The sequence below is a fragment of the Microbacterium enclense genome, assembly GCF_001456955.1.
Lineage (GTDB): Bacteria > Actinomycetota > Actinomycetes > Actinomycetales > Microbacteriaceae > Microbacterium > Microbacterium enclense.
Window position 1 is genome coordinate 1 of sequence record NZ_KQ758472.1, and the last position, 57,671, is coordinate 57,671.

Consider the following 57,671-nt stretch of genomic DNA (forward strand, 5'->3'; position numbering starts at 1 on the left):
ACCCCCAAAAGGGCTGGTCTTTGATCCAAAGGAATTTCTCGCAGTCCGAAGACCGACGAGGAATAAATTGGCATTTGACAAGTGCACGCTGTTGAGTTCTCAAGGAACGGACGCACCCACAAGCAACAGTCTTCCGACCAACCCGTGGGGCAGTTCACATCAAAATCGGACCGTTCGAACCTTCAAGCTCTCACCGTGGGACCCAACAAGATCAACGTCGTGAAAACCGGCCGAACGACCGAGGCAAAACCATACACCATCCGGCGAGGTCCTGCACGGTCCGCCACTTGAGACGAAGCGGGGCCTTCCGGCCTCTCCGCTCTCCCCTGTGGGGCGAACAAGTAATAACTTACGTGCCAACCACCCACCCGTCGAATCCACACCACACCCCGGGCGTGTCGCACCCGTAAACCCGCGGAAACGGGCGAGTGAACGACGAGACCCGACCGACTGTTCGTCGATCGGGTCTCACCAAGCGTCGTCCGGCGGGGGCTGATCTGCTCAGGCCTTCGCCGCCTCCGCTGTCTTCTCGACAAGGAGGGGCCACAGCGCGTCGAGCAGCTGCCGGACCCACGCGATGAGATTCGTGTCATCGACGTCTTGCGGCAGCGGGACCACCATGGCATCCCCTCCCGCCACCAGCTTCGCCTTCGGGTACAGGCGCTGCAGGCGTACCCGCATCGACTCCGCAAGGTGGGCCGGGGCGATGCGCAGGTTCGAACCCATCGCGACCACGTCGGCCAGACCCGCCTGTGCCGCGCGCCGACGCAGGCGCGCAACGGCGATGAGGCCCTCGACCTCGGCGGGCGGCTCGCCGTAACGGTCGCGGAGCTCCTCGACGACCAGGTCGATCGCGTCGTCCTTGGCGGTGGCGGATGCCGCGGCCGACAGCTTCTGATACGCCTCGAGACGCAGCCGCTCGCTGTCGATGTAGGACTCCGGCAGGCGCGCGTCGACGGGGAGTTCCAGACGCAGCTCGGTGGGGCCGTCGACGTCTTCGCCGCGGAAGGTCGACACCGCTTCGCCGATCATGCGCAGGTACAGGTCGAACCCGACACCGGCGATGTGCCCGGCCTGCTCTGCGCCGAGCAGGTTTCCGGCCCCGCGCAGCTCGAGGTCTTTCAGCGCCACCTGCATGCCGGAGCCGAGATCGTTGTTGACGGCGATGGTCTCGAGACGGTCTGCCGCCGTCTCGGACAGTGGCTTCATCTCGTCGTACAGGAAGTAGGCGTACGCGCGGTCTCGACCGCGGCCCACGCGGCCGCGGAGCTGATGCAGTTGCGACAGGCCGTACTTGTCAGCGCGATCGATGATGATCGTGTTGGCGTTGGAGATGTCGAGGCCCGTTTCGATGATCGTCGTCGACACCAGTACGTCGGCGCGCCGCTCCCAGAAGTCGTCGACGACCTGCTCGAGCGCGTGTTCACCCATCTGACCGTGCGCGACGACGATGCGCGCCTCGGGTACGAGTTCGGCGAGGTGCGCGGCGACCCGCTGGATCGACGACACGCGGTTGTGCACGTAGAACACTTGTCCCTCGCGCAGCAGTTCGCGTCGGATGGCCGCGGCGATCTGCTTGTCGTTGCGGGCGCCCACGTAGGACAGGATCGGGTGCCGATCCTCCGGCGGGGTCGCCAGCGTCGACATCTCGCGGATGCCGGTGACCGCCATCTCGAGTGTGCGAGGGATGGGCGTGGCGCTCATGGCGAGGATGTCGACATTGGTCTTGAGCTTCTTCAGCGCGTCTTTGTGCTCGACACCGAAGCGCTGTTCCTCGTCGATGATCATGAGCCCGAGGTCTTTGAAGATCACCTTCTCGGTCAGGATGCGGTGCGTGCCGATCACCATGTCGACCGTTCCGTCGGTGATGCCGGCGAGGGTCGCCTTCGCCTCTTTGTCGGTCTGGAAGCGCGAAAGCGGACGCACCGTCACCGGGAAGCCGGCGAAGCGCTCGGCGAAGGTCTCGAGGTGCTGCTTGACGAGCAGGGTGGTCGGCACGAGCATCGCGACCTGCTTGCCGTCTTGAATGGCCTTGAACGCCGCGCGGACGGCGACCTCGGTCTTGCCGAAACCGACGTCGCCCGACAGGAGGCGGTCCATGGGGATCGGCTTCTCCATGTCGGCCTTGATCTCGTCGATCGTCTGCAGCTGGTCCTGCGTCTCGGCGAACGGGAAGGCTTCTTCGAGCTCGCGCTGCCAGGGGGTGTCGGGACCGAACGCATGACCCTTGGATGCCATGCGCGCCGAGTACAGCTTCACCAGCTCGACCGCGATGTCGCGGACGGCCTTGCGGGCTCGGCCCTTCGCCGCGGCCCAGTCGCTGCCGCCCATCTTCGACAGGGTCGGGGCCTCGCCGCCGACGTATTTCGACAGCAGATCCAGCTGGTCGGTCGGCACGAAGAGCTTGTCGCCCGGGTACCCGCGCTTGGACGGGGCGTACTCGAGGACGAGGTACTCCTTCGTCGTCTTCACCGCATTGCGCCCGCCACTGGAGACCTCGCGCTGCGTGAGCTCGAGGAACTTGCCGATGCCGTGCGTGGCGTGCACGACGACGTCGCCCGGCTTGAGCTGCAACGGATCGACGACGTTGCGACGCCGGGAGGCGAGCTTCTTCGCCCCTCGGTTGTCGCCGCCCACCGACCGGCCGTAGAACTCGGTCTCGGTGATGACGGCGAACTTCGCCTCGACGAGGTGAAAGCCCCGTTCGAGCGGAGCGCACACGACGTGCGCCACACCCGGCTCGGGGACCGCTCGCACGTCGTCGACGCGGCGCGCCGCGATGCCGCGCTCGGCGAGAACGTCGCGCGCGCGGTCGACCATGCCGGGACCCGAGGCCGTCACCACCACCGACCAGCCCTCGGACAACAGCTGGCCCACGTGCGCGGTGGCGCCGTCGACGTTGCCCTGGAAGGACGGAACGGCATCGGCCTTGATCCGATGGGCGGAGTCATCGCCGACGACGAGACCCTCGTCTTCGGCATCCGCAGCCCCCGAGTCGAACGCGCTCAGCTGCCACCAGACGCCACCCCGGCCGCCGGCGATCTCGTGCAGGTCGTCGAGGGTGACGAAATCGCCGGAATCGAGGTCGACGGGAGTATCGGCGCCCGCGGTCGCGGCCGACCACGCTGCCTCGAGGAACTCGCGGTTGGTGTCGCCGAGCGTCGTCGCACGGGCCAGGGATCGCTCGGGGTCGACGAGCGCAACCGCGCTCCCCGCCGGCAGGTAGTCGACGAGCGTGACGAGGTCATCGACGAGCACGGGGATGAGCGACTCCATGCCCTCGGCAGGGATGCCCTCGGCCATCTTCTCAAGCAGCTGCCGCAAGCCCGGGTACCCGTCGCGTAGCTCGGCGGCGCGCGCACGCACCTCGGCGGTGAGCAGCAGCTCGCGGCTGGGAACCAGCGTGACCGCGGAGACCTCGCCCGGGAGCGACCGCTGATCGGCGACCGAGAACGCGCGGATCTGATCGACCTCGTCGCCGAAGAACTCCACCCGGTAGGGGTGATCGGCCACCGGCGGGAAGACGTCGAGGATGCCACCGCGCACGGCGAACTCACCACGTCGCGACACCATGTCGACACGGTGGTACGCCAACTCGACGAGGCGGGTCGTCACTATCTCGAGCTCGTGGCCGCGGCCTCCGACGACGAGCAGCACAGGCTCCACGTCGCCGAGTCCAGGAGCGAGCGGCTGAAGGGCACTACGCACGGAGGCGGTCACCACCAGGGGCGCCTCGCCGTCCCACCCGGCGATGCGACGCAACACGTCGAGTCGACGGCCCACCGTCTCGGGACTCGGGCTGAGGCGCTCGTGCGGGAGCGTCTCCCAGGCGGGGAAGTGCAGCACGTGGGCGCCCGGGAGCACGGCATCCAGCGCCGGACCCAGCGATTCGGCGCGACGGCCGGTCGGGGCGATGACCAGCACCGCGCCGGGCTCACCCGCGGCGCGACGGCGCTCGACGAGGCCCGCGATGACGGGGGCGTCGAGGCCATCGACGAGGGAGAGGGACAGGTCGCCGGATGCCGCGGAAGCGGCCTCACGATACGACTCAGCCTGCTCGAGCGCGCGAACGATCCCGGGAACTGTCACTCTGACGAGTCTACGCGGGGCCTCCGACATCGGGCCGGCCGCGGCGGCGCCGTCGTCGTCTCGTAGAGTGACCGCATGACCTCCCCCCGCACGCCGGACGGACCGGTCTTCGCCGCGCCGCACGTCGCGCCCCCCGTCGGGACACTGCTGACGACTCCGCCTGTCGGCCGCCGTCGGCGTCCGCTCGGGACCGCGGCGCTTCTGCTGTCGATCGTGGCGACCGTCCTGGCATCCGCCGTCGGGGGCTTCGCCGCCTTCCGCACCGCGCGCGGCGCGGCTCCCGGCCTCGAAACGCTGTCCGCGGGCCCCTTCGACTGGCGGGTGCTCTCGCCCGTGCGAGACGTCGTCCTTCTGGGCGAGATCGCCTTCTGGGCCGGCAGCGTCATCGGCGTCGCCGCGCTCGTGCTCGGGATCGTCGCCGCGGCCGTCGGCTCGGGACGCGGCGCCGGCATCGCCGCGATCGTCGTGTCGGTTCTCGGACCCTTCGTCTTCGGGGGCCTCACCGCCGTCGGCCTGTTCGCCGGTCTGGCGACGACGACCAGCGGCGTCATCCCGGCCTGAGCGCGATACCGCGCCGGCAGGGGGCACGTCCAGCCCCGCGAAGCCGCGGCCGGCGCTTCTCTACACTCGCGGCAAGGGGCGCACCGCACCCACAGCCGATACGGGCAGGTCCTGCCCCCGACGACCACAGGAGCATCACGTGAGCACCACACCGCCGCCGCCTGAGCCGTACGAACCGCCGTCCACGCGCAGCGACGCGCACGCGGCACCCGGCGCCTACGCCGCACCCGCGTACGTACCGGAGCACCGCGCGCCGGTGTCGAAGAAGCTCGGCGTCATCGCCTTCGTCGCGGCCCTCCTCGGCGTCGTGATCGGCGCGATCCTCGCCTTCGTCGCGGGTCTGCAGACCGCGGGCATCGCCCAGTACGCCGACACCTCGACCGGCCAGCTCGACCCGAACACCCTGCCTCCGGGTGCCGAGCAGACCGCCATCGCGGTCGGGGTGCTCTCGGTCGCCGCGTTCGCCGTCTACGGCATCCTGGGGCTCTGGGGCTTCATCCAGGGCATCGTCGCCGCGATCAAGAACCGCGGGCGCGGCTGGGGCATCGCCGCGATCGTCATCGCCGTGCTCGGCGGCATCGTCGTCATCACCGCCCTGGGCGTCGGCGCGGCGGCCGGAGTCGGTTCCACGATGTGACACTGCTCGCGACACGAGACCCCGACCTCTTTCGAGGTCGGGGTCTCGTCGTTCGTGCGGCGGCGTCGACGCGGATGCCCCACGTCGGAGGGGACGGAGCCCGGGTTCGCGACCGGTCCCTTCGACGGGCTCGGTGACCTACGGAGCACGCACCTCTTGACCCGGCCCTTCGACAGGGTCAGGGACCTGCGGAGCGGGGACTCCACGAGCGCGCGGAACGATCAGGCGCGGGGCGCGTGGAACCGCTGCTGCGCGGCGACGATGCCCTCGTCGACGAGGAACTCAACGGCATCCGCGGCATCCGAGATCAGGATGGGGAGGGTCTGTCGCTCGACCGAACCGAACGGGTCGAGCACCCAGTCGGCGGGGTCCTGGCGACCGACGGGACGACCGATGCCCACGCGCACGCGCGGGAAGTCGGGCGTGCCCAGCGCCTTGGCGATGTCGCGCACGCCGTTGTGTCCGCCGTGGCCGCCGCCGATCTTGAGCTTGATCGTGTCGTAGGGGATGTCGAGCTCATCGTGCACGACGACGACGCGACCGGCATCGACGCCGTAGAAACGCGCCAGAGACGCGACGGGTCCGCCCGAGACGTTCATGAAGCAGTTGAGCTTGGCGAGCACGAGCTTGGCCGCTCCCGGCCGGAGCCACGTCTCGACGACCCGGGCGTTCGCCTTGTGCGCCCGGAAGGCTTCGCGCCGACGGGCGGCGAGTTCGTCCATGACCATCTGACCGACGTTGTGGCGGGTCGCCTCGTACCGCGGGCCCGGGTTGCCGAGACCCACGATGAGCCAGGTGTCTGCCATGGCATCCATCCTTCCGCAGGGCGCGGGTTCGCTCCGCGCGCTCGAGCCGGGCGTGCACGCCCGAATGAGAAAACGAGGGGGCGCGAGAACGCGCCCCCTCGTGATCGGCGGGCCGCAGCCCGCGCGGGATTACTTGTCGTCGCCCTCTTCGGCCGACTCGGCCTCTTCGGACTGCTCCTCGGCGACCTCGGCGTCGGCCTCGGCGATCTCTTCGTCGGCGGCGATCGTGTCGAGCGGGATCGAGACACCGACGATGAGGGTCTCGGGCTCGGTCACGAGGGTGGCGCCCTGCGGCAGCTTCAGGTCGGCCGCGGTGATCTGCGTGCCGTCCTCGGCGCCCTCGACGTCGACCTCGACGTTCTGCGGGATGTGGGTGGCCTCGACCTCGAGCGACACCGAGGCGGTGTCGAGCATGGCGACGGTGCCGGAGAAGGGCTCGCCGGTGAGGATGACGGGAACGTCGACCTGGACCTTCTCGCCCTTCTTCACGACGATGAGATCGATGTGCTCGATGATCTGACGCACGGGGTCCTTCTGCACGTCCTTCACGAGGACGAGCTGGCTCTTGCCCGCGATGTCGAGGTCGAGCAGCGCGTTGGCGCGACGGATGAGCAGCGCGACCTGGTGGCCGGGGAGGGCCACGTGCTGAGGCTCGGTGCCGTGACCGTAGATGACGGCCGGGATCTTGCCCGCGGCGCGGAGGCGACGGGCGAAGCCCTTGCCGAAGTTCTCGCGGAGCTCCGCGACGACCTTGTTGTCTTCCGACATGATGTTCTCCTCGCGAGCACGCGGCCCGCAGCTTGTGAGCGGGACGTGGCCCGCACCTGTGTGGTCTGGATTCGACTCGAACGCGAGCGCGTGAGGAAAGCCGGGGAGCCTGCATCACCGCGTCGATCACGGATGCCACGTGCACCGGCCGGTGCGCAGCAATCCCTCGCCGAAGTTCCCCGGAAGTCTACCAGCGACACGCCCGCGTGACGAACGGCTCCCACCGGCCCGGCGGAGGCGGCCCTCGCACGACGGTAGGATCGAAGGGCCACACCGACCCGGAGGATCATCATGGACAGCGGCTTCTTCTCTCACGTCGTGCTCTGGGTCATCAGTGGCATCGCCACGATCGGCCTCGTCGGCACGGTCGGCGCCCTGTTCTCGATGGGTCGCAACGCCGGCTACAAGAAGCACTGACGCCGACCGCCTCCCCGGAGAGGTCGCGTCGCGCCGGGCTCACCTCCCGTCGAACGCGAGCACCACTTTCGACGACGCCGACGAGTCCGCCGCGGTCGCGAAGGCCGTCACGGCATCTCCGGCCGGAACGACATGCGTGACGATGCCGTCCACGTCGAGCGACCCGTCGGCCAGCGCCTGAACGACGTCGACGAACTCCCCGCCGAAGCGGAACGACCCCGTCAGCGTGAGTTCGCGCGTGATCGCGGTCGCCAGCGGCGCCGTCACTCCCCCGGCGGCCTGCAGGCCGAGCAGCACGACCGTTCCGCCCCGGCGGGCGGCGGCGATGGCGGATGCCAGTCCCGGCACCGTCCCGCTCGACTCGATCACCACGTCGGCGTGCAGCTCGGCGATCGCGGCTTCGTCACGCGCGTCGAGCGCACGGGCGCCGCGCGCCTCGGCGAGCGAACGGGGCAGCTCGTGCAGATCGGTGGCGATCACCTCGGCGGCGCCGTGGTGGAGCGCGACGGCGACGGCGAGCAGGCCGATCGGCCCTGAGCCGATGACCGCGACGCGGCGGCCTGCGACGTCGCCCGCCTGCCCGACGGCATGCCACGCGACGGCGGCGGGCTCGGCCAGCACGGCGGTGCGCAGGTCGAGTCCGGCCGGCAGCGGGAACAGCATGCGCGTCGGAAGGGCGACCCGCTCGGCGAAGCCGCCCTGCGTGTGCGGCAGGTGCATCGCGGACCCGAGGTAGGTCGATGCCGGAGCGAGGTTCGGTCGCTCCTCGGGCCACGGCGTCACGCCGTCGCCGCGCGGGGTCAGCGGGTGCACGGCCACGGGCGTGCCGACGGCGGGGCCGCTGCCGTCGGCCGCCGCGCGGACGACCGTGCCCGACAGCTCGTGACCCAGCACGAGCGGCTCGCGCAGGATCGATGCGCCGGCCGCGCCGTGCCGCCAGTAGTGCAGATCGGAGCCGCACACACCGCCGTAGGCGACCGCGACGACGGCCTCGTCGGCATCCGGGATCGGCTCGCCGATGTCGTCGATACGGAGGTCGTCGGCCGCGTGGGCCACCACGGCGAGATTGGTCATCGTCGTTCCTTACGAGGTGGGAGTGGTCAGGCGCAGCTCGCCGACGATCACGTCGATGGTCTCGCCGGGCTGCACGGCAGCCTGCGAGTACGGGGCGCCCATCATGACGACATCTCCCGGGCCGAGCGTCGTCCACGCCGCGACGTAGGCGAGACATGCGCGCGGCGTCATCGGCAGCCGTCCGGTGGAGGTCACGGCACGGGCCTCGCCGTCGGCGCGCAGCACCATCGGCAGGTCGTCGTCGAGCGAGAGCGCCGAGTCGATCCAGGGCCCGAGCGGGGTGTACCCCTCTCCCGACTTCGACTCGAAATTGCGCGGATCGACCACGGCACGGTCGGGGCTCGACAGATCGTTGACGGCCGTGACGCCGAGGACGTACTCGTGCGCGTTCTCGGCCGTGAGGCCCGACGTGTCGCGCCCGATGACGACGGCCACCTCCGCCTCGGCCACGGTCCGGCCGGCGTCACGGCGCAACGGCACCACTGCCCCGGGGCCGACGACCGTCCGCGGGCTCTTCAGCCACGCCTGCACCGGCGACGCGTGATCGGGGCCGTTCTGGGCGATGCCGACGACCACCGTCGGCGAGCACGGGGCGGTGAGCTCCCCCTGGATCTCGACGGCGGCATCCTGCGGCTCGGTCCCCGCCGCGAAGGCGACGTACGGATCGGCGATCGGGACGTAGCGGCCGTCGTCGGCGACACGGACGGTCCGCGCGCCGTCCGGCGTGATCACCCGCGCGATGCGCATCAGACCACCGCCGTCATTCCGCCGTCGACGAAGATCGTCTGACCGTTGACGAAGTCGCTCGCGGAACTGGAGAGGAACACCAGCGTCCCCACCAGATCACTGGTGTCCCCCCATCGTCCCGCCGGGGTGCGCGTGCGCACCCACGCCGAGAACGTCTCGTCGTCGACGAGAGCCTGCGTCAACTCGGTCGCGAAATAGCCGGGCGCGATCGCGTTCGCCTGGATGCCATGCGGTGCCAGGTCGGCGCACAAGCCCTTCGTGAGCATCGCGATGGCACCCTTCGTCGCGCCGTAGGCGGCGATCGAGGGACGTGCGAGCTGCGACTGCACGCTGCCGATCTGCACGAGCTTGCCCGAGCCACGCTCGATCATCCCCCGCGCCACCCGGCGCGAGACGTAGAACGCACTCGAGAGGTTCGTGCGGATCAGGTCGTCCCAGTCGGTGTCGGCGAAGTCGGCGATGGGGGCGCGCCGCTGCACGCCGGCGTTGTTCACGACGATGTCGGGGGTGCCGTGGGCGTCTTCGATGGCCGCGATCCCCGCATCGACGGCGGCCGAGTCGCCCACGTCGAAGGTCGCGACGTGGACGGTGGCACCGGTCGCCGCGGCGATCTCGTCGGCGGCGCGGCCCGCGGTGGCGGCATCCCGTCCGTGGACGATCACCGTGGCGCCGGCCTCGGCGAGCCCCTGGGCGAGGGTGCGGCCGATCCCGCGACTGGAACCGGTGACGAGGGCGAGCCTGCCGGTGAGGTCGAACGCGCGGGTCATCGGATGGTCCGGACGGTGACCGTGGTGGCATCCACGCCCTCACCGGCCTCTTCGCGCGACACCTTGATCGCGTCGTCGGTGCGCGTGAGGTCGCGGCGGAGCGTCTCGGGCACGAGGAAGGTGGAGGCGGTGGTGATCAGCGCGAGCGTCGCCATGTAGATGGCCAGCAGCAGCCAGTTCGCACCGCTGACGGCGATGATGTACGCGCCCAGCACACCCGCGAGGCCACCGGCGAGAACGGCCGAGATCTCGCGAGCCATGGCAACGCCGAGGTAGCGGTGACGGTTGCCGAAGAGCTCGGGGAGCATGGCGCACTGGGGTCCGAGCATGGAGTTCACCGCGACGCCGATGCCGATCGCGATGACGGCGATGGTGATCGGGTAGCTGCCGAGCGACATCAGCCACCAAGCCGGGAACGTGAACACGAGCATGAACAGCGCGCCCATGCGATAGACGGTGCGCCGACCCATGCGGTCGGACAGCGCCCCCGTCAGCGGCACCGAGAAGATGCCGATGAGCGAGCCCAGCGTGACACCCCAGGTCAGCAGGCTGCGGTCGGCCTGACCGCCGACACTGGCGACGAAGAACGTCAGCGCGAGGGTGTTGAACATGTAGGAGCCGCCGTTCTCGGCCATGCGCAGGCCGATGCCGACGATGACGCCCGGCAGGCCGCGGGTGAAGATGTCGCGGATGGGGCGCTCGGCGATCTGCTCGGTCTTCTCGAGCTCGATGAAGGTGGGCGTCTCACGCAGCCGCATGCGGATGAACAGCGCGAGCAGGATCAGCACGAACGACGCCAGGAACGGCACGCGCCAGCCCCAGCTGAGCAGCTGGTCTTCGGGAAGCAGCGAGATGAGGCTGAAGACGACGGCCGCGAGCAGCGTGCCCGCCTGGATGCCGATGAACGGCAGCGCCGAGAAGAATCCGCGGCGCTTCACCGGCGCGTACTCGGCCATGAGCACGGTGGCACCCGCCTGTTCGGCGCCGGCACCGAACCCCTGCAGCAAGCGCATGATCACGAGCAGGATCGGAGCCAGGATGCCGACCGCCTCGTACGTGGGCAGCAGACCGATCGCCGTGGAGGCACCGCCCATCAGCAGGATCGTGATGACCAGCACCCACTTGCGACCGAGCTTGTCACCGAGGACGCCGAAGAAAAGGCCCCCGAACGGGCGGGCGAGGAAGCCGACGCCGTAGGTCGCGAAGGCGGCGACGGTGGCGAGGGCCGGGTTGTCCTGCGAGAAGAACAGGACGTTGAAGATCAGTGCCGTCGAGAGTCCGTAGAGCGCGAAGTCGAAGTACTCGAGCGCACTGCCGATGCTCGAGGCGAGGGTAGCGCGGCGAAGATTCGCGGCGTATTCGGGATCATCCGTCGTCTGCGGCGTCGGTGTGGATGAAGTGGTCACGGCCATCTCCTTCGATCGGCTGGGGTCTTGCGACGAGCCGACTGTACCAACCCTGTGTACACAGTTCAATATGTTGAACCGAAGTTCTGCGGCGAGACGTGAATCGCGGCGCTTTGGGGCGGTATCGGCCGTCTGGGGCGGGCGCTTTCCGCCCCAAGGCGCGGAATCCGCCCCGAATCGTGCGGGTGCGGGATCGAGCGCGCCGAGCGGACGCGGGCGGGCGCCGGAGCGCGTGAGACCGGGCGGGCGGGCGCGGCGCGGCTGCGCCGGCCGGGGACGGCGGCGTCAGGCGGAGCGCGACGCGCTGAACGGGTTCGTCAGGGCCCGGGCAGCCTCGCGCAGCGCGATACCGACGCGCTCGATGCGCTCGGGGGTGGCATCCGCCACCGGGAGACCGACACCCAGCGCCAGCTGAGGGTCGCCCGGCGCCCAGCCCTCGAGAGGGACGGCGACACCGACGATGCCGCGGAACGACTCCTCGTCATCGACCGACCAGCCCCGCTCGCGCGCGGCGGCGATCTTGACCAGCACGGCCTCCACGTCGATCGTGCTGTGCGAGGTGAGCTGCGGCAGGGGACGACCGGCCGACAACATCGCGCGGACGTCGTCGTCGCCACGCGTCATCAACAGCGCGCGACCCGTGGCCGACAGCGCCGCGGGCAGGCGCGAGCCGAGCGGCGTTCCCAACCGCACCGAACGCGACCCCTCGTACCGGGCGAGGTACAGCGCGTCGGTGTCGTCGAGGACGGCCACCTGCACGAGCTCGCTCGCCAGCACCGGCGACGTCTCGCAGACCGCGTAGAACTCGCGCACCTGGTTGAACTGCGCGGCGAAGGCGCCGCCCAACTCGGCCGTGCGGATGCCGAGCCGGTATCCGAGGGGCGAGCGCTCGATCATGCGCTCGGCCTCGAGCGAGAGACAGAGGTTCGCCGTCGACGACTTCGCCAGACCGAGACCCGCCGCGAGCTCCGTGAGCGTCAGCGCGCGCCCGGCCTCGGCGAGGAGACCCAGCAGGCGGATGCTGCGCCCCACCGCCGGCGCAGGATCGCGCGTGACAGCGCCCGCTTCGTCATCGCTCACCGTGACCTCCTCGTCGTGCCGGCGTCGCTCGTCGGCCCTTCGTCAATAGAACTCGACCGTATCGACTACCGCCCGCATCGGCTGGCCGTCGAGCAGGCGCGTGGCGTTCTCGGCGAAGCGGCGCGCGATGCGCTCCTCCTCTTTGCTGCTGAGCGCGGCGGTGTGCGGACTCACCAGTACCCGCGGATGCCGCCACAGCGGGGAGTCCGCGGGCAGGGGCTCCACCTCGAACACGTCGAGGGCCGCGAACGACACCCGTCCGTCGTCGAGCGCGCCGAGCAGCGCCGCCTCGTCGATGACGGTTCCGCGGCCGACACTGGCGAGGATGACGCCGGGCTTGACGGCCGCAAGGACGCCCTCGTCGATGAGATGGTGCGTCTGGTCGGTGCCGGGAAGAGTGACCACGATGGCATCCACCTCACCGACGGCGCGCTCCAGGCCGTCGAGCGGGACCAGGCGGTCGACGCCCTCGACCGGGGCACCGGAGCGGGTCGTGCCCCACACCTCGGCACCGAGCGCCCGGAAACGACGCGCGCATTCGGCGCCGATTCCCCCGAGTCCCACCACGAGGACGGTCATCTCGTCGACCTGGCGCATCTCCCACCGGTCGGTCCAGCGTCGTTCGGCCTGCTGGCGCGCCAGGCGCGGCAGGTCTTTCGCCCCGGCCATCACGCCGAACACGGCGAATTCGGCGAGCGGCCCTCCGTGCACGCCGGCGCTCGTGGTGAACACGACGCGCTCGAGCGCTGCGGGGTCGAGACCGGCGGCCTTGACCTGCCCGCCACCTCCGGCCGCCGTCGTCATGACCCATCGCAGACGCGGGTTCGCCGCCACCGTCCGGGCGAGGGCCGCGGGGTCGACGTCGGGGATGCCGAAGAGCGCGTCTGCCGAGTCGACCATGGCGTCGAACTCCGCCTGCTCCTGCGCCGTGCGCGAGTGATCGGGGTCGCCCGACCAGTCGGCGGGTCCGCGCATGGGGTGGGTCAGGCGGGCGTCGCGCACGAGTCGCACACGCGGCTCGAGGCGCTCGATGAGGCGGCAGTGCTCCTCTTTCAGGGGCACGGCGACCACCGCGCGTAGGCTCTCGTTCGTCGACATCGTCGTCTCTCCCTCCGCCGCACCGGTCAGCGACCGATGCGGCTCGCGTGAATGCTCGTTCACCATACTGAACCCTGTTCAACCCCTTGTCCAGCCGGTACGATGGCGTGATGAGCCACCTCGAAGATGAGACATCCGCCGCCGTCCGCCTCGGCGTCTGGGGCCTCGGCGCCATGGGCGAGCCCATGGCGCAGCACCTCCTCGGCGCACGCGGGGCACTGACCGTGCACGCGCGGCGCGAACGCCCGCGCCTGACCGAGGCGGGCGCCACCTGGGCCCCGACCGCCCGAGAGCTCGGCGCCGCCACCGACGCCGTGCTCGTGATGCTGCCGGATCTGCCTCAGCTCGAGGAGCACCTCGACGGGCCCGACGGCCTGCTGGCCGGCATCGGCGAGCGGGACTTCCTACTGCTGATCGGCTCGACGTCGTCGCCGGTCGGCGTGCGCGAGCTCGCGCACCGCCTGCCCTCCGGCATCCGGGTCGTCGACTGCCCCGTCTCGGGAGGAGAAGACGGTGCGAAGGCCGGGCGCCTGTCGATCATGCTCGGCGGCTCCCCCGACGACACCGAGCTCGCCGCCGCTCTGCTGGCCCCGTGCGGCACACCGGTGCGCCTCGGCCCACTGGGGGCGGGCGAAGTCGCCAAGGCCTGCAATCAGATGGTCGTGGCGGCGACGATCCTGGCCCTCGGCGAAGCGACCGAGCTCGCCGCCCGTTCCGACGTCGACCCGGCAGCGCTGTGGTCGCTGCTCGGCGGTGGGTACGCGGGATCGAACCTGCTCGAGAGCCGTCGCGAGAAGCTCGTCACCGGCGACGACTCCCCCAGCGGCGTCGCGGCGTACATGGTGAAAGACCTTCGTTTCGCCGCCGACATCGCCGATGCCACCGACACCCGGCCCGCGCTGCTGCCCGCCCTGCGCGCATCCTTCGACGAGATCGTCGAACGCGGGCTGGGCGAACGCGACATCGCCGTCACCCGTCGCTTCACCGCCGAGCGCAGCGCCTCGGAGTGAGGACCGAGCGGCCGAGGGTCACTGCGCCGCGGTGACGGATGCCATCGCCTCGCCCGCCTCGCGCACGATGAGACCCATCGCGTGGGCGGCCTCGTCGGCGCGGCCCGCCGTGACGGCGAAGGCCACGTCCTGGTGCCACCGCACGGCATGCGGATTGGCGTCGTGCGGCATGAGGTCGTGCAGGGTCCGCCCGACGAGCACCGACTCCACGACCGAACCCAGGGCCGCGAACATCGCGTTGCCGGATGCCGCGAGCAGCGTGCGGTGGAAGCGCACGTCGGCGGCGAGGTACTCGGCGCCGTCGGCATCGCGTTCGGTACGAGCCATCTCCATGACGGCGGCGACGAGCTCCCGTCGCTGGGCGTCGGTGGCGGATGCCGCCGCGGCCCGCGCGGCGAGGGGCTCGATGGCCCCGCGCAGCGCGCTGAGCTCGCGCAGCTGGGCGTCGCGGCCGGGCCCGGCGAGGCGCCAGGCGATGATCTCGGGCGCGTACACGTTCCACTCCGTCGCGGGCAGCACCTCGACGCCGGTCTTCCGCTTGACTCGCACGAGACCGAGGGACTGCAGCACGCGGACCGCTTCGCGCCCGGCGCCGCGAGAGGAACCGGTCGACAACTCCGCCGTGATCAACCGCGATCCCGCGGCCAGATCGCCGCGAACGATGGCCGAGCCGAGGCGCTCGACGAGGGCGTCGTGCAGAGAGGCCGCATCGGCGCGCTCCGTCGTCATCCTTCGATGATGCCAGACGTGTCGAGAGCATTCGCGGCATTCGTCGTGCAGAATTTGTCAATCTGTGTTTTTATGTACGACAAATAGCAATGGCATCGCCGCCACCCGCCGGAACAAGGACGCTCATGGCCCTCACCCCCCTTCCCGCTCACCTCGTGCTCGCCGCCGCCGAACCGGCGACCGCCGCTCCTGCGGGGCAGCTCATCACCGCCGCGCTGATCGGCATCGCCCTCATCGTCGTGCTCATCACCTGGGGCAAGCTGCACCCCTTCCTCGCCCTGACCATCGGCGGATTCACCACGGGCGTCATCGCCGGAATGCCCATCGCCACCGCCGTGACGAGTTTCACCGGCGGCTTCGGCTCGACGATGGGCGGCGTCGGCATCCTCATCGCGCTGGGGGCGATCTACGGGAAGCTCCTCGCCGACTCGGGCGGAGCCGACCGCATCGTCGACACCCTGGTCGCCCGCGCCACCCCGCGCTCGCTTCCGTGGGTCATGGGCCTCATCGGAGCGATCATCGGTCTGCCGATGTTCTTCGAGGTCGGCCTCGTGCTGCTGGTTCCCGTGATCATCCTCGTCGCCCGCCGGTCCGGCGTCGCGCTGATGAAGATCGCCATCCCCACCCTCGCCGGGCTCTCCGCCATGCACGGCCTCGTGCCGCCGCACCCCGGCCCCCTCGCCGCCATCGACGCGCTCGGCGCGAACCTGGGTCTCACGCTCTTCTTCGGCGTGATCGTCGCCATCCCGGCCGTCATCATCGCGGGACCCCTGTTCGCGCCCATCACCGCCCGCTGGGCGCCCGTGCCCGTCCCCGACCTCTTCGTCTCGGCGGAGGAGAAGGGCGAGGAGCCCGCGCGCCGGCCGTCGTTCGCCGCCACGCTCGGCAGCATCCTCCTGCCGGTCTTCCTCATGCTGCTGAAGGCCGTCGCCGACATCGCCGCGCCCGGCTCGGACGCCGCGTGGAAGGTCGTCATCGACTTCCTGGGCCTGCCGATCATCGCGCTTCTGCTGGCCGTTCTCGTCGGCTTCGTCGTGCTCGGTCGCGGCGCCGGCTTCGACCGCGCCAAGCTCACGAACGTCGTCGGCTCCTCGCTCGGACCGATCGCCGGCATCCTGCTCATCGTGGGCGCGGGCGGCGGCTTCAAGCAGGTGCTCGTCGACACGGGCATCGGCAAGGTGATCGCCGACCTGGTCGCCGGCTCCAGCGTCTCGGTGCTGCTGCTGGCCTGGCTGGTGGCCGTCGTCATCCGCGTCGCCACGGGCTCGGCGACCGTCGCCACGATCACCGCCGCCGGCATCCTGCAGCCGCTGACCGAGACGCTCGACGCCCCGATGACGGCGCTCCTGGTCCTTGCGATCGGCGCGGGCTCGGTGTTCCTCAGCCACGTCAACGACGCCGGGTTCTGGCTCATCAAGGAGTACTTCGGCCTCAACATCCCGCAGACGCTGAAAACATGGACCGTGCTGGAGTGCGTGATCTCGGTCACGGGTCTGGCCGGCGTCCTCGTCATCAGCGCCTTCGTCTGACCGGAACGGAAAGAAAGCACCATGGCATCCACCACCCCCGTCCTGGTCTTCATGGGACCCGCCGGAACCGGTAAGTCCACCGTCGCCGGCATGCTCGCCGGGCGCCTCGGCTGGGACTTCCAGGAGGGCGACGATCTGCACCCCGAGGCGAACGTCGCCAAGATGGCCTCGGGCCACGCGCTCAACGACCACGACCGCTGGCCCTGGCTCGACCGCGTCGCGGCCTGGATCGACGGCCAGATCGCCGCCGGCCGCCCCGGCGTCATCACGTGCTCCGCGCTCAAGCGCAGCTATCGCGACGTGCTCCGCCGCGACGACGTGACGTTCGTGCTGCTCATGGGCGACCCGGCCCTCGTGCTCGAGCGTCTCCTTCGCCGCCAGGGCCACTACATGCCGCCGTCGCTGCTCACCTCGCAGTTCGACACCCTGGAGATCCCGGATGCCGACGAGCAGGCCATTCGCGTCGACCTCGATCTCACCCCGCAGCAGCAGGTGGACGACGTCGTGGACCGTCTGCGCCTGACCCCCGCCTGAAACACGCCGGAGCCGAGCCGATAAAGTGGCATCGGCAACCCCACGTGCGCCCGAAACCCCTTCTCGCAGCCGATTTACGGAGCAAACGAATGACGTCGACCCCCTCCCCGACCGGACCCTCGACCGACCAGGATCAGGCCCCTCACGAGGCCGCGCAGGTGCACGAGGGTGCGCCCGGCATCGAAGAGGTGGCGCGTCCCACCGCCGAGGCCGACTCCCGCCCCGAGGGCGAGGGCGACGCCCGCGCGAACATCGGCGTCGTGGGCCTGGCCGTCATGGGCTCGAACCTGGCGCGCAACCTCGCCAGCCGCGAGGGCAACACCGTCGCGGTGTTCAACCGGTCGCGGTCGAAGACCGACGAGCTGCTCGAGGCGCACCCCGAGGCCGAGTTCGTCGCGTCGTTCTCGTACGAGGACTTCGCCGCCTCCCTGTCGAAGCCCCGTACCGCGATCATCATGGTCAAGGCCGGCCGCCCCACCGACTTCGTCATCGACGAGCTGGTGAAGGTGTTCGAGCCCGGCGACATCATCGTCGACGGCGGCAACGCGCTGTTCACCGACACCATCCGCCGCGAGAAGGCCGTGCGCGACACCGGCATCAACTACGTCGGCATGGGCGTCTCGGGCGGTGAAGAGGGCGCCCTGCTCGGCCCCTCGATCATGCCCGGCGGCTCCGACGAGGCCTGGGCCACGCTGGGCCCGATCCTGAAGTCGATCGCCGCGATCGCCGAGGGCGAGCCGTGCGTCACCCACGTCGGACACGACGGCGCCGGCCACTTCGTCAAGATGGTGCACAACGGCATCGAGTACGCCGACATGCAGCTCATCGCCGAGGCCTACGACCTCATCCGCCACGCCACCGGCAAGACCCCCGCCGAGATCGCCGACGTGTTCGCCGAGTGGAACCGCGGCGAATTGGAGTCCTACCTCATCGAAATCACCGCCGAGGTGCTCCGCCAGGTCGACGCCGAGACCGGCAAGCCGCTGGTCGACGTCATCCTCGACCAGGCGGGTGCGAAGGGCACCGGCGCGTGGACGGTGCAGACCGCCCTCGACCTCGGTGTGCCCGTCTCCGGCATCGCCGAGGCCACCTTCGCCCGCTCGCTCTCGAGCCACCCCGAGCAGCGCGAGGTCTCTCGCGAGCTCCCCGGCCCCTCGGGCACCGACGTGCTCTCGGGCGACGACGCCGACGCGTTCATCGAGCAGGTGCGCCTGGCGCTCTACGCCTCGAAGATCGTGGCCTACAGCCAGGGCTTCGACGAGATCCGCGCCGGAGCCGCGCAGTACGACTGGAAGATCGACCTCGGCGCCGTGTCGAAGATCTTCCGCGGCGGCTGCATCATCCGCGCGCAGTTCCTCAACCGCATCGCCGAGGCGTACGACGCGCAGCCCGAGCTGCCCGTGCTGCTGACTGCGCCGTACTTCGTCGAGGCCCTCGGCCGCGCGCAGGACTCGTGGCGCACCATCGTCTCGCTCGCCGCGGCCGGCGGTATCCCCGCCCCGGCCTTCAGCTCCTCGCTGGCGTACTACGACGGCCTCCGCGCCGAGCGTCTGCCCGCGGCCCTCATCCAGGGTCAGCGCGACTTCTTCGGCGCTCACACCTACCGTCGCATCGACAAGGAGGGCACCTTCCACACCCTCTGGTCGGGCGACCGCACCGAGATCGAAGCCGAGGACACCCACTGACGCAGGCGGTCACGAAGCGGCGACGGGCACTGCTCGTCGCCGCTTCGGCGTTGTACGCGTGGGGAGTGTGGTGGATGACGCTGCGCCCCTCGATCTACGACGCGGACACCGCGAGCGTGCTCGACGCCGTGGTGCGGGCGCTGCGTTCCTGGCCGCCGACCGGTTGGGTCACCCTCGACCTGGTGGAGTTCGTCGCCAACGTCGCCCTGTTCGTGCCGCTGGGAATGCTCGTCATCGCATGGCGTGGGCGGTGGTGGCACGGCATCCTGATCGCCGTGGTGGTGAGCACCGCGATCGAGACCATCCAGCTGCTCTTCCTGCCCACGCGGGTGGCCGACGTGCGCGATCTCGTCGCCAACACCACCGGCGCGACGCTGGGCATCGCGCTCGCCCTGCGCGTGCGGGCGTTCACAGCGAGCACATAAGCGGTGCCATAGAAAGCTCATAGATACGAGAGCACAATGAGTCGCATGACCGCGACCGCCGCCGCCCCCGCCTTCACCCGCCCCGACGGGAGCGCCCTGCGCGTTCTCGTCGTCGACGACGAGCAGATGCTCACCGACCTGCTGTCGATGGCCCTGCGCATGGAGGGCTGGGACGTCAAGACCGCCGGCTCCGGCTTCGACGCGCTGCAGTCGGCTCGCGACTTCGAACCGGATGCCATGGTGCTCGACATCATGATGCCCGACCTCGACGGCATGGCGGTGCTGCAGCGGCTGCGCCACTCGGGCAACGACGTGCCCGTGCTCTTCCTCACGGCGAAGGACGCGGTGGCCGACCGGGTCGCCGGTCTCACCGCGGGCGGCGACGACTACGTCACCAAGCCGTTCAGCCTCGAAGAGGTCGTCGCGCGTCTGCGCGGCCTCATGCGCCGCGCCGGCACCGCGCTCACGCGCGACTCCGAGCCGATCCTGCGCGTCGGCGACCTGTCTCTGAACGAGGACAGCCACGAGGTCGTGCGCGCCGGCAGAGAGATCGAGCTGACCGCGACAGAATTCGAGCTGCTGCGCTTCCTCATGCGCAACCAGCGTCGCGTGGTGTCGAAGGCGCAGATCCTCGACCGTGTGTGGAACTACGACTTCGGCGGGCGCTCCAGCGTCGTCGAGCTGTACATCTCGTACCTGCGCAAGAAGATCGACGCGGGCCAGGAGCCGCTCATCCACACCGTCCGCGGCGTCGGCTACATGATCAAAGCTCCTCAGTGAGCATCCTGCCCCGACCCGCTCCCCCGCTGCCGGACGCGGGCCCGCGCGAGAGCGTGCGCGCACGGCTGCGGCGTCCGTGGACGCTGCAGGCGCGTCTGATGACCGCGGTGATCGGCATGGTCGCGTTCATCCTTGTGATGATCGGCATCTCGACCAGCGCGATCCTCAGTCAGGTGCTGATCTACAACCTCGACGCCTCCGTCACCGACACGGCGTCGTCGATCCAGCCGCGTGCCGCCTTCCAGTCGAGTGCCGAGAACGTGCTCGAATCGACGCGCTTCCCCGACGGCACGCTCCTCGTGCTGAACTCCGTCACCTCGGAGCGGATCACCGGCGCCGTCGTCGACTCCGACGGGCCCCGCGCCCTTACCGACGACGACCTCGGTCAGATCGCCAAGAGCCTGCAGTCGGCGGACGACTCGGCACTGACGGTGAACCTGCCGAACCTGGGCGAGTACCTGGTGCGGTCGTACGCCGCGCCCGGCGGCGGCGCGTTCCTCGTGGGCCTGCCCCTGTCGAACGTCACCGGCACCATCGGCGCGATCCTCACCACCGTCGCCCTCGTGACCGCCGGGGGCCTGCTGCTGCTCGCCGTCATCATCGCCATCGTCATCCGCCTCGGTCTGCGCCCCCTGCGCGCCGTCGCCGAGACCGCGACGCGCGTCGCCTCGCTGCGCATGGAAGAGGGCGACGTCTCGATCACCGAACGCGTGCCCGCCGATCAGGTCGACACGACCACCGAGATCGGGCAGGTCGGTGCGGCGCTGAACACCCTGCTCGACCGCGTCGACGCCTCGCTCACCGCTCGCCAACGCAACGAAGAGCTGATGCGCCGATTCGTGGCGGATGCCAGTCACGAGCTGCGCACGCCCCTGGCATCCATCCGCGGGTTCAGCGAACTGTCGCTACGCGCCATGCGGCAGGCGCAGGACGATGAGAGCCGCCAGCGCGTCGCCCTGGCCGTGGAGACCACCGAGCAGTCTCTCGAGCGCATCCAGGCGCAGTCGATCCGCATGACCACGCTGGTCGAAGACCTGCTGCTGCTGGCCCGCCTCGACGAGGGGCAGGAGCTCGTCTACGGCTCCGTCGACCTGACACGCCTCGCCGTCGAAGCGGTCGGCGACGCCCGCCCCGCCGGACCTGACCATTCGTGGACGATCGACGTGCCCGACCAGCCGGTCGAGCTCGCCGGCGACGCCTCGCGCCTGCACCAGGTCGTGGCCAACCTCCTGGCCAATGCCCGCACCCACACTCCCCCGGGGAGCGAGGTCGCCGTGTCGGTCGCGCACGAAGGCGCCGAAGCGGTGCTGCGCGTGCACGACGACGGCCCCGGCATCGACCCCTCGGTCGCGGCCCAGCTGTTCGAGCGCTTCGCGCGCGCCGATCGCTCGCGCGACCGCAAGACCGGCGGCACGGGGCTCGGACTCTCGATCGCCCGCGCGATCGTCGAGGCCCACCGCGGCACCATCTCAGTGCGCAGCGTCCCCGGAGACACGACCTTCGAGGTGCGGCTGCCGGCGAAGCCGGCCGACCCGGTCTGAGGGGGAACCGGCGCGATCGACAATGGGAATGACCGGCAGTCTGCATTCGCCGTCGATTGCTCGTCAGGAATGTCCCTCTCGATATGCTGAGCAACGCCTGGGCGGCCCAGGCCCCTCTCGTGAAAAACGAGATGGAGCATTCGGAGGTACGTGTGTTGATTCGGGCACGCAATTGCGGGGTCTTCACCGTCGCATTCTTCGCATTGGTCATCTCGACCGCCGTTCCGGCACACGCTGACGTGGTCCCCTCGCCGGAAGCGACCGAAGAGGTCGTCGACCAGCCAGCGCCCTCGGACCCGCCCCCTTCCCCCGAGCCGTCGGCGCCAGAAGAGAGCTCCGAACCCGCTCCGACGGAGCCGGTGGAGACGACCGCGCCGTTGGTGCCTCCCGGGGCGCCCGTGGGCACCGCGACCTTCGACCCGTCCCGTCCCCCCGGCACCGTCGTCGAAACATTCCGCTCAGGGAACGGGACGACGACGTCGGGCGGGACGGGCGCTGAGGTGCCCCGGAGCAACGCCCCCGCCCCTCGGGTCGTCGAGCCGGCGGAGAAGCCCACCGAGAGCGCCACCGCATCGCCCACTTCCGCCACCCCCACCGCGTCGCCCACCCCCGTCACCGCACGGGAAGGATCGGCGGGGTCGGGCGTGACCGTGCGGGCGACGTCTGAGCAGACCGCATCCGCACCGACTCTCCCCAGCCTGATCATCGGGTTGGTGGTTCTCGTCGGCGGACTGGTGATCGTGAGGTATCGCGGTTCCGTGTGGAAGGCCGCGGGGCGGGCGGTTCCGGGAGGTTCCAGCGAACGCGTCGACGGCCTCCCGGGCCCGTTCCGGGTCGGAGTCGTGGGTGCGATCGTCGCGCTCATCGGGGTCATCATGAACGGTTACGCGGGGTGGCAGCTCTGGGGCTCCCTCGTGTCATGAGGGGCGCATCCGTCCACGGAGAGGACCCCGCATGGACATGAAGCTCGAACTCATCCCCGTCCCGGTCTCGGACGTCGACCGCAGCAAGACCTTCTACGTCGATGCCGTCGGGTTCCACCTCGACCATGACGTCGAGCCGGGAAACGGCATGCGCATCGTGCAGCTGACACCGCCCGGCTCCGCGTGCTCCATCGCGTTCGGCATCGGGATGACCCGCCCGGATGCGGCTCCCGTCCACGGCATCCACCTCGTCGTGGACGACATCGCTGCCGTACGCGAACTCCTCCGGGCGCGCGGAGTAGACGTCGGTCCCGTCCGCGACCTGGGCGGGGTCGCGTACGCGTCATTCAGCGACCCGGACGGCAACACCTGGGAGCTGCAGTCGCTCGCCGGGTTGCGCGGACTCTGACGGGTCTCGAACGAGCGAGCCCCGGCGGTTCGCCGGCGGACGGGGACAACGAGCCGGGTCCACCGGATCGCGCCGGCGCCGACGGTGGCCCGGGCTCAGTACCCCGCGAACGCGTCGGTCGTCAGCGACTTCGCCTTGGCCAACGCGGGTGCGAGCGCCGAGATCAACCGCGGCGGCCCCGAGACGTAGGCCGCGCGCCGCGCGATGTCGGGGACCGCGCGCAGCAGCCCCTCGGCATCCACTCGGTCGGGCCCGGCCCACGTCCACGCGGCGGGCAGGTCACGCGGTTCGTCGCGCGAGTAGACCACGACCGGGATGCCGCTGGCGGCGATGTCGTCGCGGAAGGCGAGTTCCGCGGCCTGCGACACGACGTAGACGAGCACGACGTCGCGATCCTGCCCGGTCGCCGCGAGGTGACGCAGCTGCGACACGAACGGCGTCACCCCGATGCCGGCGGCGACCAGCAGGACGGGCGCCGTCGGACGCGACGGCAGGACGAAGTCGCCCCACACGCCCGTGACGGCGAGGGTCGACCCGGTCTCGACCGCCGCGAGGGCGCGCTTGTACGACGACTGCGACCCGTCCTTGAAGGCGATCCGCACCTCGGGCAGATCCTCGGGTGCCGAGGCGATCGAGAACTCCCGGCGCGTGCCGCGGGCGTCGGGCCGACGGTGCGGCACGTCGAGTTCGAGGTACTGGCCGGGCGAGAACGAGAAGGGCCGCGCGGCGTGGAACGTCAGTTCGCGCACGGTGGGCGTGAGGTCGCGACGCCGCTCGACGCGCAGGCGCACGGCCGCCCGCAGGCACAGCAGGAACGCCAGCAGGTTGCCGATCAGCAGGGCCCGCTCCTGACCGAGGGTGATCTCGCCGACGGGCAATGGCCAGCCGGCCAGAATGCCGACGACGATCGCGACGAGGTACTGCTGCGTGCGGCGCGGAGGAAGTGTGAGGGGCTCGGACAGCATGAAGGCGCCGAGGAACAGGAACGGCGACGAGAACGCCACCTGCAGTAGCACGGCGGGGACGTCGACGGGGAAGCCCGCCGCCTGGAACTGCACCGTGGTGCGGGTGAACGCCACAGCCATCGCCACGACCCAGAAGACCGCGACGAGCGGCAGTTTGTCGGTGCGCAGCAGCAGGAGGACGCCGAGCACGATCACGGGGGCGGCGAGCCAGGGCGAACCCACCCACCAGGCGGACGAACCCAGGTCGGGCGCCCAGATGCTCACGATCGTCAGCACGCTGGCGCCGGTCGCGGCGGGATTGAAGATGTGTCGCCCGCGCCAGACGAGCAGGTACTTCGACGCGGATGCCACCACTCCCGCGAGAGCGAGACCCGCAAGACCCAGCGGCTCGATGCCGGGACGCAGCACGAACAGCAGGATCAGCGCGGTGATGAGCGAGGACTCCAGACGCCGCGGCATCCGGAGCACGCTCTGCGCGACGAGATCCGTCGCGCCGCACGCGAGCGCCAGCACGATCGCGCTCGCGACCAGCTCGAGCGGTTCGGGCACGACGAGCCCGGCGAACGACAGCACGAGCGCGATGAGCGCGAGCAGGCCGAGTGACGACAGGACCAGCCGGTACATCGACACGCGGCCGATCACACCGAGAACGCGGGTCGAGCCCGCGGTGAGGGTGGCGCTCATGAGAAGACCTTTCCGGGGAATCCGTGCGACCACTCCGCGCGGCCGTCGGTGCGCATGCGCACCCAGTGCGCGTTCCAGGATGCCGCGAGCTCGGGCCCGCCGTCGAAGAACAACGCCGTGGCGAGGGCGTCGGCCCGCATGGCCGTGTCGGCCAGCGCCCACGTGGCGGCGAAGGCGCGAACCGGTACCCCCGTGCGGGCATCGAGCACGTGGTGCAGACCGTCGCCCCAGGCGCGCCGGTTGATGGCCGATGCGCACAGCGCGGCGTCGGCAACGGTGACCACTCCGATCGCGAGCGTCGGATCGTACGGATGCTCGAGGCCCACGCGCACGGGTGTCCCCCGGGCCGCGAGATCGCCCGACGCGTCGACGACGACATCGCCGTCGACGTGCGCGCGCACGGTGTCGAGCACGAGGTCGACCAGGCGTCCCTTGCCGAGGGCTCCGACGTCGATCGTCGACGGCGTCGACACGCTCAGCCGCCCCTCGCGCAGAGACACCGTCTCGCGCCACGCCGGCGACGGCTCGGGCGCGCCTGACGGCGCGAGCGACAGTCGCGCGTCGTATCCGAGGCGGGCCAGCGCATCGCCGACCAGCGGGTTGACGGCGCCGACCGTCGCCCGATCGAGCTCGTCGTACAGCGAGAGCATGGCATCCGCATCGGCCGGGGCGGGAACGGATGCCGCGCGGCCCTGCGCCAGGGTGGTGATCATCGAATCGTCGCGGAAGCGCGACCATTCGCGGTCGAAGCGCTCGACGAGGGCCGACACGGCGTTGCGGACGACCGACGACAGCGGCTCGGCCGTGTCGATCGCCCACGACGTGCCGATCGCGTCGAAGGCCCAGGTCGAGCCCGTCGCGGTCGGGGTGGCCATGCTCGTCAGGCCTTGGCCTCGGTCTTGATGGTCTCGATGGCGTTGTTGAAGCCGCCGCTCGTCAGCGACGAGCCGGCGACCTTGCTCACGGAGATCTCGTCGAGCTTCTTGCCGACGACCTCGCCCTGGATGCCGCCGATGAACTCGCTCTGGTAGCGCTTGGACTCGGCGGCCTGCGGGTCGCCGGTCACCTCGACCGCCGTGATGGTGTCGTCGGCGATCGTGAGGGTCACGTCGACGGTCTCGACGCTCTCGGGCGTGGCGTACTGACCGGTCGCCTCGTAGGTGCCGTCGGCGTAGGTGCCCGAAGACGTCGCGCTGCCGGTGGCGGCGCTCGCACTGGCCGAAGCGCTCGCGCTCGGCGCCGACGTGGCGGCGGGGGCGGATGCCGATTCGGCGGGGGCGGCGGCGTCGGTGTTCGTGCCGCCGGCGCAGCCCGCGAGGGTGACGATGCCGGCGACGCCCAGCAGGGCGGTGCCGATGCGGACGGGACGGGGTACGGCTGTGGTGCGGATCATGAGGGTCCTCCTTCGGTCGTGCCTCGCGGCGCGGTGCTGCTCACGGTAGGGACACGACCTTGACGGCAGCCCGGTTCATTCTTTTGTGCCGGCTGTGAGCGGGCGACCCGTGGGGAGGCCTCGGGAACCGCACACAACCTCCGCGATGTGCACAACCTCCGCCGGGACCCGCCGAATCGCGCTGACTTTGCGCGCATCGCCGACGACGCGCACCGCGCCGCGACCCGAGGCGGCCGCACACAACCTCCGCGATGTGCACAACCTCAGCCGGGACCCGCCGAATCGCGCTGACTTTGCGCACATCGCCGACCATGCGCACCGCGCCGCGACACGAGGCGGCCGCACACAACCTCCGCGATGTGCATATCCTCAGCCGAGACCCACCGAATCGCACTGACTTTGCGCACATCGCCGACCATGCGCACCGCGCCGCGACACGCCGCCCTCACGTCACTCGGCCACCTCCCGCGCGAGGAGATGGCCGAGGAAAGCGGGCAGCGCTTACGCGTCGCCGCCGAACATACTCGTGACCGAGCCGTCTTCGAAGACCTCGTGGATCGCGCGGGCCAGCAGCGGCGCGATCGGCAGCACCGTGAGGCGGTCGAAATGACGCTCGGGAGCCAGCGGAACGGTGTCGGTGATGACGACCTCGTCGATCGCGGCATCCTGAAGGCGCTCGGTGGCCGGGTCGCTGAAGATCGCGTGGGTCGCGGCGACGATCACCTTGCGGGCGCCGTTGGCCTTGAGCGCCTGCGCCGCCTTCTGGATGGTTCCGCCGGTGTCGATCATGTCGTCGACGAGCAGACAGGTGCGGCCGTTGACGTCACCGACGATCTCGTGCACCGAGACCTGGTTGGCGACCTTCGGGTCGCGACGCTTGTGGATGATCGCGAGCGGCGCACCCAGGCTGTCGGACCACGTGTCGGCCACACGCACGCGGCCCATGTCGGGCGAGACGACCGTGAGCGTCTCGCGGTCCTCGCCGGTGAGCTTCTGCTCGAAGTGCTCGAGCAGCACGGGCTTGGCGAAGAGGTGGTCGACGGGGCCGTCGAAGAAGCCCTGGATCTGCGCGGCGTGCAGGTCGACGCTCATGATGCGGTCGGCTCCGGCCGTCTTGAGCAGGTCGGCGACGAGTCGCGCGCTGATGGGCTCGCGTCCACGGCCCTTCTTGTCTTGCCGCGAGTACGGGAAATAGGGCGCCACGACGGTCACGCGCTTGGCGGACGCACGCTTGAGCGCGTCGAGCATGATGAGCAGCTCCATCAGCCACTCGTTGACCGGCGGGCCGAACGACTGCACGACGAAGACGTCGCAGCCGCGGATCGACACCTCGAAACGGGTGTAGATCTCGCCCGAGGCGAAGGTGCGGTGCTCGGTGGGGGCGAGCTCGGTGCCGAGGTGCTGCGCCACCTGCGCGGCCAGCTCGGGGTGCGAGCGACCGGTCGCGACGACGAGCCGCTTCTTGGTCTTGGCGACGAGCCCGGGGGCGATGCCGTTGTCGCGGTCGAGGTCTACACGGTTCTTCTTACGAGCCATCGGCCGCTTCCTGTTCAGCCCGAGCCCGCGCGGCCACGTCGGCCGCTGCGGTGCCCGGTCGGTTCTTCTCGACCCACCCCTCGATGTTCCGCTGGGGTGCCACACTGAGTGCCAGTGCGCCGGCCGGAACGTCCTTGCGGATCACCGCGCCGGCGCCCGTCTTGGCGCCGTCTCCAATCGTAACCGGCGCCACGAAGACGTTGTGCGATCCGCTGTGCACCTCGTCGCCGATGACCGTGCGGTGCTTGGTCAGATCGTCGTAGTTCGCGGTGATCGCGCCGGCGCCGAGGTTGACCCCGCGGCCGATGTCGGTGTCGCCGATGTAGGAGAGGTGGGGCACCTTGCTGCCCTCGCCGATGGAAGAGTTCTTCACCTCGACGAAGGTGCCGACCTTGCCCTTCACGCCCACGCGGGCGTTGGCGCGCAAGTAGGCGAAGGGTCCGACGGTCGCGCCCGCGTCGACGACGGCGAGCGTCGCGTCGGAGCGGGTGATCGTGGCATCCTCTCCCACCTCGCAGTCGACGAGGCTGGTGTCGGGGCCGATCGTCGCACCCGAGGCGATGACGGTGGCGCCGCGCACGTGGGTGTTCGGGAGGATGGTCACGTCGGGGGCGAGGGTCGCCGTGACGTCGATCCAGGTCGTGGCGGGGTCGACGACCGTGACGCCCTCGAGCTGCCACCGCCGCACGGTGCGGGCGTTGAGAGTGCGCCCGGCCTCCGACAGCTGCACCCGATCGTTCACGCCGAGGGCGGCCGAGGCGTCGGGGGTGAGGGATGCCGCGACCCCCAGCTGCGCGTCACGCAGAAGCCCGATGACATCGGTGAGGTATTTCTCGCCCTGCGCGTTGTCGGTGCCGACGAGCGCGAGCTGCGTGCGCAGGGGAGCGGCCTGGAAGACGTACACGCCCACGTTGATCTCGGTGACGGCCGCCTCGTCGTCGGTGGCATCCTTCTGCTCGACGATGCGGCGCACGCCGTCGACCTCGTCGCGCAGGATGCGGCCGTAGCCGAACGGCTGGTCGACGCGGGCACTCAACAAGGTCACGGCGGTGCCGCCCGAGCGGTGCGTCGCGAGCAGCTCGGTGAGGGTGCCGGTCTCGAGAAGCGGCACGTCGGCGCTCAGCACGAGCACGTCGCCCTCGAAGCCCTCGAGCGCGCCGAGCGCGGCCTCGACCGCGCGACCGGTGCCCGGCACCTCGTCTTGATCGACGACGATCACGCCGGGGGCGAGCTCGGCGACGGTCTCGGCGACGAGCTCGCGCTCGTGCCGCACGACCACGACGATGCGCGCCGGATCGAGGGATGCCGCGGTGTCGAGCACGTGACCGACGAGCGGGCGACCGCCGACGGGGTGCAGCACCTTGGGAGTGCGGGAGCGCATGCGCGTTCCCTGACCCGCGGCGAGGACGACGACGGCCAACTCGGTCGGTGATGTCATGCTCCGCCGCCAGGATTCGAACCTAGACCTAACAGCTCCAAAGGCTGTCGTGCTGCCGTTACACCACGGCGGACCGTGCCCGCGGGCACCGGTCAAGTCTGCCAGACGGCGCGGCCCCGCACCCGCGCCTTCCCACAGGGACCGCCATAATGAGACCGTGAGCCGGGACAGCGACGAGGTGGATCGCATCGTCGACGCCTGGGTCCGGCAACGTCCCGACCTGGACTTCTCGCCCCTCGAGGTGCTGTCGCGCGTGGCGCGGCTCTCACGCCACCTCGACATCGCCCGCAAAGAGGCGTTCCGCCGCAGCGACATCGAGTCGTGGGAATGGGACGTGCTCTCCGCGCTCCGTCGCGCCGGCGAGCCGTACCAGTTGAGCCCGAAGCAACTGCTGCAGCAGACCCTCGTCTCCAGCGGCACCATGACCAACCGGATCGACCGCCTCGTCGCCCGCCGGTTCGTGCGGCGCGAAGCCGATCCCGGAGACGGACGGAGCATCCTCGTGACCCTGACCGACGACGGCCGCGTGCGCGTGGATGCCGCCATCACCCGCCTCGTCGATGCCGAGGCCCTCCTGCTCGAGGGCCTCTCGCGCGGCGATCGCGAGCGCCTCGCGACGCTGCTGCGCAAGCTGAGCCTCGGATTCGACGCATGAGCGCCCCCGTCGCCTCCCCGTCGCGGTGGCGCGGCGTGCGCGCATGGTTCGACGTGCGCTTCCGCTCCCCCGCCGCGATCTACGGCCTGATCGTCTTCGCCGCGTTCGTGACGATCGCCGACGACCATGCCGAGACGGTGGGCGAGGTACTGCTCAGCGCATCCAGCTCGCTCGTCGTGTTCTTCATCGCCCACGTCTTCGCCCACACCCTCACCCAGCACGCGGAGCACGGTCTCTGGCACGCGACGCTCGACGGCGTCCGTCATGGCGCTGGCATGCTCTACGCCTCGGTGCCGTCGGTGCTCGCGCTCGTGTTCGCCGACGCGGCGGGCATGTCGGTCGACGACGCGTCGGAGCTGTGCGGCTGGTCGACGTTCGTGGTGCTGGGGATCCTCGGCTACTTCGCCTACGCGCGGCGCAGGGCGCACCTCGTGATGCGCCTGCTCGGCGCGTTCGCGACCGCGTGCCTGGGCCTGTTCATCGTCGTGCTCGAGTACGCGGTGCACTGAGCCCGCGAGCCGCCGCCCCTTCGTGCCGGGAGGGCTTCCCGGGAGCGGAGGACGGATGCCGCGGAAACGATCCTCCGTAGCCGCGATCTCCTCCGCTCACCGGCTGACCGAGCCGCGCGTCGCGCGAGAACCCGACGCCCGCGCCGGGAGGAATTCCCGGGAACGGAGGACGGATGCCGCACAGATGCTCCTCCGCAGCCGCGATCTCCTCCGGTCGCGGGGCTCACCCTCGCGGCGGACCGGCGCTCAGCCGATGGCCTCGGTCAGCTCGAACCACTTCATCTCGAGCTCGTCGCGCTCGGCCTCGAGTGCCGAGATGCGCTGCATCTCCTTGCCGAGACCCTCGTAGTCCGACTGATCGTGATCGGCGAGGGCCGTCTTGGCCGTGTCGATCTGCTGCTGCAGCTTCTCGATGCGCCGCTCGGTGGCCGACGCCTCCTTCTGCGCCGCGCGCAACTCGGCGCCCTGCAGACCCGGTGCCGCTGCGGCGGCGCCCGACGATGCCGGCCGCGAGGGCTCGGCATCCTGGATCGCCCGCAGGCGCAGGTATTCGTCGACGCCTCCGGGAAGGTGACGGAGCCTGGTGTCGAGGATCGCGTACTGCTGGTCGGTGACGCGCTCGAGGAAGTACCGATCGTGCGACACGACGATGAGGGTGCCCGACCACGAGTCGAGCAGGTCTTCCATCGCGGCGAGCATGTCGGTGTCGAGGTCGTTGGTCGGCTCGTCGAGGATGAGCACGTTCGGTTGGTCGAGGATGACGAGCAGCAGCTGCAGGCGCCGCTTCTGCCCGCCGGACAGGTCTTTCACGGGGGTGGACAGCTGGGCGCTCGAGAATCCGAGACGCTCGAGGAGCTGACCGGGGGTGAGCTCCTGCGCCTTCGAACCGGCGCCGAACGAGTAGGTCGTGCGTAGCCCCGAGATGACCACGCGCACCGGGTCGTTCAGATGCTGATCGAGCTCGTCGAGGCGCTGGGTGAGGGTGGCGACCTTGACGGTCTTGCCGCGCTTGACCCGCCCTGACGTGGGCTCCAGCGACCCGGTGACGAGGTTCAGCAGCGTCGATTTTCCGGCACCGTTCACACCGAGGATGCCGGTGCGCTCGCCCGGCGCGATGCGCCACTCGACGTCTCTGAGCACGGTGTGATCGCCGTAGGTGACGCCCACGTCGAGCAGATCGACCACGTCTTTGCCGAGGCGCGCCACCGCGAGCGACTGCAGAGCCACCTTGTCGCGGATCTCGGGTACGTCGGCGATGAGCTCGTTCGCGGCGTCGATGCGGAACTTCGGCTTCGACGTGCGGGCGGGAGCCCCGCGGCGCAGCCACGCGAGTTCTTTGCGGGCGAGATTCTGGCGGCGTTGTTCGATGGATGCCGCCTGGCGATCGCGCTCCACCCGCTGCAGGATGTACGCCGCATAACCGCCCTCGAAGGGCTCGACGATGCGGTCGTGCACCTCCCACGTCGTGTTGCAGATCTCGTCGAGGAACCACCGGTCGTGCGTGACCACGAGAAGGCCGCCGGCGCTCGGGGCCCAGCGCTTCTTGAGGTGTGCCGCGAGCCACGTGATCGCCTCGACGTCGAGGTGGTTGGTGGGCTCGTCGAGGAAGAGCACGTCCCAGTCACCGGACAGCAGCTTCGCCAGCGCGACACGGCGGCGCTGACCGCCCGAGAGGTCGCCGAGGCGCGCGTCCCACGCCAGGTCGCCGAGGAGGCCCGCGATCACGTCGCGCGTGCGCGCGTCGCCCGCCCACTCGTGCTCGGCGCGATCGCCGACGACCGCGTGCCCGATCGTGTCGTCGTCGTCGAGGGTGTCCTGCTGGTCGAGCACGCCGACGGTCACCCCGCCGCGCACCGTGACGCGCCCGCCGTCGGGTTCGCGGATGCCCGCGAGCATGCCGAGCAGACTCGACTTGCCGTCGCCGTTGCGGCCGACGATGCCGATCCGATCACCCTCGTTCACGCCCAGCGAGACGGAGTCGAAGACGACCTTGGTCGGGTATTCCAGGTGCAGGGCTTCGCCCCCGAGCAGATGTGCCATATCCGTCCCAGGCTACGCGGTGCCCGGCGCGGTGCAGTGCGCTGCGGTCGCGATGCCGACGCGTGGCATCCGGGAACCACAGCGGGGCCGCCCGGCGAACCGGACGACCCCGCGATGAGAAGACGACTCAGAAGCCGTTGGCGGCGAGCCACTCCTCGGCGATGTCGGCCGACGACTCCTGGTCGACGGTCGACTTCACGTTCAGCTCGACGAGACCCTCGGGCGTGAGCGCTGCGCTGACCTTGTTGAGCACGTCGGCCACGTCGGCGGCGACGTTCGAGTTGACCACCGGCACGACGTTCGAGGCCAGGAACAGGCCCTTCGGGTCGGTGAGGGTGACCAGATCGTCGGTCTGGATGCGCGGGTCGGCCGTGTAGACGTTCGCGACCTGGATCGTGCCGGCGACGAGGTCGTCGACGGTGGTCTCACCGGTGGGCGAGAACTGCACCGTGACGCCGTAGGTCGACTGCAGGCCGGTGGGGCCGTACGGACGCTCGGCGAGTTCGGCGTTGCCGCCGAGGGTCACACCCGAGGTCACCTTGGCGAGATCGGCGATCGAGGTGAGGCCGTTCGCGTCGGCGAACGCCTTGGTCACCGTGTACGAGTCCTGGTCGGTGGCCTCGGACTGGTCGAGCACCTCGAGGCCCTCGGGCAGGGCGGCGGGGAGCGCCGCGTACACCTCGTCGGCGGTGCGCGCCGTGGTCTCGGCGTCGAAGAACTGCAGCAGGTTGCCGGTGTACTCCGGGAACACCGACACGGTGCCGTCTTCGAGCAGCGGGATGTAGGCGTCGCGCTGACCGATCTGGAACTGGCGGGTCACGGTCTTGCCCGCGCTCTCCAGAGCCTGGGCGTAGATCTCGGCGATGATCTCGTTCGAGTAGTACGCCTGCGAGCCGACGACGATGGTGTCGGACGAGGCCGAGGCGTCTCCGCCGCCGTTGCTGAGGGGGTCGCTCGATCCGCCGGCGCAACCGGCGAGGGCGATCGAAGCGACAGCGAGGCCGGCGAAGACGCCGAGGCCCTTCCGGGTTCGTGCTGTGAACATGGGTGCTCTCTTTCTGGTGAACAGGATTCGGGTGGGTCAGGGAGTCGCCGGTGGCGCCGTCGGCGCCCCCACGGCGATGGCCTCGGCGCGACGCTGCCGGGCGGAACGGCGCTGCGGCTGCGACGCGCCGGCGACACGGATGCCGCGGGGCACGACGAGGTGCTGGAGCAGGGCGAACAGCCCGTCGGTGATCAGGGCGAGCAGGGCGACCAGGATCGCGCCGCCGATGAGGATGTCGAATCGACGGAGCGGGATGGCCGCGATGATGTACTGCCCGAGTCCGCCGAGGCCGATGTAGGCGGCGATCGTCACGGTCGCGAGCACCTGCAGGGTCGCTGCGCGGATGCCGCCGACGAGAAGAGGGAGCCCGAGGGGCACCTCGATGCGCCAGAAGACCTGCATCTCGGTCATGCCCATCGAGCGGCCCGCGTCGATGACCCGCCGGTCGATGGCCTCGAACCCGGTGTACGCACCGGCCAGAAGCGACGGGATCGCGAGGATGACGAACGAGATGACCGCCGCCTCGGGCTTGTGCAGCACGCCCAGCAGCAACGTCAGCAGAATGAGCAGGCCGAAGGAGGGGATGGCACGCGCGGCACCCGAGATCGCGACGGCGGTCTCGCGGCCCTTGCCGGTGTGGCCGATGTACCAGCCGAGCGGGATGGCGATGGCCCCCGCGATGAGGATCGCCACGAGCGTGTAGAGAAGCTGCACGCCGACCGCGACGGGAATCGCGTCGAATTGCCCCGGGTCTCCCGAGAAGATCCAGGCGATGGCCTCGCCGATGAGGTTCATGCCTTCACCAACGTTCGGTTGCCCTGACGCGACACCGTCTTCACGCCGCGCGTCCACGGCATGAGCAGGCGCCCCGCGATCACGAGCAGCAGGTCGATGACGAGCGCCAGCACCACGACCGCCACGACGCCCGCGAAGACCTCCGGGATGATGCGGCGTTGCAGACCGTTCGTGAACAGGTAGCCCAGGTTCTGAATGCCGACCAGGATGCCGACCGTGGCCAAGGCGATCGTGCTCGCCGAGGTGACACGCAGACCCGCCAGCACGACCGGACCGGCGAGCGGGAACTCCACCGCCCAGAAGCGGCGGAACGAGCCGTAGCCGATCGCCGTGGATGCCTGGCGCACCCCGGCATCCACCGAATCGAGTCCGTCGGCGACCGCGCGCACGAGGATCGCGACGGCGTAGATGGCGAGGGCCACGATGAGGTTCGTCTCGCTGACGATGCTGTACCACCCGGTGACCACCGGTACGAGGATGAGCAGCGCCAGCGACGGGATCGTGTACAGCAGACCGGTGATGGTGATGACGCTGCTGCGCACGAGCCGGTAGCGCCACGCCACCCACCCCAGCGGGATGCTCACGATGAACCCCGCGATCAGGGCGATGAGGCTCTGGCGCAGATGCACCAGCGTCAGGTCCCCGATGAGCTCGAGGTTGTTTCCGACCCAGTTCACGGGCGGGTGTCCTCCACCAGGGAGCCCTGCGTGCGTCCCTCGGCATCCACCACGACCGTGCCGTTGGCGGTCTGCTTCAGGTGCAGGGCGCGCTTGCCCTTGACGGCCCCGATGAAGCTCGCCACGAAGTCGGATGCCGGGTTCTCGACGATCTCGCTCGGGGTGCCGACCTGTGCGATCTTCGCGCCCTTCTCGAGGATGACGACCTGATCGCCGAGCAGAAACGCCTCATCGATGTCGTGCGTGACGAAGACGATGGTCTTGCCGATGTCGCTCTGGAGACGGATGAGCTCCTGCTGCAGCTCGTCGCGCACGATGGGGTCGACGGCGCCGAACGGCTCGTCCATCAGCAGGATGTTCGGGTCGGCGGCGAGGCCGCGGGCGACGCCGACACGCTGCTGCTGACCGCCCGAGAGCTGACTCGGGTAGCGGTCGGCCATGGCGACGTCGAGACCCACGGTCTTCATCAGTTCGAGGGCGCGGGCGCGGGCGGTCTTGCGGTTCTGGCCCTGCAGCACCGGTACGGTCGCGATGTTGTCGGCGACCGTGAAGTGCGGAAGCAGCCCGGAATTCTGCATGACGTAGCCGATGCTGCGCCGCAGCTGCACGGCGGGTTTGGCGCCGATGTCGTCGCCGTCGATCGTGATCGAGCCCGACGAGGGTTCGACCATGCGATTGATCATGCGCAACAGGGTGGTCTTGCCGCAGCCGGATGAACCGACGAACACCGTGGTCTTGCGCGACGGGATGACAAGGTGGAAATCGTCCACGGCACGGGTGCCGTCGGGGAAGACCTTGGAGACGGCCGAGAACTCGATCATGCGCGAACCGACCTCAGTCGGAGACCACGACCTTGCGGTCGAAGGCGACGTAGCCGGCGAAGTCCTTACCGACGCGCTCGACCGCGCCCGGGCGCAGGTCGGGGTACGACCACGCTCCGTCGGCCAGTTCGGCACCGTCGAGCGAGATGTTCCAGTACTGCGCGGCACCCTTCCACGGGCACGTGTAGGGCGTGGGGCTCTGCTGCAGCGCACCCTCGCGAACGGCCCGCGGCGGGAAGTACCAGTTGCCCTCGATCGAGGCCAGGTCGTCGCGGTCTGCTTCGGCGATCACGACGCCGTCGAGCACTGCCTTCATGGGATACCCCCTCCGTGGACCCCGCGGGCACGGCACCCAGCGGCGGCGGACCACCTCGGACGAGGCTAGCGAGGTACCCATCGCGCAATCCGAACATTGCCCCGTATGTCGACCTGAGCTATGGTGCCACGGCCTTGCGCGCCGGTGGCTTCGACGGGCTCAGCCATCTCCGCCGGGATCCGCAGCCGCAGCCGAAGTCCCTGAGCCCGTCGAAGGGACCGGCATCCACCGGGGTCAGACGACGCGGGCGCCAGGGACCGGGCCGTGCACGTGCAACGCCACCAGGCCCGCCGCACTCAGTGTCACCTGGAGGTCGATGGCCGACGCCTCATCGGCCGCGAGGAAGGCCAGGGTCGGACCGGAGCCCGAGACCAGACCGGCGAGCGCGCCGGAGCTCTCGCCGCGTTCGAGCACGCGCGCCAGGTCGGGGCGCAGGTGCAGAGCCGGCGCCTGCAGGTCGTTGCGCAGCGTCGCGGCCAGCATCTTGGCGTCGCCCTGGCGCAAGGCGTGCAGCACGTCGGGGTCGACCGCCGGCACGCGCGGCGCCGGGCCGATGTCGACGGCGTGGCGCTCCCGGTGCGCGTCGAGCTCGCCGTAGACGACGGGCGTCGACATGCCGACCTCGTTCGGCACGAGCACCCAGTCGAACCGCCCGCGGGCGAGGGCGGGGCTCAACTCGTCGCCACGCCCCGTTCCCACCGCGGTCCCGCCCATGAGCGCGAAGGGTACGTCGGCCCCGAGGCGGGCAGCCAGACGGGCGAGCTCGCTCGTCGGCATCCCGAGCCCCCACAGCGCGTCGCACGCGACGAGGGCCGCGGCCGCGTCGGCCGATCCGCCCCCCATACCGCCGGCCACGGGCACCGCCTTGCGGATCGACAGGTGAGCGCCACGGTCGACGCCGGCCGTCTGCGCGAGCAGTCGGGCGGCGCGGAGCGCGAGGTTGCGGTCGTCGGTGGGGACGCCCTCGACGTCGACGGGACCGCGCGCCGACACCTCGAGCGAGAAGCCGTCGGCGGGCGTCGCCGTCATCTCTTCGTACAGCGAGACCGCCTGGAACGCCGTGGCGAGTTCGTGGTACCCGTCGTCTTGCACGTCGCCGACCTCGAGGAAGACGTTGATCTTCCCCGGTGCGCGGACACGGACGGATGCCGGCGTGTGCGGCGTCATCGTCTCGCCCCTCCCCCCGCGCGCCCGGCGGGACCGGCGTGTGCGAGACTGATGCTTCGGTCCGCTTCCTCCCGATGCTCGCCTGGCGGTACGGGCAGGTCCGGGCCGGAGCGAGCGATCTGAGTCACTCTTCGACAGTAGCGCTCCGCTCCCCGACGTTCGCCGCCGTCGCCGAAACGTCTTCGAAACCCCGCAACCGTACGGTGACGGGATCCCGTCCCCTACCCCCGAGGAGGCAGCATGCGCCCGATGGTCCCCCTGTCGATCGACGCCGACCCCTGGCGCGCCCTGCTTTCACGATCCGACATCCGGATGCACGACGGCATCCTGCACATCGTCGACGACACCGCCACCCCGGCCCTCGCCGAGCGCGACGATCTGCTGACCGCCGCCGCCGCGATCGAGGCCGCGGGGGTGCGCGTGCTGCTGGTGCGCGACGCCAACCGCCGCCCCAAGCTCGTCGTCGACACCGTCGACGCCGAGGCCGCGATCACCGCGCTGCACGATCCCGACCTGGGGCCGGTCTACCTCAAGGCCCGCGGCGAAGACCCTGTGCCGGCGCACAGCGTCCACCCCTCCGCCGGTTCTGTGCAGGCCTACGCCGTCTTCCGCCCGCGTACCTCCACCGAGGGGTCCTACCGGTACGGCGCGTCGCTCGCTCCGCGCCTCGAACTCTGGCGCTTCGGCGACAAGACGGTCGAAGCCCCGCGCCCCAGCGCCCTCAGCCGCCGCCGGTTCGCCGCGGCCGACCTCGACCTCGTCGAGGTGGAACGCTACGGGCGCCGCTGGACGACCATCTCGGGCATGTTCGATCCGCACCCGAACGAGTTCACCGCCGATGTCGACATGGTGTTCTCGTGGGTCGACGGCTCGTCGAGCGAGTTCCAGCGTCAGCGTGCTGCGCGCATGAAGGGGTACGTCGTCGGCGACGGCGACGACAACGCCGCCCGGTACCGCCAGGTCGACGAGCTGCGCTACGCGCTGCGGAGCGTCCACATGTACGCCCCGTGGGTGCGCCGCATCTTCATCGCGACCGACTCCCCCACCCCCGAGTGGCTCGCCGATCACCCCAAGGTCACGATCGTGCGCAGCGAGGAGTTCTTCGCCGATCCCTCGGTGCTGCCCACGCACAACTCGCACGCCGTCGAGGCGCAGCTGCACCGCATCCCCGGTCTCGCCGAGCACTTCCTCTACAGCAACGACGACATGTTCTTCGGCCGGCCCGTGACCCCCGAGCTGTTCTTCAGCGGCGGTGGCGTGAGCCGTTTCGTCGAGAGCGGCGTGCGCATCGGCAGCGGCCCTGCGCACGTCGAGCGCTCCGGCCATGACAACGGTCTGCGCGTCAACCGCGCGCTGCTGAAGGAGCGCTTCGGGCGGGTCATCACGCTCGATCTCGAACACTGCGCGACGCCGCTGCGCCGTTCGGTGGCCTTCGAGCTCGAGCGGGAGTTCGCCGACGATTACGCCCGGACCGCCGCGAGCCGGTTCCGCTCGGCGACCGACATCTCGGTCACCAACAGCCTCTACCACTACTACGCGCTGGCGACCGGACGCGCGATCGTGACGACCGAGCCGCGCACCCGCTACGTGCAGACCACGCAGCTCGACTCGCTGCGCACCATGGAGCGCCTCGTCTCGCGTCGTGACACCGACATGTTCTGCCTCAACGACGGCAGCGTTCCCGAGATCCCCGAAGAGGTCCGGGTTCCAGCCCTCCGCGCGTGCCTCGAGCGGTACTTCCCCGTCGCGGCGCCATGGGAGAAGCCGGCGCTCAGCGCAGGATCGGCAGCGGCGTCGTCGGCGGCGACACCCGTCCGCTGAGTTCGCGGGCGGTCGGCACGACCAGCCCGGCCTCACGCAGACGTCGCTGCGACTCGGCGGCATCCACGTACTGCAGGGCCTCGGCGGCACCGAGGGGCACGACCGAGTGCACGACCGTCTCGTCGTACACGTGCACGATGTTGAATCCCTGGGCCGCGTCCTGCGGGCGCGTGCCGCCCACCGGCACCATGAGGTCTTGCGTGTAGCAGGTGGCGGATGCCACGGAGACCGGGATGCCGGCGAAGGTGGCGAACGTCGAGTAGTGCAGGTGACCGGCGAGGATCGCGCGCACGTCGGTGCCGCGCAGCACTGCGGCGAGGCTGCGTTGGTCGCGCAGCTCGACCGACGCCGCCAGATCGAGCACGCTCGGCACGGGCGGGTGGTGCATCGCGAGGATCGTGCCGAGAGGGGCGGGAGTGGCGAGCACGTCGGCGAGCCACGCCAACTGCTCGGCGGTGACCTCGCCGTGGTGCGCGCCCGGCACCGAGGTGTCGAGGGTGACGATGCGCAGGCCGTCGAACTCATCGACCCGGTCGACCGGTGCCGTGGGATCGGCGTCGTCGCCGGGCAGCAGGCTCGCGCGGAAGGCGGTGCGGTCGTCGTGATTGCCCATCACCCACACGACGCGCGTGGCGAGGCGTTCGGCGAGTGGCTCGACCAGGGCGCGCACACGCTCGTAGGCGTCGGTCTCACCGAAGTCGGCCAGGTCGCCGGTGAAGACCAGCGCGTTCGGCCGGATGCCGGACCCCTCGATCGCCGCGACCGCGCGGGCGAGGTAGGCCTCGGAGTCGACGTCGTCGTAGAGCGGGGTGCCGCCGGCACGCAGGTGGGTGTCGCTCAGGTGCAGCAGCACGCGTTCGGCGCGGGGGTATTCGGAGTAGCGCATCTCGAGTTCCTCTCGGGCCGTCGGGTGCGGCCTCGTCACCGGCGTGATGCTCCCGGTGCCTCGAAATGTTACAGACGTGTTTCGCGAACGCGTGATGAACACGTCGAGAATTCACCCAGACGCGTCATCCTCGGTAACGCGGGCTCCCTCCGGCCTCGACCTCGGCAACGGCGCGGCGCGGCGACGGACTCCCCGGCGAGCACAACGGCGGGAATCCTGCCCGACACGCCGCCGCCGCGGCTCCCCGGACGGCGCGCCGCCCGAAATCTCCGCAGTTGCGCACCGGCACGCGGCCCTGCAGCGCCGGCGGCGGTGCCGAGCGGCGCGTCAGAGGGCGGCGATACGGGCGTAGTCGTCGACGGTCAGCTGCTCCCCGCGCAGCGTCGGGTCGACACCGGCCTTCTCGAGCACCGCCGACGCGTCGGCAGCGGTGCCGCCGAGAACGCCGGACAACGCCTGCCGCAGCATCTTGCGGCGCTGCTGGAATGCGGCATCCACGATCTGGAAGGTGCGGAGACGGTGCTCCTCGGTCCCGCGAGGCTCGGCATCCCGATCGAAGCCGACGAGCACACTGTCGACGTTCGGGACCGGCCAGAACACCTGCCGCGAGACCGTGCCCGCCAGACGCCACGACCCGTACCACGCAGCCTTCACGCTCGGGGCGCCGTAGATCTTCGAACCGGAAGGCGCGGCGAGGCGCTCCCCCACCTCGGCCTGCACCATCACGACGCCGCGCTGCAGGTATGAGAAGGTCTCGAGGAAGTGCAGCAGCACCGGCACCGAGACGTTGTACGGCAGGTTCGCCACCAGCACGCTCGGTTCGCCCGGCAGCGTGTCGACGCGCAACGCGTCGGCGCCGATCACCGTCAGGCGACCATCGGGCACGTCGTGGGCGGCGGCAGTGGCGGGCAGTCGCTCGGCGAGACGGTGATCGATCTCGACCGCGACGACCGACGCCCCCGTCTCGAGGATCGCGAGCGTGAGGGATCCGAGGCCCGGACCGATCTCGACGACCCGGTCGGATGCCGTGACACGCGCGGCCTGCACGATCTTGCGGACCGTGTTGGCGTCGACGACGAAGTTCTGCCCCAGCTTCTTGGTGGGGGTGACGTCGAGGTCGGCGGCGAGCCGACGGATCTCGGCGGCACCGAGCAGGGAAACGGGCATTGTTCCACTGTAGTCAGGGCGCCGCCAGAACCCTTCCCGCGCGTGAGCCGGGAGTAGCGTAGGTGGGTGAGTCAGACGCAGTCCATTCCCTCAAACGCCTTCACGCTCCGAAGCCCCTACGGGCGACGAGCGATCGGGCTCTCCGTCGCCGCCGCCGTGGGCGGGTTCCTGTTCGGGTTCGACTCCTCCGTGATCAACGGCGCCGTCGACGCCGTCGAGAGCAACTTCGAGCTGACGCAGGTGCTCACCGGTTTCGTCGTCGCCGTGGCGCTGCTCGGCTGCGCGGTCGGCGCGGTCGTCGCCGGCGCGTTGTCGGACCGCTGGGGCCGCCTCAAGGTCATGCTGCTGGGCGCCGTGCTGTTCTTCGTCTCGTCGATCGGCGCCGCGCTGACCTTCAGCGTGCCCGACCTCATCCTGTGGCGCGTGATGAGCGGCCTCGGTATCGGCATCGCCTCGGTCGTCGCCCCCGCCTACATCGCCGAGGTCGCCCCGCGTCAGATCCGCGGCTCGCTCGCCTCGCTGCAGCAGCTCGCGATCACGCTCGGCATCTTCGGCGCGCTGCTCTCCGACGCGGTGCTGGCCAACAGCGCCGGCGGCGCTGCGAACGAGCTGTGGCTCGGCATGGAGGCCTGGCGCTGGATGTTCCTCGTCGGCGTCGTGCCGGCGGCGGTGTACGGCATCCTGTCGTTCACCGTTCCGGAATCACCGCGCTTCCTGCTGGCGAAGGGCAAGGTCGACGAGGCCCGCGCGATCTTCGCCCGGCTGGTGCCCCCGGCCGACCTCGAGAAGACGATGAAAGACCTGCGGCAGGCGATCGAGACCGACCGCAAGAACGCGAACGTCTCGCTGCGCGGACCGGTGCTCGGCCTTCAGCGCATCGTCTGGATCGGCATCATCCTGTCGGCGTTCCAGCAGTTCGTCGGCATCAACGTGATCTTCTACTACTCGACGACCCTCTGGAAGGCCGTCGGTTTCCAGGAGAGCGATTCGCTGCTCATCTCGGTGATCACCTCGGTGACCAACGTCCTGGTGACGCTCGTGGCGATCTTCCTGGTCGACCGGGTGGGCCGCAAGCCCATCCTGCTGACCGGTTCGGTGCTGATGACCGTGTCGCTGGCGGCGATGGCTCTGTCGTTCACGTTCGCGCAGGGTAGCGGCGACGACGTCTCGCTTCCGGCCCCGTGGGGCACGATCGCGCTGATCGCCGCCAACCTGTTCGTGGTCGGCTTCGGCGCGTCGTGGGGCCCGCTGGTCTGGGTGCTGCTTGGCGAGATCTTCCCCAGCCGCATCCGTGGAAAGGCACTCGGAGTCGCCGCGGGCGCGCAGTGGATCGCCAACTTCGCCATCACGGTGTCGTTCCCGGCGATGTCGAGCTGGTCGCTGCCGCTCACCTACGGCATGTACGCCCTGTTCGCGGCCCTGTCGTTCTTCTACGTCGCGTTCCGCATCCCCGAGACCAAGGGCATGGAGCTCGAGCAGACCGAGACCCTGTTCGTCGACAAGCCGAAGGCCAGGGCGAAGGCCTAACGGATGCCACGAGGCCGGCGCCCCGCGGGGTGCCGGCCTCTCGCGTGTCGGCGTGGACCCGGCGCGCGCGCAAACTCCGCTACGTGCACAACCTCAGCGGCATCCGAGGCCACGCGACGGAGGATGCGCACATCACGGAGGCTATGCACGCGGCACCCCAGCCCTCCCGGCGCGCGCGCGAACTCCGCTACGTGCACAACCTCAGCGGCATCCGAGGCCACGCGACGGAGAATGCGCACATCGCGGAGGCTATGCACGCGACACCCCAGCCCGCCCGCCGCGCGCGCAAACTCCGCTATGTGCACAATGTCAGCGGCATCCGGGGCCGCGCGACGGAGGATGCGCACATCACGGAGGCTATGCACGCGGCACCCCAGCCCTCCCGGCGCGCGCGCGAACTCCGCTACGTGCACAACCTCAGCGGCATCCGGGCCGCGCGACGGAGAATGCGCACATCACGGAGGCTATGCACGCCGCACCCCAGCCCGCCCGGCGCGCGCGCAAACTCCGCTACGCGCACAACCTCAGCGGCATCCGAGGCCACGCGACGGAGAATGCGCACATCGCGGAGGCTATGCACGCGACACCCCAGCCCGCCCGCGACCTCAGCGATAGGCGCGGCGGCATCCGCCCGGTCGGAGCTGCGGGCGCGCAGGTCAGTCGTCGAAGGTGCCGTAGACCCGCAACGTGTTCTCGGCGACCTGGGCGCCGAGCTCGTCGGCGTCCATCCCGCGTTCGGCCGCGAGGAAGCGCAGCGTCACGGGGATCAGGTAGGGCGCGTTCGGGCGGCCGCGGTAGGGCGCCGGGGTGAGGAACGGCGCGTCGGTCTCGACGAGGATGCGCTCGAGCGGCGTCACCGCGAGGGCGTCGCGCAGGTTCTGCGCGTTCTTGAACGTGACGTTGCCCGCGAACGAGAGGTAGTACCCGCGGTCGGCGGCGATGCGTGCCATGTCGGCATCGCCCGAGAAGCAGTGGAACACCGTCTTCTCGGGCGCACCGACGCGCTCGAGCGTCTCGAGCACCGCGTCGTGGGCGTCGCGATCGTGGATCTGCATAGCGATGCCGTGCTTCTTGGCCAGCGCGATGTGCGCCTCGAACGAGCGCATCTGCGCCGGGATGCCATCGGCCTCGGTGCGGAAGAAGTCGAGGCCCGTCTCGCCGATCGCCCGCACGCGCGGCTCGGCGGCGAGGTCGTCGATCACCGCGATCGCGGCATCCAACTCCCCTGCACGCTCGTACACCGGCGCCTCGTTGGGGTGGATGGCCACCGCCGCGAGCACGCGCGGGTGCGAACGCGCCGCCCATGCCGACCACCGTGAGGAATCGATGTCGCCACCGGCCTGCACGACCCCGTGCACACCGACCGCCAAAGCCCGCTCGAGCTGCTCGTCGAGCGACAGACCGGTCTCGCCGTCCTCGATCTCGAGGTGCGTGTGATTGTCGTAGACCGGGATGCCGAGGGGCTCCGGCGCCGGCGGATAGCTCACGTCGCGGCGGCCATCGACGGAGCGCTCGCGCACGTACTGGCTCGGGTCGGTGCCGTCGATCGTGCCGCGGGGGCGCTCGACCGGGGTGGAGCCGGCGGCCGCGGCGCGGGGGGCGGACCCTTCGACAGGCTCAGGGGCCGCCGTGGGCTCGGGGGCCGCCGCGGGCTCAGGAGCCGCCGCGGGCTCAGGGGCCGCCGCGGGCTCGGGGGCAGCCGAGGCGCCGGGCACGGCCGTCACGCCTGCTCGACGCGGGGGAAGAGCGGGCTGAGGGCCTGCACCGTCGAGCCGGGGCGCAGGACGCCCCATGCTCCGGCCTCGCGCAGCGGCTGGTCCTGCAGACGGCCCAGGCTCTCGGCCGCGCCGAGCGCGTGCCACAGCTTCTCGGTCGAGGCTGGCATGACCGGCGACAGCAGCACCGCGAGGGCACGCAGCCCCTCGGCCGCGGTGTACAGCACCGTGCCGAGACGCTCGCGCGTCGCCTCGTCTTTCGCCAGCGCCCACGGCTCGTTCTCGGTGATGTAGCCGTTCAGGGCGTCGACGATCGTCCAGATCGCGGCGATCGCCTCGTCGATGCGGAAGCGCTCGACGGCCGCGTCGGCATTCGCCGCGGCATCCGCCACGATCCTCTGGATCGACAGGTCGCCCTCGGTGTACGCGCCGGGCTCCGGCACGACGCCCTCGAAGTACTTCGCGATCATCGCGACGGAACGGGATGCCAGGTTGCCGAAGCCGTTGGCGAGCTCGGCCTGGTAGCGGGCCGAGAGGTCTTCCCACGAGAAGGAGCCGTCTTGACCGAAGGCGATCGCCGACAGGAAGTAGAAGCGGTACGCGTCGGAGCCGAAGACGTCGGTGATCTCGGTCGGCGCGATGCCGGTGAGCTTCGACTTCGACATCTTCTCGCCGCCCACGAGCAGCCAGCCGTGCGCGAAGACGCCGCGCGGCACGTCGAGGCCCGCGGCCATGAGCATGGCCGGCCAGATGACGGCGTGGAACCGCAGGATGTCCTTGCCGACCACGTGGAACGCGGGCCACCGGCGCGCGAACTGCTCGGGGTCGGTGCCGTAGCCGACGGCGGTGGCGTAGTTCAGCAGCGCGTCGACCCACACGTAGATGACATGCGAGGAGTCCCAGGGCACCGTGATGCCCCAGTCGAACGCCGACCGCGAGATCGACAGGTCTTTCAGGCCGCTGCGCACGAACGAGACGACCTCGTTGCGCGCCGACTCGGGCCGCACGAAATCGGGCTCGGTCTTGTAGAGCTCGAGCAGCCTGTCTTGGAACTCGCTGAGCTTGAAGAAGTAGTTCTTCTCCTGCAGCAGCTCGAGGGGCTTGGAGTGGATCGCGCACACCTTGAGGCCCTCGAAGGGACCCGTGCCGTCGACGATCTCGGCCTCGGGCTTGAACTCCTCGCAGCCGACGCAGTACAGCGCCTCGTACTCGCCCGCGTAGATGTAGCCGCGGTCCAACAGCGCCTGCACGAACTGCTGCACGCGCTCCTCGTGGCGCGGCTGGGTCGTGCGGATGAAGTCGTCGTTGGCGACGTCGAGCGTCTCGAGCAGGGGGAACCACGACTCGGTGACGAGCTTGTCGACCCACTCCTGCGGCGTCACGCCGTTGGCGGCGGCCGCGCGCAGCATCTTCTGCCCGTGCTCGTCGGTGCCGGTCAGCATCCAGGTGTCGTCACCCGACTGGCGGTGCCAGCGCGCGAGCGTGTCGACGGCGACGGTCGTGTACCCGTGCCCGATGTGGGGCAGATCGCTGGGGTAGTAGATCGGCGTCGTGATGTAGAAGGATCGGCCGGAAGTCACTGAAGGATTCTACGGGGCCGCGCCCACGCGCCCGGCGCGTGTGACGGTGCCCGGCCGCGCCGCGTGAGGGGTCGGTTCGTGTCGCCTGGGCCGCTGCGGGGCGACGAAAAGTGACCCCTCGCGCGAACGAGAGACCGGGTCAGCGCTTGACGGCGAGGGCCGCCTGGTACAGCTCGCGCGATGAGTGGCCCGTTTGCGACGCCACCTCGGCGGCCGCCTCCTTCAGTCGGGTGCCGCCGCGCACGAGTTCGAGCACCTGGGTCACGGCATCCGGGAACGCCACCTCGCGCGCCTGGGCCCCGCCCACGACGATCGCGATCTCGCCCCGCACGCCCTCGGCCGCCCAGGCGGCGAGCTCGGCGAGCGTGCCGCGCTTGACCTCTTCGTACAGCTTGGTGAGCTCGCGGCAGACCGCCGCGGGACGGTCGGCGCCGAAGGCGGCCGCCAGATCGTCGAGGGTGGATGCCAACCGCGACGGCGACTCGAAGAAGACCAGGGTGCGCTCCTCCGACGCCAGCTGCGCGAAGGCCTTGCGGCGCTCGCCGGGCTTGCGGCGCGGGAACCCCTCGAAGGCGAAGCGATCGGTGGGAAGGCCCGCGACGGCGAGCGCCGTGACAACGGCGCTGGGCCCGGGGAGCGCCGTGACGGTGACCCCGGCCGCGGCCGCCGCGGCGACCAGGCCGAATCCGGGGTCGCTGACGGTGGGCATGCCGGCGTCGCTGAGTACGAGCAGGTCGTCTTCGCGGGCCAGGTCGACGAGTTCGGCGGCACGGTCCTTCTCGTTGTGATCGTGCAGGGCGATGAGGCGCGGGCGGTTCTCGACGCCCAGACCGGCGAGCAGACGCTGGGTCGTGCGGGTGTCTTCGGCAGCGACGACACGGGCGTTCTCGAGCGCTTCGACGAGGCGCTTCGAGGCGTCTCCGAGGTTGCCGATCGGAGTCGCCGCGAGGATGATCACGGCCCCACCCTATGCTGGGCGCGTGAGCACCGCTGTCCCTTCACTGCGCCCCGATGTCGAGCCGACGCGCCTCGACCGCTGGCGCGACGTCCTGCTCGCCGACCCGCGGGGGATGCGTCTGTGGCGGTGGCTCGCCCCGGCGCTCGTCACGATCGTCGCGGCGGTGCTGCGCCTGTTCGACCTCGGCAACCCGCACGCGCTCGTCTTCGACGAGACCTACTACGTCAAGGATTCGTGGAGCCAGTGGGTGCTCGGCTATCCGTCGGCGTGGCCCGAGAACGCCGACGCGAGCTTCGTCGCGGGCGACACCGACATCTTCACCGGCGTGGGCAGCTACGTCGTGCACCCCCCGCTCGGTCGCATCCTGATCGGCGCTGGCATGGCCTTGCTCGGCCCCGACTCGGCCACCGGGTGGCGCCTGTCGGCCGCGCTGTTCGGCACGGCGACCGTGCTGCTGGTTTACCTGATCGCACACAACCTGACCCGGTCGATCCCCTTCGCCACCGTGGCCTCCGGTCTCATCGCCGTCGAGGGCGTGAGCATCGTGCTGAGCCGCATCTCGCTGCTCGACGTGTTCCTGACCTTCTTCGTCGTGCTGACGTTCTGGTTCGTGGTGCTCGATCATCGGCGCACGGGCGACATCCTCGACGCCGCCATGGATCGTCTGCCCGGCTCCACCCATAACTGGGGTCCGCTGCTGTGGGACCGCCCGTGGCTGCTGGCGGCGGGTGCGGCCGCGGGAGCGGCGACGGCGGTGAAGTGGTCGGGGCTGTACGTGCTCGCGGCGGTCGGCATCTACGTCGTCGTCACCGACGCCATCGCCCGCCGCCGCGTCGGCATCGTGCAGTGGCCGATGGATGCCGTGCGTCAGGGCCTCATCTCTTTCGTGCTGATCGTGCCGGTGTCGCTCGTCGTCTATGTGACGAGCTGGTCGGGGTGGCTGTTCACGACCGGCGGATACGACCGCAGCAGCGATCCGGCCGGAACGGGGCTGATGGCGCTGCTGCCCGGACCGTTGCAGAACCTGTGGGCCTACCACCAGTCGATGTACGGCTTCCACGTCGGGCTCGTCACCCCGCACAGCTACGCCAGCCCGGCGTGGCAGTGGCCGTTCCTCATCCGACCCACCTCGATGTACTGGCACCAGGACGATTTCGGGGTGAACGGCTGCGGGCTGCCGAACGGCTGCACCGAGGCGATCGCGAGCAACTCGAACCCGCTCATCTGGTGGGCCGGCATCGCGGCATCCGTGTATCTGCTCGTGCGCTTCGTGCTGGTGCGCGACTGGCGCCACGCCCTCGTGCTGACGGGCCTGGCCGCCACCTATCTGCCGTGGCTGCTGTACCCCGAGCGCACGATCTTCCAGTTCTACACGGTGGCCATGGTGCCCTTCCTCGTACTCGCTCTGACCTTCGCGCTGCAAGACGTCGCGCGGGGCATGCGCGGCCTGTCGCGCGCTCACGGTCAGGTGATCGTGGCGGTGTTCCTCATCGCGTGCGTGGGCATCTCGGCGTTCTGGTACCCGGTGTGGGCGGGCCTCCCCGTCTCGTACGAGTTCTGGCGGCTGCACAACTGGCTGCCCAGCTGGATCTGACGTGGGCCGCGGCGACGACTGGCTGCACGATCCGCGGCCGATCCAGCGCATCAAGATCTTCAGCGACGCGGCGATCGATCCCGGGGCATGGCCGGCCGACATCCCCGCCGTCAGGCAGTTTCTCGACGTCGCGGGCGGCGACGGGTGGGAGGTCGGCGCGGGCGTGACCTTCCTCGTCGGCGAGAACGGTTCGGGCAAGTCGACCCTGATCGAGGGGATCGCGGAGGCGTACGGCCTGCCCGCCGAGGGCGGGTCGAGCAACGGCGGCGGCGAGACCCGGCGCACCGAGAGCCCGCTGAGCGAGTGGCTGCGCATCGAGCGGAGCCCGCGCGCCCCGCGGTGGGGCTTCTTCCTGCGAGCTGAAACGATGCACAGCTACTACTCGTGGCGCGACGACCTGCCGCCCGACGGCCGATCGTCGGTGCCGAGCCTGCACCCGATGAGCCACGGCGAATCGTTCAACGCCCTGCTCGACGAAGCCCTCGACCACCCGCAGTACGTCGCCGGACTCGCGTGCCTCGACGAGCCGGAGGCGGCGCTGTCGTTCTCGTCGACGCTGCGCTGGCTGGCATCGCTCGATCGCATGCGCTCGCGCGGCACGCAGGTGATCTGCGCGACCCACTCCCCCGTGCTGGCGGCGTTGCCCGGCGCGACGATCCTCGAACTCGGCGACTGGGGCATCCGCGAGAGTGCGTGGGAGGACCTGGAGGTGGTGCGGCTGCACCGGAGCTTCCTCGACGCGCCGGAGCGGTTCCTGCGGCACCTGCTCGATTAGGCGGGCTCGCCTCAGACCAGCGCGGCCGGATCCGTCGTCGGCAGCGCGCAGGTGAACGCCCGGCAGTCGTACGCGGTGGCCTCGCCCCCGATCGCGGCCTTGCCCGCGAACAGCTCGAAGCCCGCCTCGGCGAACGCCTGAGCCTGCGCGGGCGACAGCACCGCGACCACGTCGGCGGCGACCCTGCGGGCGGCGTCGGCGATCTCGGCATCCGTCTCGCCCACCACGACCACCTGACGGGGAGCGGATGCCAGCCCCAGGGCGACGTCGAGGATCGCGCCGTGCGCCAGAGGTGTGGCCAGCGCCGTGTCGGAGGCCGCCCGCACGAGCGTGTCGGCAGCGGTGCGGTAGCGCTCCCCCGCGCCGAGACGCCACAGGTCGAGCGCCGCCGCGGCGAACACCGACGGCCCCGAGGGCGACGCCCCGTCGCTCGGCACGCCGTGCGGCTGCATCCCCTGCGCGACGAGCACCGGGTCGCCGCCGCCCGGAACATGGATGCCGCCGTCGCCGAGGCACAGGTCGACGAGCGCCCGTGCGCGCGATGCGTACACGACCTCGCCGGTCGCCCGGGCGAGGGCGAGCAGGCCCCGCGCGAGTCCGCCGTAGTCCTCGAGCGTCGCGGGAGCGGTGGAGCGGATCTCGTCGAACGAGGCACGGCGGAGGGTGCCGTCGTCGGCGACGTTGCTCTCGAGCACGGCGTCGGCGGCCCAGCGCGCCGCCTCGAGGAAACGCGGGTCGGTGCGGGTGCCGACGGCGGCGAGCGCGGCGATCGCGTGGCCGTTCCAGCCGGTGACGACCTTGGCATCCAGAGCCGGGGGCTGCAGACCTGACCGATCTGCGACCCGGTAGTATCCGCCTTCGTTGCGGACGCCGTCGATGATCGACTCGGAGTCCTGCGCCGCGGCGATGCCGCCGGTGGGCAGTTGCAGCACGTCGACGAGAAAACGTGCCGCGTCGGTCGCCGCGACATCGTCGCCCGCGGCGAGGGCGACTTCGACGAGCCCGGCGTTGTCGGTGAGCATGCGTTCGTAGTGCGGCACGCTCCAGTCGCGGCGGGTGGCGTAGCGGAAGAAGCCGCCCTCGACCGTGTCGTGCAGGTCGGAGCCGGCCATGGCGGCGAGGGCTCGGGATGCCACGCCCGCGGCATCCGGAGCATCCGATGCCAGCGCGGGGTGCTGCATGAACCGCAGCACCGGCGTGTTCGGGAACTTCGGCGTCTCGAACGCGGGTCCGGCCGCGAAGCCGGCGTATTCGCGGTCTTCACGCGCGACAACGGCACGCGCGGCGGCGGCGAGATGCTCGAGGGTGGGAGGCGCGTCGGCGGGGGCGGTCGCGGCGGCGGCGAGGGCGTCACGAAGGGAGGAGCCCGTGGCATCCACGTCACCGCGTCGCTCGGTCCAGGCCTCGCGCACCGCGGCGAGCACCTGACGGAACGAGGGCTGCGGCGGGCGGGGCACGGGCGGGAAGTACGTGCCGGCGTAGAACACCCGACCCTCGGGGCTCGCGAAGACGGTCAGCGGCCACCCGAGGTGCGGGGTGAACGCGCTGGCGGCGTCGAGGTAGGCGGCATCCACGTCGGGATGCTCCTCGCGGTCGACCTTGATCGACACGAACCCGTCGTTCAGCACGGCGGCGGCCTCGGCATCCTGGAACGACTCCCGGGCCATGACGTGGCACCAGTGACAGGTGCTGTACCCGATCGAGACCATGACGGGCACGTCTCGTTCGGCGGCGAGCGCGAACGCCTCGGCCCCCCAGGGGAACCACGCGACGGGATTGTCGGCGTGGGCCCGCAGGTAGGGACTCGAGGCGTTCGCGAGGCGGTTCATGCGCGCCCGATCAGCTCACTCGACGTCGTCGGGGTGCGAGCCGACGCGGCCCGAGCCGTCGCCCGGGTCGACCGCGTCGATCGCGGCCATCTCGTCGGCGGTGAGCTCGAAGTCGAACAGGTCGAAGTTCTCCTCGAGGCGCTCGCGGCGCACCGACTTGGGGAACACGATGAAGCCGTGCTGGATGTGCCAGCGCAGCACCGCCTGGGCCGGGCTCTTGCCGTGGGCCTCGGCGGCATCCTTCACCGCGGGCAGCTCGAACAGGTCGTACTTGCCCTGGCCGAGCGGGCCCCACGACTCGATGTGCATGTCGTGCTCCTGGCCCCAGGCGGCGATCTCGCGCTGGCTCAGGGCGGGGTGCAGCTCGATCTGGTTCACCACGGGGGTCACACCGGTCTCGGCGACGATGCGCTCGAGGTGCGGCACGAGGAAGTTCGAGACGCCGATCGAGCGGGTCTTGCCGGCCTCGCGGATCTCGATGAGCTTCTGCCACGCGTTGAGGTAGTTGTCGGCCTTGGGCGTAGGCCAGTGCACGAGATACAGGTCGACGGCGTCGAGGCCCAGCTTCTCGAGACTCTCGTCGATCGCAGCGTGGGGCTCGTCGCCGTCGTGGCGGGAGTTCCAGAGTTTGGTCGTGACGAAGAGCTCGTCACGAGAGATGCCGCTGGCGGCGATGGCCCGGCCGACGCCCTCCTCGTTCTTGTAGATCGCGGCGGTGTCGATGTGGCGGTATCCGACCTCGAGGGCCTCGGATACGGCACGCTCGGCGTCGTCGGCGGGCACCAGGAACACGCCGTAACCGAGCTGGGGGATGGAGTTTCCGTCGTTGAGTCGCACAGAAGGAACGGTCATGCGGAGAGCCTAGGAGAATCGATTCGGAGGGGGTTCGGGGTTGACGTGGGACCCCGCGGCGCAGAAATGCGGACGGGCGCGTCGATGAGCCATTGCCGCCGCGCCGCGCGTCGCGCGCCGGGGCCCGCGCGGACGTCCGTGGTTGACTACCCCCATGCCCGCCGATCCCCCCGCGAACCACGCGCAACGTCGCCCCGACTCGGGTGTGCGGCGCGGACTGAAACTCGCCGCGATCGCGGTGACCGTGGTCGTCGTCGCCGCGGTCGCCGTCGGCGGCTTCTACGCGTGGTCGCTGACCCAGCGATTGCAGGACGCGGCGGTGCCGCTCGCCGACGCCCCTGCGGAGCCGCCCGCGCTGAGCGCCTACACCGAGCCGTTCTCGGTGCTGGTGGTCGGCACCGACGAGTGCGACGACGTGGTCACGGCGGCCTTCGGACCCCGCTGCTCGGACCCCGAGAACGATGGCGCGCGCAACGACGTGAACATGCTCGTGCACGTCTCGGCGAACCCGCGCCGCGTCACGGTGGTGTCATTCCCCCGCGACCTGCAGGTCGAGATCCCGGAGTGCACGACCGCAGACGGCGGCACCTTCGCAGGTGCCTTCAAGGCGTCGATCAACACGGCCTACGAAGCGGGCGGGCTCACCTGCGTCGCCGAGACCGTGTCGGAGCTCAGCGGGCAGAGCATCCCGTTCGCGGGCAAGGTCAGCTTCGGCAACGTCGTCAACATCACCGATGCCATCGGTGGCGTCGAGGTGTGCATCGCCGGCGACGGCATCGACGACCCCGACGCCGGAATCGACTGGCCGGCGGGCCCGCGGGTCGTGAAGGGATTCGACGCACTCGCGTTCCTGCGCACCCGGTACGGTGTCGGCGACGGCAGCGACCTCGCCCGCATCGGCAACCAGCAGCAGTACCTCTCGCGGCTGATCAACAAGCTGCGCAGCGATGAGGTGCTGTCGAACCCGGGCACGCTCCTGGGCCTGGCGAACACGGCCGTGAACAACATCACGCCGAGCGAGAGCCTGGCCGACCCGGTGCGCATCGCGCAGCTCGCCTACACGCTCAAGGACGTGCCCTTCGAGGACATCACCTTCGTGCAGTACCCCGTGGCCGACGACCCCGACGACAGCAACCGCGTCGTGCCCGACCAGGAGGCCGCCGAGACGCTGTGGCAGGCGCTGGCCGACAACGCGCCGTTGGCTCTGACGGGTGGTCTGAACGGCAACGAGGGCGTGATCGCCGATCCGTCCGTCCCGACCGCCGAGCCCACCGAAGGCGCACCGGATGCCGCGACACCGGCGCCCGACGCCAGCGCCACGCCCGGAGCGAGCTCGGCACCCGAGGTCGTGCAGCTGCCGAGCAACATCAACGGCTCGAAAGCGAACCAGCCGACCTGCTCCGACGGCAACGGCTGACCGGATCGCTGCGCGGTGGCACCGGCTCGGCGTCGGACGCGGCGCCGCCGCCTCAGCGCAGGTGAGCCTCGGCGTACGCCACCATGGCATCCCGGATCGTCCCCGCGTTCTGCTCCCCTCCGTAGACCGCGGCGAACCGCGCGTCCGCCACGTACAGCTCGCCCAGGCCGGTGTACGACGCGGCGTCCGGAACCCGTCCCCACTGGTCGCCGACCCAGGCGTGGTGCGCGGCGACGAGGTGCTGCAGCTCGGGGTCGTCCGGCCGCAGGCCCTTCTCGGCGGCGTCTCGCAGCGACGCGTTGAGGTCGCGACCGTGCTCGTCGGCGGCGCGGCGCTGGTCGGGGGTGAGCGCGCGGCGGCGGGCGGCGCTGCGCTTCCACGCCTCGTCGCCCCACCTCTCGCGCACCTCGCTCTCGTAGCGTGAGTCGTCCACTCCCGCGAGGGCGTCGTCGATGCTCATGTGTCGTCCTTCCTCCAGGGCTGTCAGGGTGTCGCGCACCGCGATGATGCGTTCATCGAGCGCGGTGCGCGCGCGTTCGAGGGTCGCGAGGTGCTCCCGCACCGTCTCGGCGAAGGTCCTCTCGTCTCGCAGCGCCCGCGCGATGTCGGGCAGCGACACCTCGAGCGCGCGCAGCGACAGGATCCGGTACAGGCGCGCGACCTCCGCGTCGCCGTAGAAGCGATAGCCGTTGTCCGCGACCCGCGCCGGACGCAGCAGTCCCACGCTCTCGTAGTGGCGGAGCGTGCGGCTGGTCACTCCCGCCGCGCGGGCGACCTCGGCGATGGGCCATTCGTTCATGGCATCCACCCTGCCGGTTGACGCTGCGGCAGAGTCAAGGCGGGAGGTCGTTCAGGCTCATGAGCGACGATCGAGGGGTGAAGATCTCCGCGCGCCCGACCGCCCTGCTGATGCTCGCAGCACTGGCCCTCACCGCGTGCGCGCCCGCTCCCGCACCGTCGTCGTCGTCCGCGACGAGTTCGCCGACGCCGACGCCGACGCCGACACCCAGCCCCACCCCGACGCCGGATCCGTTGGCCGGCATGAGTCTCGACGACAAGGTCGGGCAGATGTTCATGGTCGGCACCTCGGTCGACGGCGCCGACCCGACCACGCTCGCCGCCGTGACCGACGATCGCATCGGCGGCATCTTCTTGCACGGGCGATCGAATGCCGGCGCACAGGCGATCGCGGGGCTCGTCGGCCAATTCACCGCCGCCGTCGACGCGGACTCCCCCGAGCTGTGGGTCGCCACCGACCAGGAGGGCGGCACGGTGCAGGTGCTGTCGGGTCCCGGATTCGACGACATCCCTTCGGCGCTCGAACAGTCGGCCGAGGACGACGGCGCTCTGCGCGCGAGCGCGGCGTCGTGGGCCGGTCAGCTCGCGCAGGCCGGGGTGACGATGAACCTCGCGCCGGTCGCCGACATCGTCACGAGCCCCGAGTTCGCGGCATCCAATCCCCCGATCGGAGCGCTCGGGCGGGAGTACGGCTACGACGCCGCGACGGTCGCCGCGAAGTCCGGGGCGTTCGCCGCCGGGATGCGCGACGGCGGGGTGCTGCCGACGTTCAAGCACTTCCCGGGTCTGGGGCACGTCGACGACAACACCGACTACTCCACCGGGGTGACCGACGACGTGGTCACCGGCGACGGACCCGACGTGGGCGTGTACTCCATGGTGCTGCCGCAGGGCGCGGCGGTGGTGATGCTCTCGACGGCCGACTACGCGCTGATCGACCCCGGTGTTCCCGCGGCGTTCTCGCCCGCGGTGGTCGGCGTGTTGCGCGACACGGTCGGCTTCGACGGGGTCGTGACGTGCGACGACCTCTCGGCCGCCGACCAGGTCGAGGAGTACTCCCCCGCCGACCGCGCGACGCGGGCCGTCGACGCGGGGGTCGATCTGCTGCTGGTGTCGGCGGATCCGTCGGTCTACCCCGAGATGCGGGATGCCGTGCGCTCGCGCGCCCAGGCCGACCCGGCGTTCGCCGAGAAGGTGGATGCCGCGGTGACGCGCATCCTGGCCCAGAAGGCGTCGATGCCCTGACGCGGGGGCGCGGCGGCGCTGGGGCTGGTGCTTGAGCTGGACCGGCCGCGCTGGCGCCGGCGCTTGCGCGGGACCGGCCGCGCTGGCGCCGGCGCGCTTGCGCGAGAAACGCCGTTCGTCACGAGACACGGTGTCGCGTGGCGTGTCTCGATCGGAACGGCGTTTCTCGGGCTCGAGCGGAGGGGCTGCGCGGGCGATTGGGGCCGCGCCGCCACGCGCATCCAGGCAGAAGACGCTGAGACGCCGACGCGCTGCTGCTCGCGCGAGAAACGCCGTTCGTCACGAAACACGGTGTGGCGTGGCGTGTCTCGGTCGGAACGGCGTTTCTCGAGGCGGGGGCGCGGGGCGGAGCGTTTCTCGCCGCCACTCACCGCGACCGCACACACCGGGCGACTCCCGGCCGGGCGGCCCACAGCGGGCGACTCCCGGCCGGGCGGCCCACACCGCGGCCCCGACCGGGCGCCCCGTCGCGCCGCGCCGACCGGGCCCGGCGGCGGGATAAGCTGAAAGGCTGTGTCTGTCGAACCCGTCATCGTCTACCCGCCCGAGCTGCCCGTCAGCGCCGCGCGGGACGAGATCGCGCGCGCCATCCGCGACCACCAGGTCGTGATCGTCGCGGGCGCGACCGGGTCGGGCAAGACCACGCAGCTGCCGAAGATCTGCCTCGAGCTCGGCCGCACCTCCATCGCCCACACGCAGCCCCGCCGCATCGCCGCGCGCACGATCGCCGAGCGCATCGCCGACGAGATGCAGGTGCCCCTCGGCTCGACCGTCGGCTACAAGGTGCGCTTCACCGACAAGGTCTCGGCCGACACGCGCGTGGCGCTGGTGACCGACGGCATCCTGCTCAACGAGATCCACCGCGACCGGCTCCTGCGCCGCTACGACACGATCATCGTCGACGAGGCGCACGAGCGCTCGCTCAACATCGACTTCTTGCTCGGCTACCTCCGTCGCATCCTGCTGAAGCGGCCCGACCTGAAGGTCGTCGTCACCTCGGCGACGATCGACCCCGAGAGCTTCGCGCGGCACTTCGCCGCCGCACCCGCCCAGCCGGGCGGCGAGCCGGTGCCCGCGCCGGTCATCGAGGTGTCGGGGCGGACGTATCCGGTCGAGATCCGCTATCGGCCGCTCGACGGCGCGGACCAGGCTCCGGAGAACGCCGACGACGAAGGTTCGGATGCCGCCACCCCGCCGCCGCAGCCGAAGAAACTCCGGAGCGCGGTACCGGGCAGACGCGACAGCGACGACGTCGACGAGGTCGGGGCCGTCGTGGCGGCCCTGCGCGAGCTCGACCGGGAGCCCCCGGGCGACGTGCTGGTGTTCTTCCCCGGCGAGGCCGAGATCCGAGACGCCGCGGATGCCATCCGCGGGGCCTACCAGAAGGACGCCGCCCCCACCGAGGTGCTTCCCCTCTACGGCCGCCTGTCGGCCGCCGAGCAGCACCGCGTCTTCGAGCGCTCCACCGTCGCCGGCGTGCGCCGCCGCGTCATCCTCGCAACCAACGTCGCCGAGACGAGCCTCACCGTCCCCGGCATCCGGTACGTCGTCGACACCGGCACCGCCCGCGTCTCGCGCTACAGCAACCGCTCGAAGATCCAGCGCCTGCCGATCGAGGCCGTGTCGCAGGCGTCGGCGCAGCAGCGGTCGGGTCGTGCTGGCCGCACCTCGCCCGGCGTGGCGATCCGGCTCTACTCCGAAGACGACTTCGCGCGTCGCCCCGAGTACACCGAACCCGAGATCCTGCGCACGTCGCTGGCATCCGTGATCCTGCAGATGCTGTCGCTCGGTTTCGGCGACATCCAGGCGTTCCCGTTCCTCACACCGCCCGACTCGCGCGGTGTGAAGGCGGCGTTCGACCTGCTCGTCGAGCTCGGTGCGGTGAAGCTGCCGGCGCCGGGGGCACGCGCGCGCGACGACCGGCCCGACCGAGACCCCTCGCGCGGACGCGGCGGACGCAACGACGACAGCGGCCCCCGCCTCACCGAGATCGGCCGCGAGATCGCCCGGCTGCCGATCGACCCGCGCTTCGCCCGCATGCTCATCGAGGCCCGGCGCAACGACGTGTCGGCCGAAGTGCTGGCCATCGTGTCGGGCATGTCGATCCAGGACGTGCGCGAACGACCCGAGGAGCGGCGCGAGGAAGCCGATCGGTTCCACGCACGGTTCACCGACCCGACCAGCGACTTCCTCTCGCTGCTCAACCTGTGGGAGTACCTGCAGCAGAAGCAGGCCGAACTCGGCTCGAGCGCCTTCCGGCGCCTGTGCCGCAGCGAGCACTTGAACTACGTGCGCGTGCGCGAATGGGTCGACGTGCACCGGCAACTGCGGTCGCTCGGCGGCGAGGGTGGTGGGCGCGACGGCGGCGGCGGGCGCAACCGTGTCCCCCTCCGTGCGGAGTCCGACCCCTCCCGACCGCACCGTTCGGATCACGCCTCAGCGGGCCCCGGA

Annotated in this window: 51 protein-coding genes and 1 tRNA gene (1 of these 52 running past the window's edge); 21 read left to right on the top strand and 31 right to left on the bottom strand. The window is 70.6% G+C overall.

Going from position 1 to position 57,671, the window contains the following annotated elements:
- Positions 1-501: 501 nt before the first annotated feature.
- Positions 502-4,089, bottom strand: a complete 3,588-nt coding sequence (mfd, locus tag AS029_RS11725) for a transcription-repair coupling factor (RefSeq protein ID WP_058232793.1) — start codon at positions 4,087-4,089, stop codon at positions 502-504.
- A 75-nt stretch (positions 4,090-4,164) separates the two neighbouring features.
- Here mfd and AS029_RS11730 point away from each other — a divergent pair, with 75 nt between their 5' ends.
- A complete protein-coding gene (locus AS029_RS11730) occupies positions 4,165-4,650 on the top strand; it encodes a hypothetical protein (protein ID WP_058232794.1) in 486 nt (161 codons plus the stop codon).
- A gap of 139 nt (positions 4,651-4,789) precedes the next feature.
- Positions 4,790-5,287: a hypothetical protein gene (locus AS029_RS11735; protein ID WP_058232795.1), complete on the top strand. Its 498-nt coding sequence runs from the start codon at positions 4,790-4,792 to the stop codon at positions 5,285-5,287.
- A 221-nt stretch (positions 5,288-5,508) separates the two neighbouring features.
- Here the strand turns inward: AS029_RS11735 and pth are convergent, their stop codons facing one another.
- Complete coding sequence (gene pth / locus AS029_RS11740; RefSeq protein WP_058232796.1) at positions 5,509-6,093, bottom strand: aminoacyl-tRNA hydrolase; 585 nt, start codon at positions 6,091-6,093, stop codon at positions 5,509-5,511.
- A gap of 129 nt (positions 6,094-6,222) precedes the next feature.
- Positions 6,223-6,861, bottom strand: coding sequence for a 50S ribosomal protein L25/general stress protein Ctc (locus tag AS029_RS11745; protein WP_058232797.1), 639 nt, complete (start codon positions 6,859-6,861; stop codon positions 6,223-6,225).
- Between the two features lie 291 nt (positions 6,862-7,152).
- Between AS029_RS11745 and AS029_RS17990 the strand changes: the two genes are divergently transcribed.
- On the top strand, positions 7,153-7,278 hold the full coding sequence (locus AS029_RS17990; RefSeq protein WP_267127753.1) for a hypothetical protein: 126 nt from the start codon (positions 7,153-7,155) through the stop codon (positions 7,276-7,278).
- 39 nt (positions 7,279-7,317) lie between these two features.
- Here AS029_RS17990 and AS029_RS11750 read toward each other — a convergent pair whose 3' ends face one another.
- The 6 genes from AS029_RS11750 to AS029_RS11775 all read right to left on the bottom strand — a co-directional run bounded on the left by AS029_RS11750 (position 7,318) and on the right by AS029_RS11775 (position 13,450).
- The gene (locus AS029_RS11750) at positions 7,318-8,352 is read right to left on the bottom strand and encodes a zinc-binding dehydrogenase (protein WP_058232798.1); all 1,035 of its coding nucleotides are present in this window, start codon (positions 8,350-8,352) and stop codon (positions 7,318-7,320) included.
- 9 nt (positions 8,353-8,361) lie between these two features.
- Complete coding sequence (locus AS029_RS11755) at positions 8,362-9,084, bottom strand: fumarylacetoacetate hydrolase family protein (RefSeq protein ID WP_228375944.1); 723 nt, start codon at positions 9,082-9,084, stop codon at positions 8,362-8,364.
- A 14-nt stretch (positions 9,085-9,098) separates the two neighbouring features.
- The gene (locus tag AS029_RS11760) at positions 9,099-9,866 is read right to left on the bottom strand and encodes an SDR family oxidoreductase (RefSeq protein WP_058232800.1); all 768 of its coding nucleotides are present in this window, start codon (positions 9,864-9,866) and stop codon (positions 9,099-9,101) included.
- Positions 9,863-11,278: an MFS transporter gene (locus AS029_RS11765; protein WP_058232801.1), complete on the bottom strand. Its 1,416-nt coding sequence runs from the start codon at positions 11,276-11,278 to the stop codon at positions 9,863-9,865. Before AS029_RS11765 ends, AS029_RS11760 begins: the two co-directional genes overlap by 4 nt.
- A 279-nt stretch (positions 11,279-11,557) precedes the next feature.
- Positions 11,558-12,352, bottom strand: a complete 795-nt coding sequence (locus AS029_RS11770) for an IclR family transcriptional regulator (RefSeq protein ID WP_058232802.1) — start codon at positions 12,350-12,352, stop codon at positions 11,558-11,560.
- Between the two features lie 42 nt (positions 12,353-12,394).
- Positions 12,395-13,450 (bottom strand): D-2-hydroxyacid dehydrogenase, encoded by a 1,056-nt coding sequence (locus tag AS029_RS11775; RefSeq protein ID WP_058233074.1) that lies wholly within the window; start codon positions 13,448-13,450, stop codon positions 12,395-12,397.
- A gap of 110 nt (positions 13,451-13,560) precedes the next feature.
- Here AS029_RS11775 and AS029_RS11780 point away from each other — a divergent pair, with 110 nt between their 5' ends.
- Positions 13,561-14,460 carry an NAD(P)-dependent oxidoreductase gene (locus tag AS029_RS11780; RefSeq protein ID WP_058232803.1) on the top strand — a complete coding sequence of 300 codons (900 nt, stop codon included), beginning with the start codon at positions 13,561-13,563 and terminating at the stop codon, positions 14,458-14,460.
- A gap of 18 nt (positions 14,461-14,478) precedes the next feature.
- Here AS029_RS11780 and AS029_RS11785 read toward each other — a convergent pair whose 3' ends face one another.
- Positions 14,479-15,189, bottom strand: a complete 711-nt coding sequence (locus AS029_RS11785; RefSeq protein ID WP_058232804.1) for a FadR/GntR family transcriptional regulator — start codon at positions 15,187-15,189, stop codon at positions 14,479-14,481.
- 125 nt (positions 15,190-15,314) lie between these two features.
- Between AS029_RS11785 and AS029_RS11790 the strand changes: the two genes are divergently transcribed.
- From AS029_RS11790 to AS029_RS11825, 8 genes are all read left to right on the top strand, one after another.
- A complete protein-coding gene (locus tag AS029_RS11790; protein WP_058232805.1) occupies positions 15,315-16,718 on the top strand; it encodes a GntP family permease in 1,404 nt (467 codons plus the stop codon).
- A gap of 21 nt (positions 16,719-16,739) precedes the next feature.
- The gene (locus AS029_RS11795; RefSeq protein ID WP_058232806.1) at positions 16,740-17,252 is read left to right on the top strand and encodes a gluconokinase; all 513 of its coding nucleotides are present in this window, start codon (positions 16,740-16,742) and stop codon (positions 17,250-17,252) included.
- A gap of 89 nt (positions 17,253-17,341) precedes the next feature.
- Positions 17,342-18,937, top strand: a complete 1,596-nt coding sequence (gndA, locus tag AS029_RS11800; RefSeq protein WP_058232807.1) for an NADP-dependent phosphogluconate dehydrogenase — start codon at positions 17,342-17,344, stop codon at positions 18,935-18,937.
- Positions 18,938-18,987: 50 nt separating this feature from the next.
- Positions 18,988-19,362: a VanZ family protein gene (locus AS029_RS11805; RefSeq protein ID WP_058232808.1), complete on the top strand. Its 375-nt coding sequence runs from the start codon at positions 18,988-18,990 to the stop codon at positions 19,360-19,362.
- Positions 19,363-19,407: 45 nt separating this feature from the next.
- Complete coding sequence (locus tag AS029_RS11810) at positions 19,408-20,142, top strand: response regulator transcription factor (RefSeq protein WP_058232809.1); 735 nt, start codon at positions 19,408-19,410, stop codon at positions 20,140-20,142.
- Positions 20,139-21,683 carry a sensor histidine kinase gene (locus AS029_RS11815; protein ID WP_323339617.1) on the top strand — a complete coding sequence of 515 codons (1,545 nt, stop codon included), beginning with the start codon at positions 20,139-20,141 and terminating at the stop codon, positions 21,681-21,683. The genes AS029_RS11810 and AS029_RS11815 overlap by 4 nt, the downstream gene beginning before the upstream one ends.
- Positions 21,684-22,183: 500 nt before the next feature.
- Complete coding sequence (locus tag AS029_RS11820) at positions 22,184-22,606, top strand: hypothetical protein (RefSeq protein ID WP_139168109.1); 423 nt, start codon at positions 22,184-22,186, stop codon at positions 22,604-22,606.
- A gap of 31 nt (positions 22,607-22,637) precedes the next feature.
- Positions 22,638-23,015 (top strand): VOC family protein, encoded by a 378-nt coding sequence (locus AS029_RS11825; protein WP_058232811.1) that lies wholly within the window; start codon positions 22,638-22,640, stop codon positions 23,013-23,015.
- Positions 23,016-23,110: 95 nt separating this feature from the next.
- On the opposite strand, the gene AS029_RS11830 is transcribed toward AS029_RS11825, so the two are convergent.
- The 6 genes from AS029_RS11830 to AS029_RS11855 all read right to left on the bottom strand — a co-directional run bounded on the left by AS029_RS11830 (position 23,111) and on the right by AS029_RS11855 (position 29,104).
- The gene (locus tag AS029_RS11830; RefSeq protein ID WP_058232812.1) at positions 23,111-24,664 is read right to left on the bottom strand and encodes an FAD-dependent oxidoreductase; all 1,554 of its coding nucleotides are present in this window, start codon (positions 24,662-24,664) and stop codon (positions 23,111-23,113) included.
- Positions 24,661-25,539 carry an FAD:protein FMN transferase gene (locus tag AS029_RS11835; RefSeq protein WP_058232813.1) on the bottom strand — a complete coding sequence of 293 codons (879 nt, stop codon included), beginning with the start codon at positions 25,537-25,539 and terminating at the stop codon, positions 24,661-24,663. Before AS029_RS11835 ends, AS029_RS11830 begins: the two co-directional genes overlap by 4 nt.
- Before the next feature lie 5 nt (positions 25,540-25,544).
- Entirely contained in the window at positions 25,545-26,057 is a 513-nt protein-coding gene (locus tag AS029_RS11840) for an FMN-binding protein (RefSeq protein WP_058232814.1), read from the bottom strand.
- A 501-nt stretch (positions 26,058-26,558) separates the two neighbouring features.
- The gene (locus AS029_RS11845) at positions 26,559-27,593 is read right to left on the bottom strand and encodes a ribose-phosphate diphosphokinase (RefSeq protein ID WP_058232815.1); all 1,035 of its coding nucleotides are present in this window, start codon (positions 27,591-27,593) and stop codon (positions 26,559-26,561) included.
- The gene (glmU, locus tag AS029_RS11850; protein WP_058232816.1) at positions 27,583-29,031 is read right to left on the bottom strand and encodes a bifunctional UDP-N-acetylglucosamine diphosphorylase/glucosamine-1-phosphate N-acetyltransferase GlmU; all 1,449 of its coding nucleotides are present in this window, start codon (positions 29,029-29,031) and stop codon (positions 27,583-27,585) included. The genes AS029_RS11845 and glmU overlap by 11 nt, the downstream gene beginning before the upstream one ends.
- A gap of 1 nt (position 29,032) precedes the next feature.
- Positions 29,033-29,104: transfer RNA gene (locus AS029_RS11855), tRNA-Gln, on the bottom strand.
- A gap of 84 nt (positions 29,105-29,188) precedes the next feature.
- On the opposite strand from AS029_RS11855, the gene AS029_RS11860 reads away from it, so the two are divergent.
- Entirely contained in the window at positions 29,189-29,686 is a 498-nt protein-coding gene (locus AS029_RS11860; RefSeq protein ID WP_058232817.1) for a MarR family winged helix-turn-helix transcriptional regulator, read from the top strand.
- Positions 29,683-30,195, top strand: coding sequence for a hypothetical protein (locus AS029_RS11865; RefSeq protein ID WP_058232818.1), 513 nt, complete (start codon positions 29,683-29,685; stop codon positions 30,193-30,195). The genes AS029_RS11860 and AS029_RS11865 overlap by 4 nt, the downstream gene beginning before the upstream one ends.
- Before the next feature lie 246 nt (positions 30,196-30,441).
- On the opposite strand, the gene AS029_RS11870 is transcribed toward AS029_RS11865, so the two are convergent.
- The 7 genes from AS029_RS11870 to AS029_RS11900 form a co-directional block, all read right to left on the bottom strand.
- Positions 30,442-32,235 carry an ABC-F family ATP-binding cassette domain-containing protein gene (locus AS029_RS11870; RefSeq protein WP_058232819.1) on the bottom strand — a complete coding sequence of 598 codons (1,794 nt, stop codon included), beginning with the start codon at positions 32,233-32,235 and terminating at the stop codon, positions 30,442-30,444.
- A gap of 127 nt (positions 32,236-32,362) precedes the next feature.
- On the bottom strand, positions 32,363-33,280 hold the full coding sequence (locus tag AS029_RS11875; protein WP_058232820.1) for an ABC transporter substrate-binding protein: 918 nt from the start codon (positions 33,278-33,280) through the stop codon (positions 32,363-32,365).
- Between the two features lie 36 nt (positions 33,281-33,316).
- Positions 33,317-34,075 (bottom strand): ABC transporter permease, encoded by a 759-nt coding sequence (locus AS029_RS11880; protein WP_058232821.1) that lies wholly within the window; start codon positions 34,073-34,075, stop codon positions 33,317-33,319.
- Positions 34,072-34,752, bottom strand: a complete 681-nt coding sequence (locus tag AS029_RS11885; protein ID WP_058232822.1) for an ABC transporter permease — start codon at positions 34,750-34,752, stop codon at positions 34,072-34,074. Before AS029_RS11885 ends, AS029_RS11880 begins: the two co-directional genes overlap by 4 nt.
- Entirely contained in the window at positions 34,749-35,573 is an 825-nt protein-coding gene (locus AS029_RS11890) for an ABC transporter ATP-binding protein (RefSeq protein WP_058232823.1), read from the bottom strand. The genes AS029_RS11885 and AS029_RS11890 overlap by 4 nt, the downstream gene beginning before the upstream one ends.
- Positions 35,574-35,586: 13 nt before the next feature.
- Positions 35,587-35,889 carry a DUF427 domain-containing protein gene (locus AS029_RS11895; protein ID WP_058232824.1) on the bottom strand — a complete coding sequence of 101 codons (303 nt, stop codon included), beginning with the start codon at positions 35,887-35,889 and terminating at the stop codon, positions 35,587-35,589.
- A 234-nt stretch (positions 35,890-36,123) separates the two neighbouring features.
- Complete coding sequence (locus AS029_RS11900; RefSeq protein WP_058232825.1) at positions 36,124-37,056, bottom strand: 4-(cytidine 5'-diphospho)-2-C-methyl-D-erythritol kinase; 933 nt, start codon at positions 37,054-37,056, stop codon at positions 36,124-36,126.
- A 240-nt stretch (positions 37,057-37,296) separates the two neighbouring features.
- Between AS029_RS11900 and AS029_RS11905 the strand changes: the two genes are divergently transcribed.
- Positions 37,297-38,877 carry a stealth family protein gene (locus AS029_RS11905; protein ID WP_058232826.1) on the top strand — a complete coding sequence of 527 codons (1,581 nt, stop codon included), beginning with the start codon at positions 37,297-37,299 and terminating at the stop codon, positions 38,875-38,877.
- Here the strand turns inward: AS029_RS11905 and AS029_RS11910 are convergent.
- Together AS029_RS11910 and rsmA are read right to left on the bottom strand one after the other, a co-directional pair.
- Complete coding sequence (locus tag AS029_RS11910) at positions 38,828-39,763, bottom strand: phosphodiesterase (RefSeq protein ID WP_058232827.1); 936 nt, start codon at positions 39,761-39,763, stop codon at positions 38,828-38,830. The genes AS029_RS11905 and AS029_RS11910 overlap by 50 nt on opposite strands.
- Before the next feature lie 327 nt (positions 39,764-40,090).
- The gene (gene rsmA, locus AS029_RS11915; RefSeq protein WP_058232828.1) at positions 40,091-40,930 is read right to left on the bottom strand and encodes a 16S rRNA (adenine(1518)-N(6)/adenine(1519)-N(6))-dimethyltransferase RsmA; all 840 of its coding nucleotides are present in this window, start codon (positions 40,928-40,930) and stop codon (positions 40,091-40,093) included.
- A gap of 66 nt (positions 40,931-40,996) precedes the next feature.
- Between rsmA and AS029_RS11920 the strand changes: the two genes are divergently transcribed.
- Entirely contained in the window at positions 40,997-42,457 is a 1,461-nt protein-coding gene (locus AS029_RS11920; RefSeq protein ID WP_058232829.1) for a sugar porter family MFS transporter, read from the top strand.
- Between the two features lie 656 nt (positions 42,458-43,113).
- Here AS029_RS11920 and AS029_RS11925 read toward each other — a convergent pair.
- From AS029_RS11925 to rsmI, 3 genes are all read right to left on the bottom strand, one after another.
- Positions 43,114-44,004 carry a TatD family hydrolase gene (locus AS029_RS11925; RefSeq protein ID WP_058233076.1) on the bottom strand — a complete coding sequence of 297 codons (891 nt, stop codon included), beginning with the start codon at positions 44,002-44,004 and terminating at the stop codon, positions 43,114-43,116.
- 173 nt (positions 44,005-44,177) lie between these two features.
- Positions 44,178-45,752 carry a methionine--tRNA ligase gene (gene metG / locus AS029_RS11930; protein ID WP_058232830.1) on the bottom strand — a complete coding sequence of 525 codons (1,575 nt, stop codon included), beginning with the start codon at positions 45,750-45,752 and terminating at the stop codon, positions 44,178-44,180.
- A gap of 139 nt (positions 45,753-45,891) precedes the next feature.
- Positions 45,892-46,710 carry a 16S rRNA (cytidine(1402)-2'-O)-methyltransferase gene (gene rsmI / locus AS029_RS11935; protein ID WP_058232831.1) on the bottom strand — a complete coding sequence of 273 codons (819 nt, stop codon included), beginning with the start codon at positions 46,708-46,710 and terminating at the stop codon, positions 45,892-45,894.
- 22 nt (positions 46,711-46,732) lie between these two features.
- Between rsmI and AS029_RS11940 the strand changes: the two genes are divergently transcribed.
- Positions 46,733-48,304, top strand: coding sequence for a dolichyl-phosphate-mannose--protein mannosyltransferase (locus tag AS029_RS11940; protein ID WP_082642285.1), 1,572 nt, complete (start codon positions 46,733-46,735; stop codon positions 48,302-48,304).
- 1 nt (position 48,305) lies between these two features.
- Complete coding sequence (locus AS029_RS11945; RefSeq protein ID WP_082642286.1) at positions 48,306-49,079, top strand: AAA family ATPase; 774 nt, start codon at positions 48,306-48,308, stop codon at positions 49,077-49,079.
- Between the two features lie 11 nt (positions 49,080-49,090).
- On the opposite strand, the gene AS029_RS11950 is transcribed toward AS029_RS11945, so the two are convergent.
- Together AS029_RS11950 and AS029_RS11955 are read right to left on the bottom strand one after the other, a co-directional pair.
- Positions 49,091-50,908 carry a thioredoxin domain-containing protein gene (locus tag AS029_RS11950; RefSeq protein ID WP_058232833.1) on the bottom strand — a complete coding sequence of 606 codons (1,818 nt, stop codon included), beginning with the start codon at positions 50,906-50,908 and terminating at the stop codon, positions 49,091-49,093.
- Between the two features lie 15 nt (positions 50,909-50,923).
- Positions 50,924-51,760: an aldo/keto reductase gene (locus AS029_RS11955; RefSeq protein ID WP_058232834.1), complete on the bottom strand. Its 837-nt coding sequence runs from the start codon at positions 51,758-51,760 to the stop codon at positions 50,924-50,926.
- Positions 51,761-51,914: 154 nt separating this feature from the next.
- Here AS029_RS11955 and AS029_RS11960 point away from each other — a divergent pair, with 154 nt between their 5' ends.
- Complete coding sequence (locus tag AS029_RS11960; protein ID WP_058232835.1) at positions 51,915-53,177, top strand: LCP family protein; 1,263 nt, start codon at positions 51,915-51,917, stop codon at positions 53,175-53,177.
- Between the two features lie 52 nt (positions 53,178-53,229).
- On the opposite strand, the gene AS029_RS11965 is transcribed toward AS029_RS11960, so the two are convergent.
- Positions 53,230-53,976, bottom strand: coding sequence for a MerR family transcriptional regulator (locus tag AS029_RS11965; RefSeq protein ID WP_058232836.1), 747 nt, complete (start codon positions 53,974-53,976; stop codon positions 53,230-53,232).
- A gap of 77 nt (positions 53,977-54,053) precedes the next feature.
- Here AS029_RS11965 and AS029_RS11970 point away from each other — a divergent pair, with 77 nt between their 5' ends.
- Positions 54,054-55,220 carry a glycoside hydrolase family 3 N-terminal domain-containing protein gene (locus tag AS029_RS11970; RefSeq protein ID WP_082642303.1) on the top strand — a complete coding sequence of 389 codons (1,167 nt, stop codon included), beginning with the start codon at positions 54,054-54,056 and terminating at the stop codon, positions 55,218-55,220.
- Positions 55,221-55,733: 513 nt separating this feature from the next.
- Positions 55,734-57,671, top strand: the 5' portion of a protein-coding gene (hrpA, locus tag AS029_RS11975) for an ATP-dependent RNA helicase HrpA (RefSeq protein WP_058232838.1). 2,217 nt of this gene lie beyond the right edge of the window; 1,938 of the gene's 4,155 nt are visible here — the first part of the coding sequence; its start codon is at positions 55,734-55,736; its stop codon lies beyond the right edge, outside the window.

Coding starts and splice junctions, on each gene's coding strand:
- AS029_RS11730 (WP_058232794.1), top strand. CDS start 4,165: ATGACCTCCCCCCGCACGCCGGACGGACCGGTCTTCGCCGCGCCGCAC.
- pth (WP_058232796.1), bottom strand. CDS start 6,093: ATGGCAGACACCTGGCTCATCGTGGGTCTCGGCAACCCGGGCCCGCGG.
- AS029_RS11745 (WP_058232797.1), bottom strand. CDS start 6,861: ATGTCGGAAGACAACAAGGTCGTCGCGGAGCTCCGCGAGAACTTCGGC.
- AS029_RS17990 (WP_267127753.1), top strand. CDS start 7,153: ATGGACAGCGGCTTCTTCTCTCACGTCGTGCTCTGGGTCATCAGTGGC.
- AS029_RS11750 (WP_058232798.1), bottom strand. CDS start 8,352: ATGACCAATCTCGCCGTGGTGGCCCACGCGGCCGACGACCTCCGTATC.
- AS029_RS11760 (WP_058232800.1), bottom strand. CDS start 9,866: ATGACCCGCGCGTTCGACCTCACCGGCAGGCTCGCCCTCGTCACCGGT.
- AS029_RS11765 (WP_058232801.1), bottom strand. CDS start 11,278: ATGGCCGTGACCACTTCATCCACACCGACGCCGCAGACGACGGATGAT.
- AS029_RS11775 (WP_058233074.1), bottom strand. CDS start 13,450: ATGTCGACGAACGAGAGCCTACGCGCGGTGGTCGCCGTGCCCCTGAAA.
- AS029_RS11780 (WP_058232803.1), top strand. CDS start 13,561: ATGAGCCACCTCGAAGATGAGACATCCGCCGCCGTCCGCCTCGGCGTC.
- AS029_RS11785 (WP_058232804.1), bottom strand. CDS start 15,189: ATGACGACGGAGCGCGCCGATGCGGCCTCTCTGCACGACGCCCTCGTC.
- AS029_RS11790 (WP_058232805.1), top strand. CDS start 15,315: ATGGCCCTCACCCCCCTTCCCGCTCACCTCGTGCTCGCCGCCGCCGAA.
- AS029_RS11795 (WP_058232806.1), top strand. CDS start 16,740: ATGGCATCCACCACCCCCGTCCTGGTCTTCATGGGACCCGCCGGAACC.
- gndA (WP_058232807.1), top strand. CDS start 17,342: ATGACGTCGACCCCCTCCCCGACCGGACCCTCGACCGACCAGGATCAG.
- AS029_RS11810 (WP_058232809.1), top strand. CDS start 19,408: ATGACCGCGACCGCCGCCGCCCCCGCCTTCACCCGCCCCGACGGGAGC.
- AS029_RS11825 (WP_058232811.1), top strand. CDS start 22,638: ATGGACATGAAGCTCGAACTCATCCCCGTCCCGGTCTCGGACGTCGAC.
- AS029_RS11830 (WP_058232812.1), bottom strand. CDS start 24,664: ATGAGCGCCACCCTCACCGCGGGCTCGACCCGCGTTCTCGGTGTGATC.
- AS029_RS11835 (WP_058232813.1), bottom strand. CDS start 25,539: ATGGCCACCCCGACCGCGACGGGCTCGACCTGGGCCTTCGACGCGATC.
- AS029_RS11840 (WP_058232814.1), bottom strand. CDS start 26,057: ATGATCCGCACCACAGCCGTACCCCGTCCCGTCCGCATCGGCACCGCC.
- AS029_RS11845 (WP_058232815.1), bottom strand. CDS start 27,593: ATGGCTCGTAAGAAGAACCGTGTAGACCTCGACCGCGACAACGGCATC.
- glmU (WP_058232816.1), bottom strand. CDS start 29,031: ATGACATCACCGACCGAGTTGGCCGTCGTCGTCCTCGCCGCGGGTCAG.
- AS029_RS11865 (WP_058232818.1), top strand. CDS start 29,683: ATGAGCGCCCCCGTCGCCTCCCCGTCGCGGTGGCGCGGCGTGCGCGCA.
- AS029_RS11870 (WP_058232819.1), bottom strand. CDS start 32,235: ATGGCACATCTGCTCGGGGGCGAAGCCCTGCACCTGGAATACCCGACC.
- AS029_RS11875 (WP_058232820.1), bottom strand. CDS start 33,280: ATGTTCACAGCACGAACCCGGAAGGGCCTCGGCGTCTTCGCCGGCCTC.
- AS029_RS11880 (WP_058232821.1), bottom strand. CDS start 34,075: ATGAACCTCATCGGCGAGGCCATCGCCTGGATCTTCTCGGGAGACCCG.
- AS029_RS11890 (WP_058232823.1), bottom strand. CDS start 35,573: ATGATCGAGTTCTCGGCCGTCTCCAAGGTCTTCCCCGACGGCACCCGT.
- AS029_RS11895 (WP_058232824.1), bottom strand. CDS start 35,889: ATGAAGGCAGTGCTCGACGGCGTCGTGATCGCCGAAGCAGACCGCGAC.
- AS029_RS11900 (WP_058232825.1), bottom strand. CDS start 37,056: ATGACGCCGCACACGCCGGCATCCGTCCGTGTCCGCGCACCGGGGAAG.
- AS029_RS11905 (WP_058232826.1), top strand. CDS start 37,297: ATGCGCCCGATGGTCCCCCTGTCGATCGACGCCGACCCCTGGCGCGCC.
- AS029_RS11910 (WP_058232827.1), bottom strand. CDS start 39,763: ATGCGCTACTCCGAATACCCCCGCGCCGAACGCGTGCTGCTGCACCTG.
- rsmA (WP_058232828.1), bottom strand. CDS start 40,930: ATGCCCGTTTCCCTGCTCGGTGCCGCCGAGATCCGTCGGCTCGCCGCC.
- AS029_RS11950 (WP_058232833.1), bottom strand. CDS start 50,908: ATGAACCGCCTCGCGAACGCCTCGAGTCCCTACCTGCGGGCCCACGCC.
- AS029_RS11955 (WP_058232834.1), bottom strand. CDS start 51,760: ATGACCGTTCCTTCTGTGCGACTCAACGACGGAAACTCCATCCCCCAG.
- AS029_RS11960 (WP_058232835.1), top strand. CDS start 51,915: ATGCCCGCCGATCCCCCCGCGAACCACGCGCAACGTCGCCCCGACTCG.
- AS029_RS11965 (WP_058232836.1), bottom strand. CDS start 53,976: ATGAACGAATGGCCCATCGCCGAGGTCGCCCGCGCGGCGGGAGTGACC.